Raw genomic sequence first — 57671 nt, forward strand, 5'->3', positions numbered from 1 at the left:
TGGATTATACACCAAAATGAAAAAATAAAACATTTCTTGTTTATTGTTGGGCCATAATTTTAGTAGTAATCAACAAATTTATGGGTATAGCAGAAGAAATTCATTATTTTATTGCTCTACTATAACACTTGGATTTCAATCAAAATTGCCTAAATCGGACGTAACCTGTTTGTTTTAAAGGCATTTAAAAAGATGATCCTAAACAATATCCAAAGATTTAATTTGCACCTTGTCTTTCTCAAGGGTAGCCCCTATAAATGAGTACTCAGGAATTTCAATCCAGGTTGTTGAATCTTCAGTTAATGGTTCGGATGAAATAATAATACTGTTTTTATTTTTTCCCATTTTCATTTTATATCCTTCGTCATCGAAGCCATAACTCTCACCATGGGTATACCAAAGTGAGTGATAAATCATATGAGGGGATAATAATTGTTTGGCAGAGTAATGCCCATAATTTAGTACAAAGCGTGTTGCTACTATAAATGAGCCATTTGATATAAAAAAGTTAAGTGGCGATGAAAGCGTAATGCTGTGTTTCTTTCGTATGAATACCAATCTGTCGATCAACGAAAGAATACCATCAAAAATATCATTGACACCCAGCACTTTCTTTTCTGGTAACAGGGACAGGAATAAAGCATACATCCATTCGCTATCAGTAGTACCCCTGATCTGTTTTTTAAATTCAGGCTTTGAGTAAGATGCAATTTCATAACGAATATCCTCAAATCCAGCAAGCGAGCCATTATGGGCAAAAGCAATAGTCGTGTTATCAAAAAGAAAAGGATGAACGTTTTCCTTAGATACAACACTTTTATCGCTATACTCTACTCCCCGTATGTGAGCAATAAGGCACCGAGATTTTACTTTCATTGATATACTTTTAAGATTTTCGTCATAAAAAGGGAGGTAGTTACTACGATATAAAAAGGGAAGCTCCGAGCTATAAAAAGAGTCATCCCAAGCAGCCATCCCAAAACCAGCAAGATTTAACATCATATGGGGCATTAATTTAGGATTATAACTCTGGGTTATTAAAGAATTATCAGGATTGTACAATAATTCGTCAATTTTGATTGGTTTTCCTAAATAGGACAGAACGCGACACATGGTTTATTCCTTAACTTGTAATTCCAGTCGTTCATGGGTTAGCCTTACGGTTTGGTTATTTAGATTCAATTGTAACGAAACTACATAACGACAAATCAGATCAAAAAATTTATACCAAAAATGAAGGTTTTCCCTAGCGATTTGTTTGAGATAGTTTGCTGGAATTTCTAACAATACGACCAGATCATTAGTGATGTAATGAAACAACTCGGTATGGTTATCAATTGAAGATATGGGGCAAATCAAGGTGTTTGGACCAAGTACTGCGAATCGGCTTTTTTTTCCCTTGGAGTTTATATTTAATTGAACCGAGCCACTCACAATAAAGTACAAAGAACTATTTGTATCATCCACATGGATTAAACCAGTGTGTTTATTCATCACAATTTGCTTGGCATGCTCCAGTAAATTGCAAAACTCAGTTTTAGAAAAAACTGCAAATACAGATAAACTATATAAATAGTCAAATTCCTTTATAGAATATTCTGATAAAATCAGGTTTTGGTCCTCATGGCCAGCGTTCAAAGCAGATATTGAATGTCTTTCAATAGACTGTTTTTGAATCAGCTGTGAAATTGTTCTGCACATTTGCCCTTGCCTGCTTATAACCTCCTCTATAACAGAACGATTAATTAAATATCTAATCTCAGGTTTAACCAGAAAAAATGCGTCAAAACATTGCTTGCTTATAAAAAAACAACACAAATGCTTTGTAGCGGTAACTGTTGCCGTACAAGGAGAATCATCCAATAAACTTACTTCGCCAAAGAAATCTCCACGTCTGAGTCGTTTCAGTTCATTATTACCTTCCCCGAGCATATTTACTGAAACTTTTGCTTCACCATTGATTAGAACATAAAGACCTGTTCCGGGTTTTCCTTGTCTTAAAATATGCTGGCCAGATTGGTATTCAATGAGTTCTCCATAGGACTCAAGCTCATGTATTTGACTCTCATCAAGATATTTGAAGGGTTTCACTGCATTTATTGCATTTTTGATTTTTCTCTCATCTTTGTGAAACGCCTTGTTCAATACCATGGATTTATGCCCCCTGAAATTAATGACAAGTTGCTGATTAACTCTTTACTGTCTATAACAATTATAGTATTAATTCGTATTGTTTTATAATGTAGGTATGTATATTCTCAGCAGAGCTCGGAATCCAGGCAAAGAAATAACGGATTGATACTGCTCTTATCTCACAGCAACTTTGCTAAAACCGACTTTTTCAAAAAGTTCCATCGTCTGGTTTATTATATAAAATTCTGAACTAATCCTGGGTTCTGTGAACCAGTTTCATTAATTACTTGAAAACAAGGAGTGAGATGATACTCAGACATTGGGGCAGAGTGTCGTAGGTATCCAAACCGTTTTAAAAAAGCTTCTATAAACTGATAGCGTTCATCTTTGCTTAAAGCAACGGTAAAGGCAATCGCTTGGCTTCCGCTTAAAAATGATTCCAATTGAGAAAGTATGGATCTGTCACTTTTTTAACCTATTTTGATTTTCAAGATGAACGTATTCCTACTGTGCAATACAGTATTCAAAATAATTAACCTGTTCTATTCTCTTTTATCAGTGAAACGAGCTCCGGTGGCCCCCGAATGGTAAGTGTATTAAAGACTGTGGCTTGATTCCCAGGCTTTTTATTTATATGAGATAAAATTTTATCAATAACAGTAACATCGAAACTAGGTATACAGGTCCAATGCACTACAATCATTTTAGGCTCAATATCAATCGATTTTGAATCGATTCCATAATGAGTTAATTGATAGTCACGTGTTAAAGTAATCCGCTCTTTATTAAACTGGATGGGTTTTTGATGGATTACCTGAGGATCATAACAAGAAAAGGCATACCCCAAGTCATTTATAAAGAGGGAACTTATAAAAAAAACAATGGATGTAATAATTTTCATATTAAAGGAAGTGCATTATAAAAGTTAATGTAATCAACAATCATAATAGCATGATAACAGCAGCATATTAATAATCCCTTAATAAATTTGATTTATGATACTTTTGCCTGAAGTAAGGTACGCGGAGAATATTCATTATTTTAGATTTATTCTCTGTTTTTAACTTTTAATAATTGCCAAGCCAGATGTCTTGCTAAAGCATTATTAAATCTAGTGAGGGAATGTAACATGCGGAAATTGCTTGTATCAGGGTTATTTGTTCTATTTACACTGCTATCCCCATTAGCTATTGCAGATAGCTATGGCGTTCATGAGGATCACCCATATGATTTTATAATCACCAAAGATGATTATAAGTTTTCTGAGATCTATCAAATTAAATCACCGTTAAAAGAAACGTACCCTGGCTCAGTGAAAAAAAGTTCATTCCGTATTCGCACCAACTATGATTTATCTAATGTAGATGGATGGCAAGCAACAGGCATTACACGAATCATTTCTCTAGGCTCTGTGTATCATTGGGCTAAAGACATTGATATCTATGATACTCGTGGAGTGCAAATTGGTTTGATTGACGGCGATTTAGCCACACTCGAATCAGCAAAATTTAACATTTATGAATATGATGAAGCAGGAAAAGCAACTCAAATTGGTGTTGCCTATGCCAATCCCGAGTTCAATCGATTTGTCATTTTGCCATCAAGCAGCAATCCTCACCCCATCGCAGAAATGAATCGAAACTTTAGCGACAATACCTGGAGTGTCTCAGTTCATTATCCAGAAAAAATTGATGATCGCATCGTCCGAATTTTCGCTGGTTTTGTTGTAGATCACCAGGATAAATTTTTATCCAATGAAGAAGATGTAATCCAGGAATAAAATGTTCAGCAGGTTGGGTCTTAAGGTTGGGTATTGACCCAACCTACGGGGCCGGATCAGTATTCGAGATAATCTCTGATGTCAAAGGAGACTTCTCCCATAAACAATCCAAAGCTTTAGAGGTAGCCGACTCAGTATCTTCATTAGCAAAAATCAATGCTTGCTCCAGAGATATTTCATTTTTAGTAAAGAAGCAATATCGGCCAACTCGGCCACGATGAGTTCGAAAATTACTGTTTGGAGAGTTGAAGATATTCGGAAGCTACTTGAATCAGATTTTGTTTCATTTGAGTGAGAAACAAATTATGAAAGTTAAAAGTATGGAAACAGTACTTAATGGCATTGCAATGACGGAAGGTAATCATATTATTAAAAGAGCCATTACAAATAAGCAGACAATCAATCATGAAGGTTTAAAGGAGGGTCAACCTACAGTTGAAATAATTTCTGCTTCAGATATTAGGCCAGAAAACATCTCTTGGCTTTGGGATGGATGGTTAGCTGCTGGTAAAATTCATATCTTAGGCGGTGCTCCGGGTACAGGGAAAACATCCATTGCTTTATCTCTAGCTAGTATTATTAGCCAGGGAGGGCAATGGCCAGATGGATCGAGCGCACCGCAGGGAAATATTTTAATTTGGAGTGGTGAAGATGATCCTCGGGATACGCTAGTACCGAGATTAACATTAGCCAATGCGGATTTATCACGGATATCATTTATCCAAAATGTTTTTTTGGGCAATAAAAAAAGAGCCTTTGATCCAGCTACCGATCTTATATTCTTAAGACAAACCATAGAAACAAAAGGTAATGTCAGATTATTAATCATTGACCCTATTGTTTCTGCTGTAGCTGGGGACAGTTTGGCGTTTCTTCACTATCTCAGGTTCGAAGCTACTGTCACGGTCACGTGGTGTAGATAACTCAAAGCTTCCTGTGTCCGTCTTTATTGTTTTGGTTAATTTGCCGTTACGTCGATTAAGGAGATTATCTGATTTACAATCTGATAAATGAGAGTCCATTTCCCCCTCTAAGGCCGCTTCAAGGATTTTCTTGATGAGGGGCGTGAGAATACCACCTTTACCTGTTAATGATTGACCTAATTTCAGTTGCTCAATCGCTTCCGCTTGGAATTGACTAAAATCAAAATGTTCTAAATCTATTTCTTTATTATTCATGCTACAGCTCTCCTAATCATAAAATTATATCAATTTTTAGAGAGCTGACACTCTTATTTGAACACTACCAGTATCGTGATGAATAAAATCATTTAAACCTCTTCAAGGATAAGCAAAAACGATAATTTCTTTTCACCATTAGTCCAAAGAATCTTCACCGTGGTTATATTCCGTTTTTACGCTTCATCCCTTTATTATATGTTAAAAATCAATTTGTTACGCATAGATCCTTAAACATGCGAAAGGTGTGTATTCATCTCTTTTTTAGTTTGATATTTTTTCATTTTCTTTATCTCATATTTATTTGATTTCTTTTCAATTTTTAAGTGCATTTTATGTTTGCACGTTTGTGACATATAGGTTTGAGGCATACGAGAGAGTTTTAGGTAAATCAAATGTAATCGATCTTGAATAACAAGGCATCGGATTAAAGAGTATTCATGAGTCCATAGATACTTATCCAGCATTGCCGTTTAATATGACTGGAATTACTTTTGTTTTACCCTGTTTGATGATTGCTAACATTAATTTAAATTCTTTGGCATAAGGAGGGCAATTGGCTAAAAGCTCGTTCCCTTTGTGGCTACCTAACAGGACAATATAATCTACAGTCTGGTTCTCTAAAGTTTACAATTTGATGTATGGGCTCGTAAAATAGATTGGGAAGGCAGAGTTGACGCTGAACGTATTTGCACTTTACCTTCCAAGTACGTCTCTATGTCATCAGCAATAGTCGTTATATTTGCGACATCGGGTTTATAAAAATTATGAAAAATGTAAGCTGTTTTCATTTATTGTCTGGTTGCAAGAACTTAGGTGAGAAATTATATCTTGTTCAATTAAACTTGGGTACTGGTTTTTTAAAACACCTCATTGGCTTCGTGAGTACGTCGGGGCCGTTTTATGACAACTTAGTTCCCTTGTTCTTGAACTAGTTAGGTACTATTGGGCGCTCTTGCACCTGCTCGATAAGTTTAAATTAATACCTCAAATGTGGTCTGAAAACTGCCCCGACGTACACATCAGGCCCTTTTGTCATGGGTCACGATTACTAGCCCACCCTCTGGCCACTCAAAGTAGCCCACTTAGGGTAAATTTTTTTAACTCACTTGTCATCTACTAAATTAAATTTCGGTATAAATTTTTTCCTGTATGACTCCCCATCAAGAACAATTCGATAAGCTTTATTTACGATACGATCTAATGCTGCGTTTGCCATAACCGGATCATAAAATAGCTCCATCCATCCTTCTATTTTACGGTTAGTAGTTATAATTAGCATAGAGTTTACATGGATAGCTGCTATTAAATCATACAGATCAGTGGACTGTTCTGGCGATAATGCTTTCAGCCCGAAGTCATCTAAAATAAGCACATCGTATCGTGAGTAACGTTTAAAAAGCGCAGTCCATGTTTCATCCGCTCTTGCTTGGTGGAACTGATTTAACAGTTCATTCGCTCTTATAAAGCAGACTTTTTTATGTCGTTGACATGCCATTAGACCCAGGGCTTGAGCCAGGTGAGTCTTTCCGGTGCCAACAGGTCCCATGATGATGACATGGTTTTTTTCTTTGATAAACTTCCCTGTCATCAGGGTGCGGATGGCTTGTGTGACTTGTGTTGAATATCGAGCCAGTTCAAAATTTTCAAAACACTGAGGCTCCTCAAATCGAGCTTGCCTTACACGCCCAGCAAGCAATTTTTGTTGACGAGCCTCATCCTCATCCTGAAACAACATTGAGAGCAACTCTTCATAAGAGAGGGACGCTGCGCGAGCCTGTTCTACTCTTGCTAGCAGTGTGTCTGGGATCCCTGTCAAACGTAGTTTTTTTGCAAGCTCTAACATATTGATATCACTCATAATGAGCCTCCATCGTTGAGCTGTAATCACTTGCTGCGCGAATATAGGCAAAGTTCTCATGATTGGCCGAGCGCTTAGTGGAGAATGTTCTCGTGTCTTTTTTATCCAGGCCTTCCGTGAGGATTTTTTTCAATGATTGATGAGTATAATTATCAAATAAAATCGCGCGTAAACATGCATTTTCAAGGCGCTCATTACCGTATTCCTCAACCAAGCGGATGATAGCCTGGGCTTTTCTTAAGCTCGTTCTAGAGCCTTCAGCCAGTACCTTTGTGACCATTTCCTCCGTTGCCTGACCAATTGCTTTGGCCGCTTCAATACAAACGCCAGCAGTATTTTCTAAGTAATACTTTGCAGAATTATGGTAGTCATTGGGATCCGTTTCCCACTGTCCACGCCCGTAGTTACGAATATGGGTCTTAATCAAAGCATGATTCACATAGGCCTGAACGGTCTTCAAGCCAACTCTAATTTTAACCTTTGTCCCGATATGTATCGTTGGCACAGAATAAAAATTACCAGCAACAACAAAATGATGGTCACGATGAACTTGAGCATCCATCCAAATGGGCATATCAAAAGCGCCTGCTGGCAGTGGGTTTAATAAATTAAATTCTTCATTTTTAAATACGTCAATTGGCTTTTCACCAGTGGTACTGCAGATGACGTGCGATACCTTATTAGCGCACCAATCACGTGCAAAGGCGTTCATCGAGGCCAAATCATCATAGGTTATCCCCGCGATAACCTGTTCTTTTACCAATTGAACACTACGCTCAACCTTCCCCTTGTGCTCGGGCGTTCGAGCCTTCGCCGGATCGGCTATAAAGTCATAAAAGCGAGATAACTCTGCATAGGTTTCATTGACCGTTGGATCATAAATATGTGCTTTAATAATTCCCGATTTCAAATTGTCTAAAAGAATGCAGTTGGGCACGCCTCCAAAAAAATGAAAGGCATTGATATGGCTTTGCGCCCATGATTGCTGATTTTGAGAATGTACAAACTCAACATATCGATACCGACTATGTGATAACGTCATAATAAAAGCGTATGTTTTTTTATTATTGATAAACCCAACAAACGCATAGTCAACTTGTGCTTCATGCCCAGGCTTTGTTAACAAATGTACCGTAGCCTTAGGCAACGAGGGGAAATGACGTTCAATATAACGACTAAGACTTCTTCGACTGCTAACAAGACCATTATCGCTTAAAATTCGGTGTATCTGCATATGGGTAATCCACTTCTCAGTGAGGAGTGATGCTATTTTTTCGTGATGCGCCTCAAGTTCTTTTTCTGATTTATTGGGTCTGTTGTTGGCTGTAGTATTAACGATTTTATTATGTATCTGCAAAGCGATAACTTCGAGCTCATCATTGGAAATATCCTCCTGATAACCCAAATCCTTGGCCATTGAAACGTACTTGCGTATGCTCATTCGTGAAACGCTTAGAGACTTTTCAATATTGCGTTGAGTCATCCCTTTTTTGTGCTGATATAGCACCTCTCTAATTTCTGCCATTGTTTTAATCCTCATCTCATAACAAATCCGTTAGTTATTGGTAATGACCAAACTAACACTGTTTATTTGCTACTCAAAGTGGGACTCAGAGATGGCCATGGAGTGGGCCATTAATCGTGGCCAAACCCGACCTTTAGTGGGCTAGTAATCGTGGCCCATGACACCTTTAGTAGATTTTTTAAAAAATGGACAATTATAGTGTGGCTGAATAGTTAAACTTAGCATTTAAAAACTTAAGATCGTTATTTTTTATCTCTTCGCAACCACGATTCAAGATAGCCTCGATCAATACTTTGAGAAATAACAGCGCCGTATTTCTCCACTTTGGGTTTAAGTAATTGACTTGCTTCATGCAACTGGTCTACTTTTAACCAATCGGCGATCTAGATTCCGTGAGCAATTTTTGTCTCTGATTCAAGGTGCTCAACAAGTGCTTTATAGCTTGGATAAATATAATGAAACAAATCCATTTTACCAGAGCTAAAGAATCTATCCTGTCCTATTTTTCCCTTATCTAAAATGACCTGCACTTCCCTATCTATCTGAACATCTGTCTCTAGCCATCCAGAAGCATCATGCACTAATACTGGCAGCGCAGAAGCCACTGAAGACAAACAATGATTTAATTGACGAGTGTACACTCTTAATTGAAATTTTAAGGGATCAGCCACACAGGTTTGAGCATTATATCCTAATGAATGCAATCTATTCGTTGCTCCGGGTTGAACTCCTGGAGTTGCAATGTCTTTAAAATCATTAAAAGAGAAAACCTGAGGCACCCCCTTCAAATAATTGAATACTACGGTCCCCTCATTACTTTCAACCACTCTGTTTTTTCCTGATGGCTGGATATCAGAAAAACCCATTGCCTCCAATACAGCAAGGATTTCTCTATAAAGCTCCCCCTTCCCTCTTATCAAATCGATAGTAAATTCACCGTCCATAAATTCTATCTCACCAGCAATAAAGGACAAATCAGTACTCGAATCAACATGGGTCAGGCTTACATTACTTTTTTTATCTGCAATGATTAACGCTACACATCCGATTAGACCCACTGTAGCAGGGAAACCATGTTGTGATGCAGTTTTTCTAACGGTTTCATTTTGACCTGCAATTAACATCGTTCTTGGTTTGCGTTCAAAGGCTTTACTATCTTGCATTTTAATTACTCAAAAATTTTGTATCCTGTCAGAATCGCCGGGTAAGTGTCTGCCACTGAGTCCGGATTAATCCGAGCCGCGCGCGTCAGCAAGCGGAATTCTTTAAAAATATTCAAAATACCTATTGACACGGTTTTTCTGTAAAACTGATGTTTTTCCATATCAAACGTAAGTCATGCAATATGCATGCCCTAAGATCCCCAAGATCACAATGTAGCCCCTTTCACTAATAAAACATCTCCCTCCTGAGGTCAGATTTTTTCTTAGCCCTTAGTGGCGTTAAAACTCGAAAAATGCGTTCAAAAAAAGTCATGTTATGATTGCCGTATCAGCATTAGTAACGCAGTGGTAGATGATGAAACGCCAAGAAATCAAACAAGTTTTAGATGAGTTAACAAAAGATATCGATAGTCTTGCCGACAAAAAGGCCGTGACTATCATTAAGGTATTGGTTAATTTGGTCGAAATGCTTGCCGAAGAAAATGCTTTGCTCAGAGAGGAAAACCAAGTATTACGTGATGAGATAAACCGCCTTAAGGGTGAACAGGGCAAACCTAATATTCGCGGTCAATCCAAAGGTAGCAATGGCGATAATACAGGCAATTCCAATCATTCATCTGAAGGAGATCGCAATAAACGTGGTAAAGGGAACAATAAAAACACAGGCAAAGACAAAAAAAACGTACGTATTGATAGACGTGTTACGATTGCTCTGGACAAAGCAACGCTGCCAGATGACGCCAAGTTCAAGGGTTTTGAGATTCGAATCATCCAGGATCTAAAAATCATCACGGATAATGTTGAATTCAAGCTGGAAACGTATTACTCACCATCTTTGAAAAAAACCTTTATTGCGCCGATTCCTGGCGAATATAAGGGCAGTGAATTTGGTCCTGGGGTTAAAGCGCTGGTCATCACATTATACCGTGATGCAGGGATGACGGAGAGCGCCATTGAGCGCTTTTTAAAAACATGTGGTATTCAAATATCACATGGTAAAATTGCTTCCATGCTGACAGAAGGCAATGATATTTTTCATCAGGAAAAAGAAGATATTGTCGATGCCGGTAGCAACGCAGGCTTGTACCAGCAGATGGATGACACAGGCAGTCGTGTTAACGGCAAAAATCACTACACCCATGTTTTATGTAATGACTTTTTTACAGCATACTTCACTCGTCGTAAAAAAGATCGCTTGACCTTATTGGAGTTGCTGTGTCGAGACCAATTAAAGTTTATGTTTAATCAGGAGGCTTATGAGTTAATGGATGAGTTTGGTCTCGCAAAAAAATGGTTGGATCAAATTAAACCAATGCTGCATGCACAACCCCTCACACGTGAATCAATCGATAGTTTGATGGGAACACTTTTTCCAAATCCAAAAAAACACAGCACGAATCGACGCATAATTCTTGAGTCAGCAGCTCTTGCCTATTATCAGCACTCGAAATACTTCATCCATTATTTAATGACAGATGATGCGCCTCAGTTTAATAAATTGGCCCTACATCATGCGCTGTGCTGGATCCATGAAGGTCGTCATTATAAAAAACTCACTCCATTCTCAGATATGAATCAGAATATATTGGCTGTATTTCTTGAGCAATTATGGGATTTCTACCATGCATTATTGACTTACAAGACGGCTCCATCTCAATCAATGGCCCAACAACTATCAATGCAATTTGATACTTTGTTCGCAACCACGACAGGCTATGATGTTTTAGATCAACGCATTGCAAAGACACGTGCTAAAAAACAAGCGTTATTATTGGTGTTAGACCATCCATTTCTGCCATTGCACAACAATGCCTCTGAATTAGGGACACGGTTTCAAGCAAGGATACGCGACATCAATCTCCAAACGGTCTCCCAAAATGGCACCAAATCAAAGGATACGTTTGCCACGATTGTACAGACGGCCAGAAAACTGAAAGTTAACGTTTATCAGTATATTTACGATAGGGTGACTAAAAAATTTGAAATGCCATCATTGGCTGAATTAATCTTACTTAAAGTGCGGCAGGTTCCATGCACCACATAAGCATCTCGAGATAATTCCGCTTGCTGACGCGCGCGGCTCGGATTAGTCCGGGCTCAGTGGCAGACACTTACCCGGCGATTCTGACAGGATACATTAACATTTTTTGAAAAACTGAGAGATGGTCATGATTACTTTGATGAAGTAGTAGGAGCCACGGCTCTTCCTGCTATGGGACTGGTAATCTCTCTAGCCACGCTTGGCATGGCCCTGTGGGAAGGCATTCAGGCTCTGGTTATTCATACTGGTTTAGCCAGAGGCAATGCTAAAGAACATCAAACAGAGGCACAAAAAGACTTGATGTTGTCAGGCCTGGCCTTTATGGGAGCAATAGCAAGTTTCTTAAGGTCTGCAGTGAGTGTAATAACCAGACCAATTGTCACGGCTCTACGAGGTTATGAAGAGCAAAATAAAGATCGTTTCATTACTGGAAATAATGTTATCGATAGATTAGCAAGCCTATAATTTGGCGTAATGCTTCCATGTGTAATACGAGTTGAATCTAATACTACTCCCGTATTACACAGCGCTATTTCTGACGTCCTTCCAGGAATAATAATACAAAAATTGCCGTCCTGTCAGCATTATTAGCCAATGTTTTGAGGCCATTGGGCACACATGTATTAAAAGAAAGTATAAACTCCCCTATTTTTTTGCATTTAAAAAAAATCGTTCCTATCAGTTTTACCATAGCTATTGGCTAAGTAAGGTAATTTTGATTTATTTACTACTCCTTTGCTGATAGGCTTTTCTTAATAATTCACAGACTTCACTATCGCTTGTTTGTGTGAAATTCTTATACCATAAACCCACTGCATGGAAATTTACAGGGGTTAAGGGACACACGATTTTATCAACGAGTTTAGATAAGTCATTATAGGTATCCTTGGCAGCAACTGGCACTGCTACAATAATTTGTGCTGGTTTTTTCTGGCGTAAGGCCAAAATTGCAGCGTGCATCGTTGAACCGGTGGCTATACCATCATCAACAAGTAATATAGTCTTATCTCTTAGAACTGGAGCCTTTTTATTAACATGATATAGGGACTCGCGGCGAGCTAATTCTTTATTTTCGTAATTTATCACTTGATCTACAGAAGATTTAAGTAATTTGAAAGAATCAATAAGCTCTTGATTAAGTAGAATAAGTCCTCCTGAAGCAAGGGCACCCATAGCCAGCTCCTTGTGTCCTGGAACTCCTAGCTTCCGCACAATAAACACATCCAGCGGGATAGAAAGCAAACGTGCAATCTCATAAGCAACTGGGACTCCACCCCGAGGCAAAGCCAAAACGATAGCATCTTTTTTATCTGAATAGCTCTTAAGATGGGTTGCAAGGATTTTTCCTGCACGTTGTCTATCGATGTATTTATCCATCTGTTTCTATCCTGTATATCCCTTGTTATAAGTATATGCTTGATTAAGAATTTTTATGGAACAAAAGGTTATCGTTTAATGGACTTGCTCTGAAACAAGGAGCAGCACTAGATTTTTAAAAATAAATGGTCAACTGCTCTTAAATAAGATTAATTTTTTAACACCCCTTCTTATTGTGTTGTTTATTTTCCCCGAACCATCAGAACCGGAATGGAAGCCCTGCGAATAACTCCTTCTGCCACACTACCTAACATAAAATGCTGAAAACCTCGACGACCATGAGTACCTATAACAAGTAAATCTGCAGGCCAATCTTTTGCTGCTTCGACAAGTTTAGCTGAAATCCGCTCTTCTGATTTTATCTCGATCAACTGACTGTCACAATCCATATGTTCCATACGTGCCATAGTTTCCATTGCATCCAATAATTTTTGAGCTCCTTGCCTGAGTGACAACTCGATTTGCTCATAATCAACGCCAGCCACAAGATAGCCGGAATAAAATTCATTTACTACATGCACAAGTCGTAATTTGGCTTGATGTTCCTTGCTAAGACTAATCGCCTCATGTAAAGCCTGTTTTGCTACATCACTCTCGTCAACTGCAACTATAATATGTTGATACATCATCTTTCCTTGGATAATTGGCCAGCTACTTATAAATTATACTCTACTCTGTGGCGAGTGGGGTTTGTAACTATCGAATATACAAAAAATTAATCATAAAAAATGTTGAAGCAGAATAACTATGAGATTTGATGGATTGTTTGCTGGGAATCAATTGAGGAGATGTTATAGATGACATCTAAAAGCATATGCAAAAGAAAATTTAACAATTGACTGCTTTCAGAGCATCCTGTAAAATTTATGGCTTCAAATAACGTATCCTGTCAGAATCGCCGGGTAAGTGTCTGCCACTGAGTCCGGATTAATCCGAGCCGCGCGCGTCAGCAAGCGGAATTCTTTAAAAATATTCAAAATACCTATTGACACGGTTTTTCTGTAAAACTGATGTTTTTCCATATCAAACGTAAGTCATGCAATATGCATGCCCTAAGATCCCCAAGATCACAATGTAGCCCCTTTCACTAATAAAACATCTCCCTCCTGAGGTCAGATTTTTTCTTAGCCCTTAGTGGCGTTAAAACTCGAAAAATGCGTTCAAAAAAAGTCATGTTATGATTGCCGTATCAGCATTAGTAACGCAGTGGTAGATGATGAAACGCCAAGAAATCAAACAAGTTTTAGATGAGTTAACAAAAGATATCGATAGTCTTGCCGACAAAAAGGCCGTGACTATCATTAAGGTATTGGTTAATTTGGTCGAAATGCTTGCCGAAGAAAATGCTTTGCTCAGAGAGGAAAACCAAGTATTACGTGATGAGATAAACCGCCTTAAGGGTGAACAGGGCAAACCTAATATTCGCGGTCAATCCAAAGGTAGCAATGGCGATAATACAGGCAATTCCAATCATTCATCTGAAGGAGATCGCAATAAACGTGGTAAAGGGAACAATAAAAACACAGGCAAAGACAAAAAAAACGTACGTATTGATAGACGTGTTACGATTGCTCTGGACAAAGCAACGCTGCCAGATGACGCCAAGTTCAAGGGTTTTGAGATTCGAATCATCCAGGATCTAAAAATCATCACGGATAATGTTGAATTCAAGCTGGAAACGTATTACTCACCATCTTTGAAAAAAACCTTTATTGCGCCGATTCCTGGCGAATATAAGGGCAGTGAATTTGGTCCTGGGGTTAAAGCGCTGGTCATCACATTATACCGTGATGCAGGGATGACGGAGAGCGCCATTGAGCGCTTTTTAAAAACATGTGGTATTCAAATATCACATGGTAAAATTGCTTCCATGCTGACAGAAGGCAATGATATTTTTCATCAGGAAAAAGAAGATATTGTCGATGCCGGTAGCAACGCAGGCTTGTACCAGCAGATGGATGACACAGGCAGTCGTGTTAACGGCAAAAATCACTACACCCATGTTTTATGTAATGACTTTTTTACAGCATACTTCACTCGTCGTAAAAAAGATCGCTTGACCTTATTGGAGTTGCTGTGTCGAGACCAATTAAAGTTTATGTTTAATCAGGAGGCTTATGAGTTAATGGATGAGTTTGGTCTCGCAAAAAAATGGTTGGATCAAATTAAACCAATGCTGCATGCACAACCCCTCACACGTGAATCAATCGATAGTTTGATGGGAACACTTTTTCCAAATCCAAAAAAACACAGCACGAATCGACGCATAATTCTTGAGTCAGCAGCTCTTGCCTATTATCAGCACTCGAAATACTTCATCCATTATTTAATGACAGATGATGCGCCTCAGTTTAATAAATTGGCCCTACATCATGCGCTGTGCTGGATCCATGAAGGTCGTCATTATAAAAAACTCACTCCATTCTCAGATATGAATCAGAATATATTGGCTGTATTTCTTGAGCAATTATGGGATTTCTACCATGCATTATTGACTTACAAGACGGCTCCATCTCAATCAATGGCCCAACAACTATCAATGCAATTTGATACTTTGTTCGCAACCACGACAGGCTATGATGTTTTAGATCAACGCATTGCAAAGACACGTGCTAAAAAACAAGCGTTATTATTGGTGTTAGACCATCCATTTCTGCCATTGCACAACAATGCCTCTGAATTAGGGACACGGTTTCAAGCAAGGATACGCGACATCAATCTCCAAACGGTCTCCCAAAATGGCACCAAATCAAAGGATACGTTTGCCACGATTGTACAGACGGCCAGAAAACTGAAAGTTAACGTTTATCAGTATATTTACGATAGGGTGACTAAAAAATTTGAAATGCCATCATTGGCTGAATTAATCTTACTTAAAGTGCGGCAGGTTCCATGCACCACATAAGCATCTCGAGATAATTCCGCTTGCTGACGCGCGCGGCTCGGATTAGTCCGGGCTCAGTGGCAGACACTTACCCGGCGATTCTGACAGGATACGAATTTACCGCATTTTGTAAAACAAATAAGGATAAAAACTGTGATACATTACTGTTTACCGGTGGTCATGGTGAATCTAATAATCCACCATTTTTTAATAACTTAAGAAAGGCGCAAATCGATAAAATTATCAAAGTTGCTAAAGATAACAATGTCACCTTTGATCACATTGTTGCAGACTGTTGCTGTGCGCCGTATGGTTTGAATCAATTAAAAGGATTGCTTGCAGATGGGGGAGAACTCATTGGGGATAGAACAACAAGCACTTCCCATTGGAATCATACACATATTATGATGAATATTGATTCTGCTACCAGTGGCAAAAAACTGATGCTCGATGCAATGAAATATAGCTTGATTTCATACAATGCGCCATTAGTAGTGATACGCGACAAAAATGAATATACAGAACTTGGTACATCGATAGATGAGGTTTATAAGACAAAAGCGGAGCAATATAGAAATTTTTTTGGAGGCCGCTTAGTATCAAAAGCTGAAATTGATGGCCTATTTCCTGAAGATGCTCTCTTAATTAATAATGATATGAAAAGCAGTGCAAAAATATTTACATTTACAGAGTTTGATGACCGCCAGGAGATGATTAAATCCCGTGATTCTCGCTTAGCTGCAAAGGCAGAAGAAACCCCGATAGTTGAACAAGTAGCCCCAGTAGTTGAAGCAGGGCTTGAAATAGAAAAACCAGAAGAAACGTTTGATCTTGTTTCGATGGAGGTATCGGATATAGCAACGATATCCGTACTTGATAAAAAAATATTTCCAGATGAAGAGCCACTTGGAGATGATAGATTGCGGAGTGTATGCCAAAAGGGAGTTTCATCGGTCATCAAAAGCCACACCACAGATGAAATTGTGGGTTATGTATTTGTTAATGTGTCTTCCTCAAAGCTATGGATTGATAATATTGGTGTATCACTGGACTATACTCGAAGAGGCCTTGGAAGCCGGTTGTTAAATGCCGTTTTAGAACGAGCCGATAAAGAAAACAAAGACATTGGCTTACAAGTTAGGTCCACAAACCAAGGGGCTATAGCTTTATACAAAAAACTGGGTTTTAACATTCAATCAAGTGATGCTACATGGGCACAAATGGCACGTGCGCCACAGCCTGTTGTAGACCCTGTAGTAAATCCAGAGCCTGGTGTAGACGAAAATATTGACCCCGAGACTCTTCGCGCGCAAGTTAATGCAGCAAAAAAGGCTATAGACCAAGAGGCACCAAAACCAACAGAAGGTTTTGTCGGGCGATTAGTTAGCGGAATTAAGGCTGTGTTGAATAGTATTATTAACTTTGTTGATCAAGTAGCAAGAGCTGTTGGTATAAAGTTTTAAATGCAGCTGTGCTATATTTTTTACAAGTAGTATGTTCAAAGTCGCGCCCTGCATTACAAATTATTATCATTTGTAATACAGGGCGTGTTGGTATTGAATAAGTGTTTTCGTTTCTGATATAGAGTATGGTTATTTTCCTAAAGTAATTCTGTACTTTTTATGTTAAAATTAAAACATATTGAATAATTTGTTGAACATAAATAAAGGGTAGCAATCATATGGAGACTTCCAAAGTAAAAGCACTACTGAAAAAGGCAATGGAAAATGATAATGGAGAATTATTAGCTGAAAAATTAAAAGAGCATTCGGTCGATAAAACCACTATCCAGGCGTTATTTTTTCAATCCGTGCTAGGTGGTAAAAACAAATGCCTAAAAGTGCTATTGGGAAATGGGGTTAATGTAAATGCGATACTTCCTATGGGGGAAAACGTATTAACGTGGGCCATCTGCAATGGAAATTTAACCATATGCAACCTATTAATTGAAAATAATATTAACGTGAATCAAAAAACAGCCCTTGCAAAGGAAACCCCTTTAATGGCGGCAGCACGAAAAGAAGACCATGCAATAATAAAGGCTTTATTTTGTGCTGGAGCTCAGCTATCGGATGTAAATAAAAGAGGACAAACCGCGCAAGATATTGCTACTGAAATGAACAAAGTTGACACTGCGTCCTTATTAGAGAACCTAGCTTCAGAACCTAGCTTCAGACCCTAGCCTAAGCAACGGGCCTACGGCCTTACTATAATTAGCTCTGTCTCGAAAATTTCTGTATTTGCCAGGTCGATTTATATTGGACGAAATTATGCAGCGATAGCATAAAACTGTTCAAAAACGATCTGGTTTTCAGCTTGTATATGTTGGCCTTTTCGTAGCATATGATGCATTTCGATACCGGCAAGAGTTGATTGTAAACAATTAAATTCTTTAAAACCTTTAAAAAGTTTTGTTATTTTCTTCACAAACAGATTGCTTTACTCAACAATATTGTTGAGGTACTTGATTTTTCGAGCCATGATTTGAATAGGAAACCCGCCCAGCATAAAATGTGGTTCATCACATTACAACCTAATCTTTAACCAGTTATATCGAATTCACGTTACCTAGGATCACCTCATAAGTACGCCCAAAATCAGTTCGCCATTATACTAACACAAAATCAGAAAGAGCCGATCAACTCCTCTATATGAAGCTTCAAACGCTCTATGCTTTTTTCTGGAAAATTGTACAAAATGTCCCACCCTAAACTGTACTCCGCGCCTTTGAGTCGCTCAGGATCTTGCATTAGCGCATCTAATGCATTGAGGTGTGTATGCGCCTTTACCAATAGTTCTCTTTGAGAGCTCATCCACTTTTTCGGCTCTTCTTCCAATTCTTTTGGTATATTTAATTCAAAAAGAATTTCTGTAATTTTTGAGCGGGTGTAGGAAATGATAAAAGCAAGATATTGATAAAAAATGTGATGAGAGTTCCCTGCGGACTTCAGAGCCAAATGCTGTTCCAATGTATAGATTTTCCCAGCCAATCTTTTTATGGACAAAGCAGCTTCCATCTGTTTTGTCTTTTCATTGCCATTTATTATTTCTTTATAAATATCATCATACTTACACAATTCATTGTAGGCTTTTATCAGTGTGTACTCAGTGATGAAAAGGTTATCTTCTGTATTTCCAAACCGGGATTCATTGTACTTCAAGAATCGCACAAAAGCGAAAATATTATCATTTGGGTCAAAATCATTATCACAGACAATGGTAAAGTATTGCAATAGTTGTGCTCCAAATACAATAGCATGGACTTTGTCCGCGTACCATTGTGCATCAAGGAGCCCTTCAAACCTTTTCTTGGCTATTTTATAGGCGATCGGGCCACCGCTACGAATAATATTAGCTTTTTGTATTCGCTGGCTTAATTCCAGTATTAATACATGAAGTTGTCCAAAATACACGGGTGTCATTTCTTTTTCGATACGTTTCAGGCTGTACTCCGATAAACGAAGCAATATCAGTTTCTTGATGATTTCAGGTGCAATGTTGCTCGTGTTCTTTTCATTATAAAAACGCGGGGGCAGTGACATAATCCCTCCTTAGAAATATATTAGAGGCTATCCGGAAAGTCATGTGGTTTTTAAATGAAGTTATCTGCTAAGAGACCATCCGAACTTTAGAACGCCGTGAAGTTATATACTGATAACTTCAATTAAATTATAGCACTCAGGAAGGTTCTAATGTTAGGAACCTTCCCACCCACTAAGTTGGCAATTTATCATCACCAGCTTAGTATTCAAATGGACATTTTTTGAAATTGATGGGAGATGATCCTGTGCGTAGCGCTTTACAATCTAATCCCCGCTCGGTAATTGATAACCTATTTTTTTTAACTTCAGAACCGTGATTTTATTGTTAAATTAACATACCACTACGTACAGGCTGGCGTGTAAGTCGCTAAATCGTATTCAAGCAGCAATAGGCAGCTGAAATAAACCGCGACACATTTTTTTCCAATGGTAATTTTTAATATCAATTTCTTTAGCTTTGTCATTATTAGCAATTTGGTTGGGGGTATCGCCATATATTCCCATATGGGCGCATCAATTCACCTCTACTTTAGGATTTTACTCTCTTAATAAGGTGTCCAACAGATCAGGGAAAGATCATTAGAAGAAGTATATAATTATTTAGAGGCGTATCCTGATTCGGGTAATTTGCTTGCAGGCACAGGAGGTGTAAGGAAATTAAGATGGCAAACAGGGAAAGGTGGAAAGGGAAAAAGTGGTGGGTTGCGTATTTTATATCATTACTCTAACGATATATTGGTATTATTAATTATATTATATGCTAAAAATATAAAAGAAAATATTTCGAATAGAGAGAAAAATCAACTAAGTAAATTGCTACCGTAACTGGTTAAAAAATATAGTGAGGATATTAGTGATAAATAAAGAACCAACACTGGGTGAAACGTTGATATCTGCTGATAGTTTCCGCGTTGACTAGAACCGCCTATTGAAAACAGCAGGGTAGTATTGCAACAAAGCTTGGGCAAGTTAAAATCATTTAGATTTTCGTGAGTATTGGATAATGAAAAGAATTATAGTAGTAGGTGCTGGTTTTGCTGGCCTTTGGGCAGCGCTTGGAGCGGCTAAAAAACGTCAAGAATTATCTCAAGATAATGCGCTTGAAATCGTCGTCATCAATAAAACGTTGTATCATGATATTCGCGTTCGTAATTATGAGGACGATTTAGAAGTTACGCGAATCCCGTTAAAAAAATTGTTAGACCCAGTGAATGTGAAAATCATTATTGGTGAAGCCCAACAAATGAATCAAGATAAGCAAACAGTAATAGTTGCTGATGAATCAGAGGAGGGGAATTTAGAATATGTCTACGATCGACTCGTTTTAGCAGCAGGGAGTCAACTATACTATCCTAACAGCAGTTCCCGTAACCTACTCAACAGTGCGCCAGTACTGCATCCCAACTATTTTATTTCGTAAACTTTTTTGCTATTTTATCTTTAATTTAAAACTGAATGATAGAATGTCCAAAGATGTTACCAATAAGAAAATTTTTGTCTGCAGTTGGGTTGATCACTGTAGTTCGTAAAGAGTTTCAGAAAATCAAATCTCCCCGTGATGCTGCGCCAGGGAAAAATGTTATTTCGTTGACGGATTGTTTGATGTCTGCCTTTGCGATGTTTAATCTCAAGTACCCTTCATTACTCCAATTTGATAGGAGTCACCGACTGGATCCCCAAGTTCAACATAATTTAGGAACTCTTTATGGCATTGAACAGATCCCTAGTGATACGTACATGCGCGAGCGATTGGATGAAGGAGCCCCATCTACTCTGCGTAAAGTCTATAAGCGGTTATTTGCCTTTCTTCAAAGAGGGAAATCCCTGGAATCTTATCGTTACCTAAACGGTCGTTATTTACTGGCTGGGGATGGAACTGGATTTTTTGCATCCAATGTAATTCATTGCGACCAATGTTGTATTAAGCATGATCACAAATTATCTGTAGTTTTAACCACAAAGCAATCTATTACCGACCTATCTCTGAAAGCACGTAGTTATATTTTAGCTAATCCACTACGAACATATTTTGCATTATGGTATATAGATGACCACAAAAAAATTACTTTGATTCCAATTAAAGATATCGATAGTTTGCCTACATTGCTGCATGATAAAAAAATGTATAAGGAATTATCAAAAGAAGTTAAGGCGGAAATAGAGCTGGCCATCAAATCCTATCATTATGCTCGATTTCCTGACGAGAAGGTCTCGTATTACCACAATATGTATTGCGCAGCCATAGTTCACCCGGATAAAAAAGTGGTTATTCCATTTGTACCAGAACTTATCATGAAAGAAGATGGCGATACTAAAAACGACTGTGAACGCAACGCTTCCAAACGGTTATATAGGGATTTGAAACGAGAACACCCACACTTAAAAGTCATTGTCGTTGAAGACAGCTTGGCTTCAAATTACCCTCACCTCAATGAGCTTAAAAACCTGGATATGCAGTTCATAACGGGTGCTAAAGAAGGGGATCACAAAGCACTATTTAAATGGCTCAACGAACATGAGTGTATTACTTATGAGCACAAAACAGAAGACGGGGTGACGCACAGTTACCGTTATATTAATGGCGCACCACTCAATACAAGCCATTATGATTTTAAAGTAAATTTCATGGAGTACTGGGAAACAAATAAAAAGGGTGGCAAGCAACATTTTAGCTGGGTCACTGACATAACGATTACCAATAACAATGCTTATGACATTATGCGAGGAGGACGTGCGAACTGGAAAATAGAAAATCCCATATTTAATACACTCAAAAACCTAAACTACCACTTTGGTCATAATTTTGGACATGGATATAAAAATCTCTCGACCATGCTAGCCTTATTGATGATGCTCGCTTTCTTTGTTGATCAGGTTCAGGAGCTTTGTTGTAATATGTTCCAAAAAGCACTAAAAATGCGCCAATCAAAAATTGGTCTCTGGGATAAAATGAAACGCCTATTCAGTGAATATTTTGTTGATAATTGGAATGATTTATTTAACGCAATTATTCATGGGCAGGAGAAAATCAAACTTAATCCCATTAATACCTCATAGCATCTTATTTTTGAACACGGCTATTGTTTTGGTTTTAAATGAGTTTTTGAGTTTTGATAACGATTAGTGCTTGTTTTGCAATCAGATGATTTGTGAATTGCTTGTTGCTGCCCATGAGGAATAGATAGGGAATATTCTATTACCTATCGGTGGGGAGAAACTGGTAGCGGGAACCGCTGCTATCCTAACATTCCTGGACTTGAACAATACAGTTTTAATATCGACACTTATCCTGCCGCCAAAAAACTGGAATCCCATTTAAAACAATTACCTCAATCCAATAACCATAATGGTCGTTATACTGTTGTTGTTGTGGGTGGCGGGTTCACCGGATTAGAATTAGTTTCGGAATTACCCAATAGATTAAGAAATATTATTGATGAATCAAATCATTCTAAGGTAAAAGTGATACTCATCGATCATAGCGAAATAGCCAGTACATTAGGTCAATCACCTCAGCCAACCATATTAAAAGCGCTAAACGAAATGGGTATCGAGTTGATGCCAAACACGAGCATAACAGCACTAAAAAAGGACGGCATCTTATTGGAATCAAGCGAATTCATTCCAACACAAACCGTGATTTGGACTGTCGGCATGCGAGCCAATCCTTTAGCTGGTTTGTTTTCAGATACTAAAGATAAGTTAGGACGAATTATTGTCGATAAATACCTTCGCATGCTACAAACACCGCATTGCTTTGCCGCCGGTGATGTGGCTTGTGCCAATGTCGATATCCAACACACATCAGTCATGTCATGCCAACACGGACGTCCTCAAGGCAGGATAGTAGGCCATAATGCTGTCGCTGATCTATATGGTTTTCCCATGATCGCTTACCATCAGGAAGCCTATGTGACTTGTTTAGATTTAGGCCCTTGGGGCGCTTTATATATGCAAGGATGGGAAAGAAAAATTACACAGACTGGGCAGGACGCTAAAGAGATAAAGCAATACATTAATCACGATAGAATTTATCCACCTCTAACTGAATGTACCAATGATTTATTGAGTGCAGCTGAGCCAACTATTCAAGGTACGCCAAATGAGTGCTTTGCTGAAAAAAAGGTTTTGTCGCAAAAATAATTAAAAGCGTAAGACGGATTTATTTTAGACACACCTATGCCGCTAGGCCATAGAACTGTTCAAAAATCGTTTGGTTCGCTGACTGTTTATGCTGCCCTTTACGCAGCATGTGGTGGAGCTCAATTCCAGTAAGTGTCGCTTCGGCGGAGTGGAATGCTTTGAACCCTTTCATGGGTTTGGTGATTTTTTTGATAAATCGATGGTCTTGCTCAACCATGTTATTGAGGTATTTTATCTGACGAACCGCGAGCTGCATGAATACGCCGCTCAACATAAATAAGAGCGATAAATGTAGATTAATAGTATTGATGCCTGCTTTGTTTGCGCCGTTTTTATCCATGGTTAGTTTCTCTGGAATGCCGTTTGAACCGATGGCTTTAACAAAAAAGGCTCTAGCGGCTGGCTCATCACGCTTTTTTGAAAACATAAAATCAACGGTATGAGCTACTTTATCTACAGCTCGATACAGATACATCCACTGCCCCAGCGATACACAGTAGAGTGGTCAACTTTTAAGCCTCTTTCCAGAGCTAATTCTTCAATATCACGGTAACTTAACGAGTAGGCAAGGTACCACCGAACCAACATCAAGATAATGTTTTGTATCCTGTCAGAATCGCCGGGTAAGTGTCTGCCACTGAGCCCGGACTAATCCGAGCCGCGCGCGTCAGCAAGCGGAATTATCTCGAGATGCTTATGTGGTGCATGGAACCTGCCGCACTTTAAGTAAGATTAATTCAGCCAATGATGGCATTTCAAATTTTTTAGTCACCCTATCGTAAATATACTGATAAACGTTAACTTTCAGTTTTCTGGCCGTCTGTACAATCGTGGCAAACGTATCCTTTGATTTGGTGCCATTTTGGGAGACCGTTTGGAGATTGATGTCGCGTATCCTTGCTTGAAACCGTGTCCCTAATTCAGAGGCATTGTTGTGCAATGGCAGAAATGGATGGTCTAACACCAATAATAACGCTTGTTTTTTAGCACGTGTCTTTGCAATGCGTTGATCTAAAACATCATAGCCTGTCGTGGTTGCGAACAAAGTATCAAATTGCATTGATAGTTGTTGGGCCATTGATTGAGATGGAGCCGTCTTGTAAGTCAATAATGCATGGTAGAAATCCCATAATTGCTCAAGAAATACAGCCAATATATTCTGATTCATATCTGAGAATGGAGTGAGTTTTTTATAATGACGACCTTCATGGATCCAGCACAGCGCATGATGTAGGGCCAATTTATTAAACTGAGGCGCATCATCTGTCATTAAATAATGGATGAAGTATTTCGAGTGCTGATAATAGGCAAGAGCTGCTGACTCAAGAATTATGCGTCGATTCGTGCTGTGTTTTTTTGGATTTGGAAAAAGTGTTCCCATCAAACTATCGATTGATTCACGTGTGAGGGGTTGTGCATGCAGCATTGGTTTAATTTGATCCAACCATTTTTTTGCGAGACCAAACTCATCCATTAACTCATAAGCCTCCTGATTAAACATAAACTTTAATTGGTCTCGACACAGCAACTCCAATAAGGTCAAGCGATCTTTTTTACGACGAGTGAAGTATGCTGTAAAAAAGTCATTACATAAAACATGGGTGTAGTGATTTTTGCCGTTAACACGACTGCCTGTGTCATCCATCTGCTGGTACAAGCCTGCGTTGCTACCGGCATCGACAATATCTTCTTTTTCCTGATGAAAAATATCATTGCCTTCTGTCAGCATGGAAGCAATTTTACCATGTGATATTTGAATACCACATGTTTTTAAAAAGCGCTCAATGGCGCTCTCCGTCATCCCTGCATCACGGTATAATGTGATGACCAGCGCTTTATGGGTATTCCTGCGAACGTGATCACCGATTATCGCCTAGCGTGATCACCTATTACTGCGCTGTTTTTACAAGCGGTGAGATTATTACAAAGTGATCACGATGAAGCAATTTCTTTTTTTCTCATGGACTCTCCGTTGAGTTCTATTCGATGTGCATTTTCAGAGATGCGATCGAGTATGGCATCGGCGATGGTTGGCTCACCTAAATACTCATGCCATTTAGCCACAGGAAACTGGCTTGTAATAATGGTCGATTTTAGCTGATACCGATCTTCAATAAGATTAAACAAGTCGTGGCGTTGTGCTGCATTGATTGCTGTTAATCCAAAGTCATCAAGAATCAGTACATCATCCTTGTGTAATTGCGTCATTAACTTGGCATAGCTTCCATCGGCATGTGAGATGCTCATTTCTTCTAAAAATCGCGTTAACAATAAATAGCGAACTTTATAACCTAGACGGCAAGCTTGGTTTCCGATAGCGCATGAAAGATATGTTTTCCCGCAGCCGGTAGGTCCGGTTATAAGTAAATTTTGATGGTGACGAACAAAGTCACATTTAGCAAGAGCCATCACTTTTGCCTTTTCCAAACCCCTCTTATTTTTATAACAAACATCTTCAATGGCTGCAGATTGCCTGAGTTTTGCTCGCCGCTGTAAACTCTGCACACGATTATTGTCTCTGCGTAGTATTTCGCGGTCCAACAAGAGACTTAACCTCTCTTCAAAGCTTAAGTCGGCGTGTTTGGGTTGGCTTTGTTGTTCACGAAAGCCCTCCTGCATGCCCGTCATTTTTAGTTGTCTCATTTGTTCTAATACGGATTCATTGTTCATTTTTTTCCTTGTTTTTTAATTAAAAATTGTTGATACAGACTCAGTGGTAATACTGAGAGCCCCTAATGTTGTCATGCGTTAATCCATGTAGGTTCACGTCACGTGATGCATGAATTTTTGCTCCTTGGTCAAGGTTATTTTCTAGAATGGATAACACGCTTTTACGGCTGTATGCCCCCTGGTGTACACCATAGGAGCAGGCTTGCTCTAAACGGATTTCTCCATAGCGTTTCGCTAGTTTCAAAATACCAAGGCAGGAACGGTAAGCCTGTTCGGGGTGAGGTTTTTCATCAAATATTCTTTTTACGACCATGTGTGTGCAAGCACCTATCTCGCTCGCCCACCGTAAATATCTCTCTTTTGATTGCTCGGTGTGTATGCGGTGCCTCTTGGGCATGTGATGAGAAATCGTGGATTGTTTACCTGGTATGCTTGAATACAGATGCATCGCTATGCGCTCTCCTTCAAAATAACATTCAACCGTATGCTGGTTAAACCATAAATCAATGAGCTGGCCGCAGTACCTATGAGGCACGCTGTAATAATGCCCTTGAAGCACAACATGGTAATCAATACCTGCGCGAGACGCTTTGTACTGCCTGTAATAATAGGCATCTGCTGGTAACGGTTTTAATACAGGTTTGTCCATTTCCATGAAGACTGACTCGCGACATCCAGGTAGTTTTTGAAATGGTTTTTGGTTCATTATGGTTAATAGCCGTGCAATCTCTGCATTGAGTTCATTAAGACCCACAAAGGTTTGATGTCGTAATCGGGCTAATATCCAACGTTGAGCAACTTGAACACCTGATTCAACAGATGCTTTGTCTTGAGGACGATAAGGCCTTGCTGGAAGTACAGCTGTGCCATAATGCTCAATGAAGTGTGCGTATGTTGGATTCGTATCAGGCTCATATCGACATGATTTACTGATGGCTGAACGGAGATTATCTGGCACAACAAGTGCTGGAACACCGCCAAAAAACTCAAACATCCGGCGTTGAGAACCCAAAAAGTCAGGAAGTTGCTGAGACCATGTGGCTTCAGCAAACGTATACTTAGAGGCACCCAAAACACCTACGAAAATTTCAGCAGCCCTGATGTCATTTGTTTCAGGATCAATAATACTGAACGTAACACCGCTGTAATCAATAAAAACCTTATCTCCCGCCTTATGTGTCTGACGCAACGAGCGTTTTAGGCTTTGCTTATAAGCACGATAGTGGTAACAATAACGAGAATAGCTTAAAGCGCCTTCTTGTTCTGATTGATGTTCATCCCAAAGCAACTGTAATGTGACGCCTTTTCGGCTTAATTCTTGGTGAGTTTTTGCGAAATCTATTAAGTCTAGCGCCTTGTTTAGGCTGGCATGAGCGGCTTTCGGCTTTAAAATTTCAAGTAAAGCTGGCTCGTCCATCCCCTCAGGAAGAGGCCATGAAAGATTTTTATCCAGGGCTCGATTGATGTATTTGATAACCACACCAACCGATACACTAAGACTGTTTGCTATTTGGCGCCTGCTTAATTTTAACTCAAAATGAAGACGCAGTATCTGAATCAATTTACGCATAGATGTTCCTTTTGCTGACATTTTTACTCTCCGATTAAACTAACTAGTATAACCGGTGCTAATGCTTGCAAAAGCCACGCCCCATATGGAGTGGTGGCATCGTGATCACCTATTCCTGTTTTTTGGGAAAAGTGATCACGATCAGGCGATAATCGGTGATCACGATCAAGCGATAATCACTGATCACGGTAGGGCGATAATGACTGATCACGATGGGCAGGAATACCCACTTTAACCCCAGGACCAAATTCACTGCCCTTATATTCGCCAGGAATCGGCGCAATAAAGGTTTTTTTCAAAGATGGTGAGTAATACGTTTCCAGCTTGAATTCAACATTATCCGTGATGATTTTTAGATCCTGGATGATTCGAATCTCAAAACCCTTGAACTTGGCGTCATCTGGCAGCGTTGCTTTGTCCAGAGCAATCGTAACACGTCTATCAATACGTACGTTTTTTTTGTCTTTGCCTGTGTTTTTATTGTTCCCTTTACCACGTTTATTGCGATCTCCTTCAGATGAATGATTGGAATTGCCTGTATTATCGCCATTGCTACCTTTGGATTGACCGCGAATATTAGGTTTGCCCTGTTCACCCTTAAGGCGGTTTATCTCATCACGTAATACTTGGTTTTCCTCTCTGAGCAAAGCATTTTCTTCGGCAAGCATTTCGACCAAATTAACCAATACCTTAATGATAGTCACGGCCTTTTTGTCGGCAAGACTATCGATATCTTTTGTTAACTCATCTAAAACTTGTTTGATTTCTTGGCGTTTCATCATCTACCACTGCGTTACTAATGCTGATACGGCAATCATAACATGACTTTTTTTGAACGCATTTTTCGAGTTTTAACGCCACTAAGGGCTAAGAAAAAATCTGACCTCAGGAGGGAGATGTTTTATTAGTGAAAGGGGCTACATTGTGATCTTGGGGATCTTAGGGCATGCATATTGCATGACTTACGTTTGATATGGAAAAACATCAGTTTTACAGAAAAACCGTGTCAATAGGTATTTTGAATATTTTTAAAGAATTCCGCTTGCTGACGCGCGCGGCTCGGATTAATCCGGACTCAGTGGCAGACACTTACCCGGCGATTCTGACAGGATACAATGTTTTGTTTAAAATGCTTCCATTTGAAACTGATCATTTAACTGCAGCCTGAAAAAATGGTTAGACTACAAAATCAGAAATTTTATGCGACAGAACCCAAATTACCATCCTAATCTTTGTAAGCATGAAACCATTGTTGGTATCTTTTTAAAAAGATAGCTTAGGTTTGTAAAGCTCATATCTTCAAATCCTTTTGTTGTCTATCGACGATATTTAACTAAAAAATCGTTTGATTATTCGAATATGTGCTTTTAATTTATTGCTGTCATTAGTAGCACGAGCCAGAATGAATAATCCAAAAATATTGGCAATCAAAAACTGACAGGCATCTTCAATATCTAAATCTTGGGGTATATCGCCTTCGGATTGGGCAATCGTTAAGGCCTCGCGAAGTAAATGGGTCAGTCTCAGAATAAAAGCGTTAATTTTTTCAACGATTTCTGGGGAATGTAAAGGCGCATCAGCAGCAGCATTAATATAAAAACATCCATTTTTTAACTGGCCGCCCTCGCTTAAGACAACAAACTGATCAAAAAAAGCATAAAGGGCTTTTATTCCACTCGGTTTTTGCAGCAGGGGAGACGTGAGTTGGCTGGTAACTTCTCTTTCATAATGCTCCAGCATTGCTTTAAAAAATGCGTCCTTACTGCCAAATTGATTATAAATAGTGGCTCGATTAAGAGCGCTGGCTTTAACCAGTTCATCGATAGACGTTTTAAAGTAGCCTTGCTCCCAGAATAAAAGCATGCAGCGATTGACTGCTTCTTGGTTTTGCACATCCTTTTTATGCATCCTAGCCATCCTGTTTAGAATAATCATTCTAAAATAGAATAATCGTTCTAAAAATGGATTGCAATTTTATTTGAAGATTTGTTTATGGGTGATTACTTCCACCGCAACTAATGTGGTTGATCTCAGTAATTATAAATGGAAACAATACTGCCGAGGTTTGGTTAATCTACCTATCGCTGCATATACTAGTAATTCGAGATGCACAGGTTTTGCCAGGTATAATTCACGAGCGTCAAATTACAGAAGCCAAATAATTATCAAAAATACTTATCAATTAGTAATCCCCCCATTTTTAACTGAAGCAAAAAGTAGAAACTAAGAGCTTAACCCTTAATCGGGAGGCAGTTTAATTATAGTTAAAATATTATGCGGATGATTGAAATGCCGCCAAAAATGGGGAGAAGCCATAAATAGAAGGAGAAAACCAATAGTCCGTTGGTTTTTAAAATAATAATCTTTAAAAACTATAATATAGTGGTTTGATTTTTAAATTATCGATTGAAACGCATAATCAATAGCACCCGCAAGTGTATTAAATTGCCCTATTATTTTTTTTATATAGGCTTTTAAGTTAGCCCAGAATTTTTCGATTGGGTTTAGATCTGGCGAATAAGGCGGAAGAAACAACAGAGTACATTGGGCATCTGCTATTATTTTTTTGGTTTGCTCTGATTTATGGAATGCAGCATTATCCATAATAATCACATTGATCTTGCCCCGGAAAATCGGACACTTTGCTAAGCGACAATTTTAGCTTCAAAGAACTCCGGCGTTTTGTAACCGATCGTCGAATGAAGTCGTTTTCGATTGTAGTATATTTCAATATATTCGAACACATGATTTTTAGTAAGGGCTCTTGTTGTTAGTTTTTCTCCATGAATAGCCTCAACCTTGAAACTATGATTCCAGCTTTCCATTGCAGCATTGTCAAAACAATCGCCACGCTTACTCATGCTGCATGTTAGTCCATGAAAGGCAAGAAGCTTTTGATACTCATGGGAACAGTATTGGCTACCACGATCCGAGTGAAGAATAAGCCCTGGTGGTGGTTTACGACGCCATAAAGTCATTTGTAATGCATCGATAACCAATTTGGCACTCATACGCTCTGATATAGACCAGCCAACGACCATGCGCGAATACAGGTCCATCACAACAGCAAGGTAGAGCGAGCCCTCATCAGTCCACACATACGTAATGTCGCTCACCCATTTTTCATTTGGTTTTTGAGCTGAAAAATCTTGTTCCAATCGATTCGGCGAAACAGGCAATTGATGATTACTATTTGTTGTTGCTTTATATTTTTTCGCAGCCCGAGCACGCCAACCGTGTTGTTTCATAATGCTAGCAACACGGTGGCGACCAGCTGGCTCTCCCTCAGCGTTTAATCGCTTAGTAATTCGAGGAGCTCCTGGGCGTGATTTCTAGTCATCAAAAATAGCCTTGATTTTACAGGCTAACTTTATATTTTCCTTTTGGCGTAAAGAGGGTTCTCGATTTAGCCAGCTGTAGTAACCACTGACAGACACTCTTAATAAACGGCACATGAGCATCACTGGAAATTTATTCGATTGGTCCTTAATCATGACGTACCTCACTTTGATTCCTTGGCAAAGTACGCCGCCGCTTTTTTTAAAAAGGCATTTTCCTCTGCTAATCGAGCAACCTCTCGTTTTAATCGGGATACTTCTGCTTGTTGTAACTTTTGATTCTCAATGGAGTCACCGCCTTGTTTCTGTTGAGTTCTCCAGTAATACAACATGGATTCTTTTAAGCCAAGATCTTTCGCTACTTGTGGTATGCCATCTTTAACCGCTCGTTCAAGAGCTTGATCTTTAAATTGAGGGCTATATTTTTTACGTACTATTTTTTTATCTGACTCACTATTGCTCATTGTTCACCTCTGCTTTAGGAGTTTACTCCCTTAGCTAGGTGTCCGACAAATCAGGGCAAGATCAATATGTACTGTTTCAAGTTTAAATACGTTGACCAATAATAGACAGACAAAATCTAGCTAATTATAATGCAGCAAAAATTCGAACTCTAAACCAAAGAAGGGAGTGTGTTTCGCGGGTGGTTTCTAGATCGCTGGTAGAGTACATAGAATATCTACAAAGAACAGAAATTTTTAAAAGGTATATAGAAAATGATTGAACACAATTATTTATGGGATGAAACATCTACCAGATATCAACTTGTTTCCAATAATTCAGGAAAAAACTATAACTGGTTGTTTTTACCCGGCGGTCCCGGTGCTGATTCAAAATATCTTGAGGGTTTGGCGATAGAACTCTCTTTACCAGGCAATGCATGGTTAATTGATTTACCCAACAATGGGAGCAATCATGTCTGTGATGACTACGATTTTGATAATTGGTTTGAGTTATTGTTGTCTTTGGTGAGCCGTTTTCAAAACCCTATCCTGGTTGGTCAGTCTTTTGGAGGCATGTTTCCACTGATGTTCCCTCAACTTGAGCAGATGCTTGCTGGGTTTGTTATTTTAAATTCATCACCAATGTTATGGCATGATACGGCAAACAGAGTTGCCAAAGATAAGGGCAAGCCTTCCATTGAAATACCTCTTCAGAATTTCGTTGCGAATCCTTCTGATGAAACGTTTAAAACGGCATTAATGGCCTGCGCAATTTATTATTTTACCGATAAAACATTAGAGCAAGGTAAGCAAGTATTACAAGACCTTCCTTTCAACTACCATGCGGCAAACTGGTGGCAGGTTAAAGCCGTAGAGCTTAATTTTAATGCCACATGGATTCCAGAATCTGTAAAAACTTTGATTATAGGTGGTTCGGAAGATTGTATGACACCACCAGAGCTTTTTGAAAATGATGGTCGTTTTAAAAGAGACAACATAACCATAAAAACGATACAAAATGCAGGGCACATGCCTTGGATTGATGATATGAGTTCAGTAAAAGAGCTATTCGAAAGGTTTCAGTCCAATTTGATCGGCGATAAAGACTACTAGCATTGCTATTAAGAGCCGTGTCCCAAAGCCCCACTCAATTGATACTGAAAATTATCATCTTGGGGTATCATGAGTATAGATTAAGGATGAGAGCTATAAAGCAATGAATAAATACATCGTAACTACCCTATTATTGTTGTTACTATTAGTAACAGCTTATTTTGCCTTTTATTTTTACAGCATGAGAAACGTAAAAGAACCTAAATACTCTGTATCAGAAAAGAGTGGATCTATAGAAATTAGGGTATATCAACCAATGATAATTGCGGAGGTTTCGTTATCAGGTAATGCGGACGAGACCATTACCCGAGGCTTCAGGTTGCTAGCAGATTACATTTTTGGCAACAACATTACCATGACAAGCCCTATAACTCAGCAAAAATCTACCAAAATAGCTATGACAGCACCGGTCATGCAACAGCAAAGTGATAAACAACAATGGAAGATTAGATTTGTTATGCCAGAAGAATATACTATTGAAAGTTTGCCTAAGCCAAATAATAATCAGGTTAAAATAAGGCAAGTCCCCCCCAAAAAAATGGTAGTTATCCAATTTTCTGGAACTCGCTCCAACGAATTGATCGATAAAAATCTTCTGGTTCTGGACGAATTTATTAAAGCCAACCAGCTTCAAGTTATTGGTGAGCCGCTTTTTGCTTTTTACAACCCTCCTTGGACTTTGCCCATTATGAAACGCAATGAAATCATGTATGAGTTGGTTGAATAAACATAAGTATTTTGTTTGTTTCCTTACAGTAATTGGTATATCAATTTGGTTGAAAGAAATGTATCCCAAAGCCCCATAATATACGAAAAATAAAATATATTTTTCAATTGTTATAAATGATGTGCAATAGTCATTACCTAATGTGTAAAATAATTTTTTTAACTAATAAGAATATTAGATGATTTATACAGACGTATTAGATTTTTGGTTTGACACATTATCTCCTGCCGACTGGTGGAAAAAGGATAGCAATTTAGATGACTTAATCAAAAGTAAGTTCCTTGAATTACATCGTCAGGCTTCAAATGGTGAATTATTTGAGTGGCGTGATACCCCATTAGGATCATTAGCAGAGGTAATTGTATTAGACCAATTTTCACGTAATATTTTTAGAGATACGTCTCGAAGCTTTTCCTTTGATGGTATGGCAATTGTATTAGCGCAATTTGCTATTAAGAATAATTTTGATAAAGAACTTGAGCCTACTCAACGAAGCTTTCTCTATATGCCATTTATGCACAGTGAATCGGCAATCATTCATGAGCAAGCAAAGCAACTTTTTAGCCAGCCTCAAATGGAAGCTAATTATGAATTTGAGCTGAAGCATGCTGCTATTATTGAGACATTTGGACGATATCCCCATAGGAATTCAATTTTGGGTAGGGAGTCTACGCCAGAGGAATTAGAGTTCTTAAAGCAGTCAAATTCTTCTTTCTGAAAGCCCAACTGTGGTAATAACATACTATAGTTAAATGATTTTCAAAAGATGTATTTATTGTGATATTATTCTACTTTTTATAATGAATATTAAATCGATTGACTTACGAGAGCGTGTTATTAGTTTTATTGAATCAGGAGGAAGAATTATTGATGCCTGTAGCTTATTTCAAGTAAGTAGCTCTTCAGTATATCGTTGGAGGCGACTAAAGAATAATGCGGGTAATTTAGCACTTTGCTTGCCAATCAGAACAGCTTATAAGATCAATGAAGATGCATTAACTAATTTTCGACAAAGCCAGAATTCCTGTGCTTTGCGTCCTTAATAATTTTTGCGACAGAACCAGAATCAGGGATTTATTTTATTAATAGGATTATTAGATCGTAACAAATCGATAAGAATTTCTTTTGTCGAAGGGTCTTTATAAGCTTTGCTTTCGACAATTTCCAAGGCACTATGATTATTCTCATCTTGCAAATCAATATCTACACCTTTTTCAATCAGATATTTTACAATATCGACATGCCCATTGCTTACAGCGAGATGCAAAGGCGTAGTTTTTTTATTAGTTTGTGCATTTAGATTTGCCCCTGCTTCTCCAAGGATTACTAAAATCTCTAGGTAACCTAACTTAGCAGCGGCATGCGCCGCTGTATTTCCGAACTTACCTGCGGCACTAAGTGTATCAGAGTTAAATTTTAACAAAGTCCGCAAAGCAGTTGGATAATTATGATAGGATGCATGAAATAATGGTGAGAATTTAAGTCTAGAGACTTGGGTATTTACATCAGATTTATAGGCTACAAGTAATTTTACTACTTCTTCATGTCCATGTTTGGCTGCAAGATAAAGCGGAGTGAATAACTCTCTATTTAAGGTATCTGGATTTACTTTATTATCTAATAACATGTTGACTACTTGCTGATGACCATTTTGGGCTGCTATGTGCAATAGAGAAAATCCGGCTTGAGCTTGATAGTTAATATCGGCTCCATAAGAAATCAACATATTCGCAACAGATAATTCTCCTTCAGATACAGCGAGAAAAAGAACTCTATCCAATATATCTTGAGGCATTTCATCTATTTCTATTTTTTCATCATCAGAGATTTGTACTGGCCTTAGATCTCGATTTTTTAATCTATAAGAGTACATCAACATTGGAAGATACATAGAGTCTTCTACATCTGGATGCAATGCTTTAATGATTTCTTCTTCAAGAATTTCAATATTTTTAAACTTTCTTTCAAAGCTTGAATTCTCTGAGTCATGAAGACAGTATTCATCCCCAGATATCCCAACACAGATAATATGCCCGCTGTTTTTTATAAATAACACTTCCTCTGAATGCAATAATTCAGAAAGTTTTTTTATTCTCTGTTCTTTTGATAATGGAAAAGCTGTAGCGATTCTTTCTATATCGGGCAGGCTTTCTGATTTAATAAATGAAATTAACTCCGAAGTATCATTTTGGCGAATGTTTGACAGGTACTGGAGAGAGTTTTGGGTAATTTCATAGAGATTAAAAAATTCATTAGCTATTTCTTTTATGTCAGAATGACCATCCCATAAACAGATAAGCTTGGTCAGATTTATAATAAATTTTTCCTTTTTTAAAAGTTTAAAATAACCATAAAGATTCGATGAGGCATTACAATATCCTTGAGTTTCAATGTTAACATCAAGATTTAAATGACTTTTAATTTTTTCTAGCTGGCTGATAAGGACTTCGCAAGATGTATTTATTTCAGGAAGCTCTATTTGTTCAAGTTCAGATATAAATGTGCCATGCATTGTGTGTTACTCAAGAAAAAAGTATGGATTATATTGTATCATATTTTGCTCATTTGATCAAAATTAAGGCTCTGTCGAAAATTTATTGTTTAATTAAGGATAGCCATATTCTGGACGTAGTTAGTCTGCCAACTTGAAAACTGTTTCCAGGTTAGAGTATCTCCTGCACTCTTCTGATATGGGTCCGCATGTCTGGAACAAAATTAAGGAAAAATAAGAGCTATTCATCCATCATTTATAGTTAAAAATTCACTCAAATTAACCTATTTAAACCTACTCAATACCGTATGAATAGTGATTGCTACTACGAATTGTCTTAGGTCATTTTACCACAACTCTATCAGAATGACTTATCCACAAGTCCACAGGTCAGGAGAGCTTCACTTTCTCGTATAGGCCTGTGGGCCTTGTGGGTAAGTCATGACGCTCTCATTTAGGGTTTATGGTCTTTTCCGGCCATAATACACCTCTGCGGGCGTTAAATAATTAAAGGACTGGTGAAGCCTTCGGTTATTATAATACTCAAAATACTCCGTTAAGGCCAGCTCAACCTCTTCAATTGTATCAAAATCATACCGGTAGATTTTTTCTTGCTTAACACTACGCCACAATCGCTCGATAAATATATTATCTAAATAACGTCCTCGCCCATCCATGCTGATAGAAATGTGGTGAGATTTTAGCGTATTTATCCAATCTTTTGAGGTAAATTGAGAACCCTGATCCGTGTTAAAGATCTCACAACGCGAATGCAGCAAAGCGTTTCTAAGCGCCTCAATACAAAATTCAGCCTCCATAGTAGGTGAAATAGCCCATCCAATCACATAACGACTATACCAGTCCATAATAGCTACTAAATACACATGCTTTCCTTTCATGCGGATGTAGGTGATATCTGCGGCCCAAACCTGATTTGGTTTGGTGATATCCACCTCTTTTAATAAATAAGGGAACACCTCATGCTCCTTATTGGGAACGCTTGTATTTGGCTTTGGGTAAACAGTCGATAACCCCATCATTTCCATCAACTTTTTTACTCGACGTTTACCAACAGGATAGCCTACTTCTTTTGACAGCCATCTTGCCCGCTTAATTTTACCTTCACATGGATACTGCAGATAGTGCTCATCAAGTAGCGCCATAAGCGCTTCATCTTCGACAGAAATGGGCTTGGCACTATAATAATAACTTGAAACAGGCAAGTCTAATAGCAAGCATTGTTCACGAATGGTGAGCTCGGCAAGAGGATCAATCATGACGCGCTTTTCATCCAGACTAAAGTTCATGCTTTTTTTTTAGCCAAGATAGCTGCGCTTGAAGTCGACCAATTTCTTGATATAATGCCTCAACAAGCTGCTCTTGGGACTTGGCTTCTTTTTCATTAGCCCCAGAGAATAAATCGTTAATGGCTTTGATGGCCGATTGCTTCCAAGTTTTTACCTGCGTTGCGTGAACACCGTATTCACTGGTAATTTGCGCTTGTGTGAGTTTCCCCTCAATCGCAGCTAGCGTTATTTTTGCCTTCTTGGCCGCCGTATAATAAGCTCGCTTTTTAGACATTTTATTCTCCTCTTTGTATTAAGAAGAATAGCTCTTAAAAAACCTTTTTTTGTGTCCAGAAAACCGCGCCTATATTACTTCATCTGTCTTTTTTTAATCATTCGATGCAACTCTATTCCTGAAATTGTTGCTTCTACAGCTTCAAATGAGTTAAAACCAAGTGTATATTTTGTGACTCGTTTAATGTCGCGATGATCTTGCTCCACCATTTTATTCAGATATTTTATACGTCTTACTTCAATATATTTCGGTAGCTCAGTGGATAGGCAAGTTTCCATCTCACAGCCATCAATATGAGATCTTTGGGAAAGTGACGCCCTTTAAAAATGATCATTATTCAATCCCGTAGTTTTTTCTGGGGCGACAGTATAATTCGGATTTTCTATTTTCGACAGAGCCAATATAATCACTCGTTTCTTATAACCATTTACGGTATTTAAAATATTTATAAGGTGCCCATGAAGAAAACAACATGAGACCTATAGCTAAAATATAACCGTATTTCCATGAAAGTTCAGGCATAAACGAAAAATTCATACCATAGATACTTGCTATCAAAGTGGGGGGTAAAAAAATTACGGCGGCAACAGAAAATATTTTAATAATGCCATTTTGCTCAATTTGCACCATTCCTAATGTAGCTTCTAGTAGAAAGCTAATCTTGTTAGACAGGAACGTGGCATGATCATTGAGTGAAGTAATATCTTTGCTTAACATCAGGAGCCGTATGTGCTCGTCATTTTTTACAATTGCTGATTGATCAAAATAAGGAATTAATCGAGTAAACGACATCAAGCTTTCCACAATTTTGGCATTGAGCTCTCCATTGACACCAAGTTGTTGGAGCAGTTGCTGATAACTGGTGTTATGAGAGCTCTTTGATTGAAAAATATCTTTTGAATAGCGTTCTAATCGATGGCTAATCCCTTCTAATATATCGGCTAATCTGTCAATAGTTGTATCTAACAAGTCTGTAAGCAATGAGGTGGAACTATCGATGTGTATTTTATCAAGTCTTGATATAAATAATCTAAACGACTGAGGTTCAATATAACGAATAGTAATTAGTTGTTTCGGTGTAATGACAAAGGTAACTGCATCTTGTTTCGGATTAACAGAGTCTGATTGTGCAATCATTATAGCAGTCATAAACAGGACATCTTTTTGTTTATAAAGTCTGCTTGATAATTCAATTTCACGCATTTCTTCTCGCGTTGGTATATTTAAACCTACGGATTGTTCAATAATATTTTCTTCTTCCTCTGAGGGATTAATAAGATCGATCCAAAGAGACTCTTTCACTAAATATTGATTCGTTGTATTGATTTCTATTCGTTTCATCCCATCTTTTATATAGCTTGCAATAATCATAAATGCATTCCCGTATAAAAATATAATAATCAGTGTCGCAAAGTTGTCTGTTTAAGACAACTGGCATATAAAAACGATTGCAAAAGACTCGTTAATGCTCAGTAACTGGCAAGTTAAGGGTAGTAATTTGAAGTTACACCTGGATTTATAAATTAACATAATTGATGACCGAGCTACGTTATTTTCATACAATGGCCATCTTTTACCAGGGAGAAAATCTTATGCGGAATCTGCTGGCATTTTTTGAAGTATGATCTACCAAATAATAAATAATGGTGATAAAGTCCTGTAATACATAAGTTTTATTCTGGGTAATTGAGATTTTTGTTAAATATAAAAGCACCATCCAATTATACATTTCAAAACTTAATCATCTCCCTTTTAAACCAGGGGTTTGGTGCGATTGATCATAGGGATTGATAAATCTATTTATTCCCTCTGCAGGAATATCGTTATAATAGGGAAATTTTAGCGCATATGTTTAAGACCGTTACTCTTATAGCCTGCTTGTTCCTTACTGCCTGTATGATGGTCGGTCCTAATTACAAGGAACCCAAAAAACAGGTTGCCGATCATTGGCCGAAAAAAAACTCAACCATTAAAGAATCTCCACCTCAAGATGCTAACTGGTGGAAAGTTTTTAAGGATCCGGTTTTAACCACGTTAATAAATCAAGGTTATCAAAGTAACTTATCCCTACAAAGCGCAGGTGTTCGAGTTCTTCAAGCGAGAGCCCAATTAGCCCAATCAGTAGGTGAGCTTTATCCGCAACAACAAATCTTGACAGGTAATTACACTTATAATCGAATTGGTGGCGGCTCATTGCAAGGACTTTTGCCGCAAAGTTTCCTTACGGCATTAATGGGTTTTTCCGCGAGTTGGGAAATTGATTTTTGGGGGAAATATCGACGCGCAATTCAAGCGAATGATGCTGCTTTTTTTGCTTCGGTTGCAGCTTATGACAATGCCCTTGTTACTCTCACGGCTGATGTTGCCAGTAATTATATCAAGATTCGTACTCTTGAAGAGCAAATTAAAGTAACTAAAAGCAACATACAAGTGCAAGCCACGGGGTTGAAAATTGCGCGTTCTCGATTCAATAACGGTCAAACCAGCCTGGTTGATGTAGAGCAAGCAAAGGCTGAACTTTCTGAAACTCAAGCGAAATTGCCTTCGTACGTTAATAAATTGCAGCGCCAAAAAGATGCACTAGCCGTTTTAATGGGAACTATTCCTAATGGTGCTGATAAATTACTCCATAAAAATCATGGTATTCCCAGAGCTCCAGTGAGTGTAGCTGTTGGAATTCCCAAAGAAGCACTAGCGCGAAGACCTGATATTTATCAGGCTCGACAAGAAGCTATTGCCCAATCGGCATCTATTGGTGCGGTTAAAGCCAATCTTTATCCGTCCTTTTCATTAGTTGGAACCTTTGTATTTACTTCAAACAATATTGATAATAATTCGATCAGTGATATTTTTCATTGGCAAAATCGAGCAATAACTGCAGGTCCAAATTTTAGCTGGCCAATACTCAATTATGGTCAAATTACTAACGCTGTGCGCGTGCAAGACGCAGCTTTTCAACAAACGTTGTTAAAGTATCTGAATCTGGTATTAAAAGCACAGCAAGAGGTTCAAGATAATATCAGCGGCTATATTGAAGCGAAGAAAGCGGAACATTATTTGACTCAAGCGAATCAAGCAGCAAAGAAAACATTAAAATTGACAATGATTCGTTATAAAGAAGGCGAAACAGACTTTACTCCTGTGCTAAATGCAGAACAACAATTGCTGCGAATACAAACCTCTCTTGTTAATGCGCAAGGGGATATTCCGCAAGCATTGGTAGCTCTTTATCGCGCACTTGGGGGCGGTTGGCAAATCCGAAATGGGAATGATGTTGTTCCAGAAAAGATAAAAGCGGAAATGGCTGCTCGTACAAACTGGGGGAATATGCTAAAACAAAATAATCATATGCCCCCAGTGACCCAAAAAGAGCAATTTAAACAAATTTATCTACCCAAATGGTAAACAGAATGAACTTTGATAGAAATTCAAAACAGGTCAAAATAGGGATAGTGATTGCTATTATATTTCTGCTTTACCTGTTCGTGCATCATTTTTCTAAAAGTAAACCAACAGGCATTCCTCTCCCTGCAGTTATCGTTGAGAAACCCATAGAAGCAGAAATGGCTGAGTACGTGACCCAAACGGGCACTACTGTTGCCTTTAATTCAGTCAATTTAGTTGCCCGTATCGAGGGCTATCTTGAATCGATTAAATTTACTGATGGTACTAATGTTAAAAAAGGCACTGAACTATTTGTTATCCAACCTCAATCCTATCTGGAAAAATTAAAAGCAGCTCAAGCAACTGTCGCAGCATCAAAAGCAGCCTACGCATATGATAAATCCGAATATGCTCGTCAAAAGCGAATGTATAAAGAAAATGCAACTTCTTTGAATAATGTAGAAAAGTGGTTAGCTCAGAGTCAGGCTTCTGAAGCACAGGTTAATAAGGCAATAGCAGATGAGGCGATAGCGGCGATCAATTATAGTTATACCCATGTATCAGCTCCATTTGATGGACGCATTGGGCGTCATCTTGTTGATGTGGGTAATTTAGTCGGTAATGGCAAAGCTACTGATTTGGCAACGATTGAGCAAGTTGATACGCTCTATATTTACTTTAATCTTAATGAGCTTGATTTACTGAAATTACGTAAAGCAGCTCTTGCTCGAGGGTTTAAACCTAAAGATATAAATCAGGTGATTGTTGATATCAACCTGCAAAATGAAACTGGATTTAGGCACAAGGCCAAGCTAAATTTTATCAATACAGGCCTTAATGCAGCAACAGGAACTATGGAACTGCGCGCGCTGTTAGATAATAAAGATCATATTTTTGTTCCTGGTCTTTTTGTGCAGGTGCGGGTTCCCATAACCAAACCGGAAAAACAATTGACGGTACCCGATGCTTCATTGCTCTACGATCAAATTGGTCCTTATTTACTGGTAGTGGATGACAATAATGTGGTTGTTTTAAAACGCGTGTCTTTAGGTAGTCTGCAAGAAGGTATGCGGGCAATTACTAAAGGGCTTGATGCCCAGAACAGGGTCATTATTGGTGGGCTGCAAAATGCGACTCCTGGTAATAAGGTTCAAATTCAGGATCAAAAGAAGACAGCAGAATGATTTCAAAATTTTTTATTGAACGACCTATATTAGCTAATGTTATCGCATTACTCCTGGTTCTTCTTGGATTAGTGGCTATAGCTGTTTTACCTATAACGCAATACCCTTCCATTGTACCTCCAACTATCCAGGTTACTACCAGCTATCCAGGTGCCGATGCTAAAACCCTGATCAATACAGTAGCTCTTCCCATTGAGCAGCAGGTGAATGGGGTAGAAAAAATGCTGTACATGCAATCTACCAGTACTAATAGTGGAACTTATAATTTAGTGGTTACCTTTGCTATCGGCACTGATCTGAATTTTGCCCAGGTCTTGGTACAGAACCGAGTACAGGCTGCCATGGCGCAATTACCCGAATCCGTTCAAAAGCAGGGAGTGGTAGTACAGCAAAAATCTACGGCTATTTTACAATTCATTACTTTAACATCCAAAAATAACGAATATGATGGCTTATTTCTTAATAATTATGCTGCCATTAACATGCAAGATGAGTTGTCACGCTTGCCAGGCGTAGGAAATGTGATTATTTTTGGAACAGGTACTTATGCGATGCGTGTGTGGCTTGATCCCCAGAAAATGCTCGCTTTTGGTCTTAATCCTAGCGATGTACTTTATGCTATAAGTCATCAAAATCAGGCGGTTTCTGCTGGACAAATTGGTTCTCCGCCTGTTGCCGGACAAGCACCTTATCAATTTACAGTTAATGTACCCGGGCAATTAGCTGATCAGGAAGAGTTTGCTAATATTATTATCAAATCTAACGCCACCCAACCCAATCAATCAGCAAACAGCAGTACAAGTGCTCAAATAGTACGAATACGTGATGTAGGACGCGTTGAGCTTGGTTCTTCAAGCTATAATCAGCTCGCAAAACTGAATAATAAAGCCACTGCAGCCATCGGTATTTTCCAACTTCCTGGGGCCAACGCCCTCCAGGTTGCAAGCGAAGTGCGCAAGACCGTAGAAAAGATGGCTAAAAAATTCCCACCAGGAATGCAATATTCCATTCCTTTTGATACCACTATTTTCGTAAAAGCTTCAGTCAATGAAGTCTATATGACTTTATTTGAAGCGGGTCTATTAGTGTTATTAGTAATCCTTGTCTTTTTACAAAATTTTCGTGCTACCTTGGTACCAACCACCACGGTGCCTGTGACTATAATTGGCGCATTTTTTGCCATGCTTTTATTAAGCTACTCTATCAATTTACTCACTTTGTTTGCTCTGGTTCTGGCAATAGGAATTGTGGTGGATGATGCTATTGTTATTGTTGAAGGGGTCACCCAACATATTGAAAAAGGAACATCTCCTAAAGAGTCTGCCATCCGCGCCATGAGCGAACTGTTAGGTCCAATTATTGGGATCACTCTGGTACTTATGGCCGTCTTTGTGCCAGCAGGTTTTATGCCAGGATTAACAGGAGCCATGTATGCTCAGTTTGCATTGGTGATTGCAGCGACAGCATTTATCAGCGCCATAAATGCAATGACTTTGAAGCCGACTCAATGTGCCTTATGGCTTAGACCGGTGGATACTCACAAGACTAAAAATATTATTTACCGTACCTTTGATAAGGTTTTCTACGCTATAGAAAATAGATATCTTGGTTTTATAGACAGACTTGTTCACCAAAATAAAAAAGTATGTATGATTGGTATCTTACTAATTTTATTAGCTATTTTCGGGATTAGCCAAATTCCTACTGGTTTCATTCCTCTTGAAGATCAGGGTTATTTCATGCTTAATGTTCAATTACCTGATGGTGCCAGCTTGGGACGTACAGAGGCTCTTCTTGATGATCTCAGTAAACAAGTATCCAAAGTCGGTGGGGTAGAGAATATTATAACCATTGATGGAATTTCACTTCTTGATAACAATGCGAATCTTGCAAATGCAGGCGTTCTTTATGTGATGCTCAAGGATTGGAGTGTGCGGGGAAAAGATGAGGATTTACTGTCACTTTATAAAAAACTAAACCAGATTGGGACTAATACTTTAGGTGCTAAGGTATTAGTGATGGTACCCCCTCCCATTCAAGGCTTGGGAGCATCTGGCGGGTTCCAAATGCAATTGGAGTTACAAGATGGCTCTTTTGATTACTATAAACTACAGACTGCCACGGATGAACTGATACGGTACGCAAATCAGCAACCTGAACTGACGCGATTGATGACTTCATTCAGAGGCTCAGTACCTCAGGTTTCAGCTCCGATCAATAGATATAAAGCTGAATCATTAGGGGTTTCTGTTGGGGATGCCTCAGATGCCTTACAAACCTATCTTGGTTCATCCTACGTCAATCTTTTTTCGAAATTTGGACAGGTATTCCAGGTCTATGTGCAGGCAGATGCACGTTCACGTATGACCATCGAGGACGTGCGGAATTACTATGTAAAAAATAAATCTGGTGGTATGGTACCGATCGGAACCCTGACTGACATATATCCAGCGGTGGGTCCAGCTATAGTCTCTCTTTATAATCTGTACCCTTCAAGCAATATTTATGGCATGGCAGCGCCGGGTTATAGTTCAGGTCAAGCCATTCAGGCATTAGAGAAATTAGCGCAACAAATTTTGCCTGCAGGCATGTCTTATGAATGGACCAGTACTGCTTATCAAGAGAAGATTGCCGGTAATATGAGTTATTATATTTTTGCTTTATCGTTAATCCTGGTATATTTAATTTTAGCGGGTCAATATGAAAACTGGGTCACTCCTGGTGCAATATTATTAAGTGTACCGCTGGCCCTAATAGGAACTGTTTTAGCTTTAGGCCTTCTCGGAATCGCTAACAATATGTATACACAAATAGGCATCCTGCTTTTAATCGCCTTGGCTGCCAAAAATGCAATTTTAATTGTTGAAGTGGCACGAGAGCATCGGGAAATTCATAAAAAATCCATCATGGAATCTGCCTTGTTTGGAGCTAAAACTCGTTTTCGACCTATTATTATGACCTCTTTTGCCTTTATTCTGGGAGTAATGCCTTTAGTATTTGCATCAGGTGCAGGAGCTAATGCACGCCGGTCTATTGGAATTGCAGTTAGTAGTGGTATGTTGGCTTCGACCTGTCTTGCAGTGGTATTTGTTCCCGCTTTTTACGTCATGTTGCAAACCTGGCAGGAAGGACGACAAGCGAAGAAAAGTGCCAGAATGCATGGGGTCGTTAAAGATATAGAAGTGCAGTAAACCCGATTGGATAATTGAGCGTACAACCTTTCAAAGGATGTACACTCATTAGCAGCTCAATTAGCTTTGAACTTCACAGGTAATTGATGTGCAGTCGCGGCAGTTTTGCTGTGCAAAACTGAAGGCTTCAGAAGCGGAGGTTTTATTTGTTTTCATTTTTTCATCCGCTGCCTGGTCAGCAGCTACCTCACTACTGCTGGCATTAGTAGTACAGATCCAGTTAGTTGTCACATCTGTAGCACTAACTGCAAAAATTCCAGCAGATCCTAAAATTAAACCAGTGCCTATTATGGCTATAAATGTCTTTTTCATGATCATTTCCTTATGTTATTAAATTATCATTACTTGTTTTTTATTCCTAAGAGCAAACTCTTTACAGAGCTGCCCATTAGTGAATTTTTTAGTGGCGTTTTTTCCACTATTTTTCCAGTAGTGGCGTATTAGATTATGATTAGACCACCTTTAATTCCTGAATCATAAATTTCAGCCTTATACTCAGGGATTTTTTTTATGATGAGGTTGATAGTACTTATCAATAGAGCTGGTAAAGTTGGGGGATGCAAAATTTGGCCACTTATCTTTATCAAACCCCGGAGCATTTTTTAAAGTTTCTTTATCCACATTGATAACGAAGCAATCCTCAGAATTGTTATAAGTGAAGAAGCTCCAGGGAACAGCAAAAAATTTATTTCCGAAACTTAAAAGGCCTCCAAAGTCTAAAACAAGGTAATTAACTTTACCTGAAGATTTATCCATAACAATGTCATTAATTTCGCCCAGGTTTTCATTGTGTAAATTTCTTACACTCATTCCTGTGATTTCGCTGGCCTTAGTGACTGTATGATTTTCCATAATTACCTACTCCTTGTAATATGAATTTCTCCACTTTTCCTATTTAAATTTATCCCAAAATTGTCTTACCTCTTTTTCAGCCTCATCTTTAGTATAACCATAATGTTTTTGCAGCTTGCCATAAATTTCCTGATGAGATCCTTCGATTTGTTTGAAGTCATCATCGGTTAATTTTCCCCAAGCCTGTTTCATTTTACCCTTTACCTCTTCCCATTTACCTTCAAATATATCTTTGTTCATGTTAATTCTCCTTTTAACAATGTTAAGCTTTTAAAGCTTAGCTTATATTTTCAATAATGCTTAAAAAAATAAAATTATTTAGTTAAATTAAAGGTTTTATTGTCTGAATTTAGGCTATAAATGATTCGAAACAGCAAACGAAAAAAACAAGGTGTTTTGAAAGGCCCTAACGTTAAATCAGATTAATGAATCTGACTTCGCGTTAGTAGCCTTAATTAAAGAATCTTAATCAAATTATATTTAAAAGCCTATTGGAACCCTGCCTATCAATACCAGGATTAGAAAAATCACCAATATAAGCCCGATAAGACCACTAGGTCCATACCCCCATCTACAGTGGACCCCATTGTCAAGACAGCGATCCGTTTAATTTAAGATATAACTTTAATTCTACTTTCTTTCGTTGACGAGGGTGCGTAGCACACGAGTCAACCACAATAGCAGTTAATGAAACACCTGTTATTGAGCCTGTGGGTATGTGGGCGCGAAGCCATCGAGTGTGGTCAAGCGGTGGATAACGTCTTTTTGTTATCCATGGCTTGTCCACATGTCCCGAAGGGCGATGGCTGATCCGCAGGACGCGTCCACATATCCACAGGCATTCCATTACGCTGCAGCCTCATATAGGCCAGCATAAACCTCTGACGGCGTGTATATTCCAAATGATTGATGAGGTCTTTCGTCGTTATAAAACTTGAAATACACCCTTAAACCATTTCGTAGTGCTAAAACTGTTCCGTATTCTTTTATGTAAATATCTTCATATTTGACTGAACGCCATAGCCGTTCAATGAACACATTATCCATCCATCGACCTTTCCCGTCCATGCTAATTTTGATGTCATGGTCTTTTAAAACATCGGTAAACGCCTTACTGGTAAACTGGGAGCCTTGATCCGTATTAAAAATATCAGGCCTGCCGTGGAGCCTGATGGCGCTCTCCAACGCGCTTACACAAAAGTCATCATCCATGCTGTTTGATACCTTCCAAGAGAGCACCTTGCGGCTATACCAGTCCATTATTGCCACCAAATATACAAAGCCTCCTTGCATCCTAACGTAGGTAATATCGGTGCACCAAACCTGATTGGGTCGATCAATCACTAAACCACGTAGCAAGTAGGGATAAACCTTTTGTTCCTTGTTCTTTTTACTCGTATTCGGCTTTGGTGCCACTGAAACCAGACCCATGATCCGCATCAAACGCTGCACTCTCTTACGGTTAACGTCATGGCCAAGGCGACGTAAATAAGAACGCATCTTTCTGCTTCCATAGAAAGGATGGCGCATGTATTCCTCATCAATCAAGACCATCAAAGCCAGATTCTCTGGGCTCTCGGTACATATTCCTTCGCCAGCAGTGCGATAGTAGCTAGCGCGTGACAAATTAACCAATGCACATTGGCGTACGATGCTGAGTGTAGGGTGATTGACATCAATCATGGCTCGCTTCTCCCGCACGCTCAACTTAGATGACCGGTCTTTTTTTTAAGCCAGTCTAACTCAACCGCTAGCTGGCCTATTTGCGTGTATAATCGATCTCGTTCTTGTATGATGGAGTCCATGTCTTTGTCATGCTTGCCGCTAAACAATTGCTTGCTTCCATCCAGTAATTGTTTTTTCCACAGATTGATTTGTGTTGCATGCACCTCAAATTCAGATGCCAATTCATTGGTCGTCTTGTGACTTTTTAATGCCTCAATTGCTACCTTTGCTTTGAAGTCAGATGTAAATTTTTTTTTAGCCACTTGGTACCCCGTTTAACAATGGTTTCTATTTTACACCACTGTCTCATTTTTGGGGTCCACTATAATCCTCTGCTATAGCCCCAACGTGGTAAACCGCCAATGAGCGCGAGAATTAATATAACTAATAAGATAGTACCTAACATAATGTCTTCCTTGAAAGAGATTGGTTCAGATTAATTATAGTACAAATTGATAATTAATGAATTCCTTCGCCATTATGTATTTTAAGCAGATTTAATAAGTAACGTGAGTTATGGATAAGGAATTCAGATTTTACCATGCTCCGTTCGTCCTGAGGAGGGCTTTAGCCCGTCTCGAAGGCTAGGCAGTGGGCCAAAACCCTTCGAGACATCGCTAAAGCGACTCCTCAGGGCGAACGGTAGTGACTGGGTTTAATAAGCTTCTTATCCATAACTGACGTTAAGTAGCTAAATTGTTTATATTAATCAACTGAGGTTTTTTTGCAGGTGATACAGGTGTAAGATGGAATGAGCCTATTTTTATTTGCAAGGATAGCAAATCAGAAACGATTTTCTAAACACCAACAGACTGCTTTTAATGTCATAAAATCATCTGAATGTTACCCTGAATTATTTTTTTCCAGTTTATGTGTTCCTGTTTTTTATTTATAAACCTATATTAAGTGAGAACAGATTGATGTTAACGAATCGTTCGCAAGAAAAAGAGTTAATGGATCTCGGTCCTGATTTCTATACTAAAGCAGAATACGAACAATGCTTAAAAAAATTATTTAAAATAAATAAGCTGTTCGGTATTTTTAATCATACTGTTAAGTTACTCAAACAGTTTCCCGGCAATGCTTCTGTAACAGATGTTGGATGTGGGGGTGGGTTATTTCTTTTGCATCTGAGTAAGTATTATCCCCACATGCATATGGTGGGAATAGATGTTTCTGAAGAAGCAATAAAATTAGCTCAGAGAGAATTACTGCAGTGGAAGAGTATTCATCAAAATTCCAATGTTGATTTTCAATTGCAAGAAGAAATGGATCTCAAACTATCAAAAAACAGTAGGGACATCATTTTATTAAACCTGGTTTGTCACCATTTAGAGGATGAGGAATTAATTCAATTTCTTAAAAAAGCGGTTGATTCTGTACGTATTGGACTAATTATCAATGACTTACATCGGAGTAAAATTGCTTACTGGTTTTATAAACTACTCAGCCCTATGATCTTTCGAAATAAATTAATTACTCATGATGGGCTGATTTCTATTCAAAGAAGCTTTACTCAACAAGAATTACATTATTTATTGAGAAGAGCTGATATTAGTAATTATCAGCTTAAATGGTGTTTCCCTTTTCGCTGGAGCATTCTGGTATGGAAAAACAATTAAATGGACACGGTATTGGATGCTCTCATTATAGGCGGAGGGCCTGCGGGCGCAACAACAGGTTTATTGCTCGCCCAGGCAGGCTGGTCTGTCGGTATTGTTGAGAAGAAAAATTTCCCCAGACGAAAAGTCTGTGGTGAGTTTATGTCGGCGACCAATCTCTCACTGCTCCAGCAGTTGGGCGTTGCCGATTTTTATCTCTCTTCCAGTGGTCCAGAGATACAGCGAGTCGGCTTATTTGCTGCTGATACAGTTTTGGCAACAAAGATGCCAATTTTAAACTATTCCTCAAAAAAATGGGGCAGGGCTCTAGGGCGAGAACATCTTGATACGGCATTGCTCAAGAGTGCGGCACAACTCGGTGCAAGAGTATGGCAGCCAGGTCTTGTCGAAAACATACAGCGCCATGCGGGATTATTCATATGTACTGTAAATATGAGTGGTAAAGTTGAAGATGTTTGCGCCCGCCTGGTTATTATGGCTAATGGTTCATGGGAAGGAGGTTCTATCCAATCAAAGGAACATACTCACAAGCCCTCGGATCTTTTAGCCTTTAAAGCCCATTTTAGAAATTGTGATCTGGCTTCTGATTTAATGCCACTGATTGCTTTTCCGGGTGGATATGGAGGGCTTGTTCACAGTGATAGTGGAAGAGTTTCACTCTCTTATTGTATTCGTCGCGATGTGTTACAACGTATCAGGCATCAGTATGCTGGAATGCAAGCTGGGGAAGCCTCATTAAACTATATTAAAAGCCAATGTTTGGGGGTACGAAATGTATTAACATCCTCTCAACGGGAAGGCGGCTGGCTTGCATGTGGTCCCATTCGCCCAGGAATTCGTCAACGTTATAAGGATGGGATTTTTTTTGTTGGAAACATTGCTGGAGAAGCACATCCTATCGTTGCTGAGGGAATAAGTATGGCAATGCAGTCTGCCTGGTTGCTGTCTCAAATTTTAATAAGGCGTCAAAAGAATGCAATAACTGAAAAAAGTCACCTTGCGGCCGGTAAAGAATACAGTAAACAATGGCATAAGCATTTTGCAATGCGTATTTATGCAGCAGCCTTATTCTCCCAGATTGCCATGCGTCCATGGTCGCAAGCTACCATGTTACTTTTAGTTAAGCGTTTTCCTGGCATCCTGGCATTTGGGGCAAAATTAAGTGGCAAAATACAGCAAGTAGTAATCTTGGAAATGACGAACTCTAATAATAAGGATAATTAATGCAATCAAATATTACGGCAATTGGAGTCGCGAACCCTCCCTATAGGCGATCTCAACATGAAATTGCTGATCTTATTGCTGCGGGCTGTTATTTAAAACCTTCACAGAAAAAAATCTTAAAAGCTATTTATAAAGCTTCGGGAATTGAATACAGACACAGCGTCATCGCTGATTATTGCAGATCCCCACATGAATTTGAGTTTTTTCCTAATAACCCGGTAGATGATTTCCCCAGTACTTTAGAACGTATGAAATTATACCAATCCAGTGCGCTGCCTTTGGCTCTTGCTGCAATCGATAATTGCTTAAAAAGCTTAGGACCTTTTAATAAAAAAGAAATTACGCATTTAATTACCATAAGTTGCACAGGAATGTATGCACCAGGTATTGATATTGAAATTATCAAGCGGTTGTGTTTGAACCCGTCTACTAAACGTACTGCGATTAATTTTATGGGTTGTTACGGCGCTTTTAATGGCATGAAGGTAGCTGATGCTTTTTGTAAAGCGGAGCCCAATTCAACAGTGTTAATGGTATGCATTGAATTATGTACCTTACATTTTCAAAATGACTTTTCTATAGAAAATGTCATTTCAAACGCTATTTTTGCTGATGGAGCGGCTGCTGTTTTAATTCAAGGACGCACTCATCAACAAAAACATTTCAAAATTGAGTCTTTTCATTCTGACCTGGTACCTCAAACCGAGCAAGAAATGGCCTGGAGTATAGGTGATTATGGCTTTGATATTGTCTTAAGTTCCTATGTACCCAAAGTTATAAAGTCCGGTATTTCTGTTTTTACTGAAAAACTTCTTAAACAATCAAACTGGTCTTTAAGCGATATAGATTATTATGCTATTCACCCCGGAGGTCTTAAAATTTTGCAGGCCTGTGAAGAGTCATTAAATATTTCTCCGGAGGATAATAAATATTCTTATGAAGTATTGCGTGATTTTGGCAATATGTCTTCGGCAACAGTACTGTTTGTCTTAAAAAATATCTGGGATAATTTAGGCCCGGATACGCATGAGAAGAATATATTCAGTTGTGCTTTCGGTCCAGGATTGACGTTGGAGGCTATGTTGGTAAAGAGCCAGTTTAGCTAAATTGTTATTATGAAAAGCATAGTAACAGAACACGGCTATAATTAAGGTAGGAAATTCTCGGGGATGATTATGGATAAAAAGGAAAGCAAATCTAAAAGAGATACTAAAAATGAATACACCGGTATCATTTCTATTATTGTTATTGTCATTATCGCTGTTGTTGCCATTTACTTATTTACCAAGAAACCGCAAATTGAATCAAAGGAAATAAAGGATGTTACTGTATCTTTAGTTACTTACCCTTTTTATAAGGGAGGATGAAGCAGTAACTGTGATTTTTTTTTAAGCTATCATCAATATTGAAGTCATTAAAGTGGGCTTTAAGTAACTAATTGTACTAAAAAATCAGATGTTATTTCTGGAACTGGAAAAAAGCAGGGCTATCTATGATCAGAGCTTCATCAGCATGAAATTTCTTTGCCGTGTGCACTAAAGAGCTTTCAGCCTTTTTTCTTGCTCTGATATAGGATTCACTATCATCAACTGTACGAACGAAATGGAATAACATTTCCTTCTTTTGTGCTGTTTTTAACATAACACCGTGGTGCCCGGTTTGTGAACTATAAGGGATATAAACATCAGGATTCTGGGAGATAAATGAGCCGAGATCATTACTTAATGTTCTGTGTCTATTATGAATATTCATAATATCCAATTTTTCTTGTTGGCTCAATCGGTCAAAACCAGGCGTTAGTTTGAAATATGCCAACGTACCTAGGGCATATTGATTATATAACAGGGTTGATAAGGTAGGAAAGCGAAACGGATTGAGCATTAAATACTGATTTAAAAAATCAGGGCTGGTAAACCCATAAACTTCATCTGGATAAACATTTAATAATTTAAACTTATCAGGTCTTCTTTCTCTCATGATATCAAATAAACTGGAAACCCCCTTTAACCCACCTTTTTTAAGAAGCCATGCATCGGCTTTAACTAAGTCACGTTCAGTGATATCCGGCTCACCGTGAACCTGAAGATTACCCAGATGTCCACCTTCCAGAAGTTTTGAATTCAGGTATTCCTGAATTGCATGGCCAAACGCCCCATGTAATCTCGAATCAGTATCAGGGTAATCAGGTGGATCAATAAAAATCATCCCTTGTTTTAAAATTCGAAGAGCAGCTTCTTCCGGAACGACACCAAAAAAAGCGAACCAACCATTGGTCTTGAGGAAAGTGGCAGCGGTTCGATGAGAAATAGCAATATTCACGTCATGTTTTTGCAATTGTTGGGTTAATATTTGTGTTAAAATTTCAATTGGATACTTAACAGCTAATATTTCTTTTGAAATGATTGGAAAATAATATACTTCCTCAATTTCATCATCATCGGGAGCTTTATGGATCATGGCTGAACACTTATAGTATTTAGGACATAAGTTTTTTTTTAATAGCTCATCTTTTATAATATGAGTACATAAGAAATTAGTGGCACATTCCTTTTCCAGATCATCAAAGATCCTGTCAAGCAATAGTTTTCCACTTACTAAATGATTAAAAAGTATTGCTTTAACGTAGAGAGTTTTTTTGAACCGTTCAAAAGATACATCATCAGGTTTTTTAGTCACCTTACACAAGCCGGCATAAATATCCTCAGTCAAATCGTATAAATCAGATAACATGATTTCCAAATGGGCATCACAAGGCTTATAGCGTTGTTTATTTTCAGCTATTTGGGTTTGGCTTGGTGGATTAAACGAAACAATATTGGGCATCATTGTCACAAATTGATTATTCATATATTTTATTTTACTTTGTGAAAATTAAAATAATATTAACTGGTACCGTTAGGGTTACTGACAACTCATTTTTAAAACCTGAGGTACTCAAGACTTGTTTGCGGGATCTGGAATCTCGCGCAAAACACAAGCACCTTAGGTTCGAGAAGATCTAATCGTAAGACCATTTGTAAACAGAGTCTGGTTAAGGATACGAGTTGGCGTTTAAAAATTTAATAATATGATTATTAATCTCGTCTTGAACAGACTGAGGGCCTCTGTCACACATATCCATGTGCCTGATATTTAATGAAATCAAATTGATGTTAGTTCTGTTCTGTTCTAAAGAAGGTAAAACACCTGGGTCTGCTCTTGTATCTTTAGCTTGTAAATATAAAATAGGGACCTTATCTTTTTGCGGCAAGGGCATACGTAAATTGTCTAATGAAATTACTTTTGCTACATGTTCTGGATAATTATGAGTAAAGAGCATTACCATTTCACCACCGTAGGAATGACCAATTAAAATTACCTGATCAAAGTCAAGCTGAGGGTTTTTTGCTTTCATCTTTTTTATAACATATAAAATATTGGTCACTCCTCGATCCCAAGCGGGTTTACCCCATTCATATAAGGAGGAAGTTTGTATTCGGGTGGGGTCGGTGTCGAGATCATGTTGTATGCTTATAACAAAATAACCTTCTTCTGCAAGAGCTTTTGCGATGAAGGTATATTCGGAGTTTTTAATGGTGTAGCCATGATTTATAATAACCGGTGGTTTTAAATGAATTTTGGCATTTAGCGGTTTATTCGTTACATAGATTTCAAGGGGGATAATGCGATTTTTATTCATATCGAATAAGCTCATCTTTTGGGTCACGATCATCCTCTCGCCTCTTGTATTGTTTAGACCAGCTAACAGTCCTGATTAAATTATAATTACTGCCAAAGATAGTAACTAATTGAATTGAATTTTTCTACACACGAAACATTATCTCTGTACGTGCCTTAAACTTACACCGGTGTGGTTGAAAAAAAATAAATGATCACCGATAGTGACATATAATTTGACCATATCATTGGACAATTAGATGTTTTTTTAACAACACATAAATTTAAGGACCCAGATATGCAAGACTTAATGAAACCGCCGCTTTTTAATGCCCAATTGATTAGAAGTTTAGGATGCACCTCTTATCAAGGTGCAGAAATTGGTGAGTGTCTTGCAATAGCCGATAAAATCGAGCCTGGTAATAGGGAGAGCTGGTTTACGAATTGGGTTAATTTTGCTGATAAGAACTATGATCTGGCTCAATCATACCGAAACCAGGGGCTTCAAATAGATGCGAAACTGGCTTATTTTCGCGCGTGTACCTATTACCGTACTGCGTTCTTTTTCCTTGAAGATAATCCTGCGGATAGACGTATTGAAGAGGCATTGCAAAATAGCATTAACGCTTTTCATCAAGCTTTGAATTTATTTGAATCTCCGGTAGAACAGGTTGCTATTCCTTTTCAAGGCACAACCTTGCCAGGCTATCTTTATCTCAATAATTCCTCACCGAATATACCTAAACCACTTCTCATTGATACTGGGGGAGGAGACGGAACGAAAGAGGAGTCTTATTTCAGTACTGCTGCAGAAGCTTTAAAGCGTGGCATTCACTGCTTAAATTTTGAAGGACCTGGACAAGGCAGTGTGTTACGTTTAAATAAAATTCCATTTATCTCTGATTGGGATCGGGTGATCGAAAAAGTAATTGATTTTGTCATTCAACGCCCTGAAATTGATCAAAGCAGGATCTTCCTGATAGGCAGAAGTTTTGGTGGTTATCTCGCAGCTCGTGCGGTCACGAAAGAGAAACGGGTAGCGGCCTGTATTGTTGATCCCGGAATATTTGATGCGAGCGGATCTATAGAATTAAAATTCAGGTCATTGGCTGATTCTAAATATCCTGAGTTGAAGAATGCTAGCTTACCAGAAATAGTAGAGCAGTTGATGAAAGAAGATGATCAGACACGATTTATGATGGATAGTCGCAAATGGCGGTTTGGTGCTAAAACTATTACAGACATGATCGAGATAACACGTAAATACACCTTGGAAGGATTAGTTGAAAACATTCAGTGTCCCATGCTTGTTTGCGATAATACCCTGGAGTACATCACGTTGGGTCAAGCAAAAAAACTTTATAATCAATTACAATGCAAAAAACAGTATGTTCTTTTCAATGGAGAAAATGGAACAGGCGGGCATTGCGAACCGCTTGCTCCGCGATTATTTAGTGCTCAAGTTTATGCTTGGCTTAACACTTTGTAAAATCACCTCTATTTATACCTGCTTGCACAGTAAGCTAAGGATATATATAGTGGACCCCAAAAATGAGACAGTGGTGTAAAATAGAAACCATTGTTAAACGGGGTACCAAGTGGCTAAAAAAAAATTTACATCTGACTTCAAAGCAAAGGTAGCAATTGAGGCATTAAAAAGTCACAAGACGACCAATGAATTGGCATCTGAATTTGAGGTGCATGCAACACAAATCAATCTGTGGAAAAAACAATTACTGGATGGAAGCAAGCAATTGTTTAGCGGCAAGCATGACAAAGACATGGACTCCATCATACAAGAACGAGATCGATTATACACGCAAATAGGCCAGCTAGCGGTTGAGTTAGACTGGCTTAAAAAAAAGACCGGTCATCTAAGTTGAGCGTGCGGGAGAAGCGAGCCATGATTGATGTCAATCACCCTACACTCAGCATCGTACGCCAATGTGCATTGGTTAATTTGTCACGCGCTAGCTACTATCGCACTGCTGGCGAAGGAATATGTACCGAGAGCCCAGAGAATCTGGCTTTGATGGTCTTGATTGATGAGGAATACATGCGCCATCCTTTCTATGGAAGCAGAAAGATGCGTTCTTATTTACGTCGCCTTGGCCATGACGTTAACCGTAAGAGAGTGCAGCGTTTGATGCGGATCATGGGTCTGGTTTCAGTGGCACCAAAGCCGAATACGAGTAAAAAGAACAAGGAACAAAAGGTTTATCCCTACTTGCTACGTGGTTTAGTGATTGATCGACCCAATCAGGTTTGGTGCACCGATATTACCTACGTTAGGATGCAAGGAGGCTTTGTATATTTGGTGGCAATAATGGACTGGTATAGCCGCAAGGTGCTCTCTTGGAAGGTATCAAACAGCATGGATGATGACTTTTGTGTAAGCGCGTTGGAGAGCGCCATCAGGCTCCACGGCAGGCCTGATATTTTTAATACGGATCAAGGCTCCCAGTTTACCAGTAAGGCGTTTACCGATGTTTTAAAAGACCATGACATCAAAATTAGCATGGACGGGAAAGGTCGATGGATGGATAATGTGTTCATTGAACGGCTATGGCGTTCAGTCAAATATGAAGATATTTACATAAAAGAATACGGAACAGTTTTAGCACTACGAAATGGTTTAAGGGTGTATTTCAAGTTTTATAACGACGAAAGACCTCATCAATCATTTGGAATATACACGCCGTCAGAGGTTTATGCTGGCCTATATGAGGCTGCAGCGTAATGGAATGCCTGTGGATATGTGGACGCGTCCTGCGGATCAGCCATCGCCCTTCGGGACATGTGGACAAGCCATGGATAACAAAAAGACGTTATCCACCGCTTGACCACACTCGATGGCTTCGCGCCCACATACCCACAGGCTCAATAACAGGTGTTTCATTAACTGCTATTGTGGTTGACTCGTGTGCTACGCACCCTCGTCAACGAAAGAAAGTAGAATTAAAGTTATATCTTAAATTAAACGGATCGCTGTCTTGACAATGGGGTCCACTGTAATATTCATTATTATGCAGACCCTAATCTATCAACTCCCACTCTATTCTATGCATGATTTAATATTTACTTAACAATTTAGCCATATAATGTTTATTTTTATATCTAAGTGAGCAATACATGCCTTTTTATTCCTATGCAGAGAATATTTTTTTCTTTCAAAAGGTAATCGATCAGAAAATTTCTATGAAAGATGAGTTTAGGCTCGAAAGAAAAATGATGAGAAGTATATCTAATATAGGCGCGGTTTTCTGGACACA

Annotated in this window: 51 protein-coding genes and 6 pseudogenes; 25 read left to right on the forward strand and 32 right to left on the reverse strand. The window is 38.6% G+C overall.

Annotation, left to right across the window (positions count from 1 at the left end; translation table 11 throughout):
- Nucleotides 1-198 precede the first annotated feature (198 nt).
- The 3 genes and pseudogenes from HRS36_RS05040 to HRS36_RS05050 form a co-directional block, all read right to left on the reverse strand.
- A complete protein-coding gene (locus HRS36_RS05040) occupies nucleotides 199-1062 on the reverse strand; it encodes a class II glutamine amidotransferase (protein ID WP_226905579.1) in 864 nt (287 codons plus the stop codon).
- A gap of 54 nt (nucleotides 1063-1116) precedes the next feature.
- The gene (locus HRS36_RS05045) at nucleotides 1117-2151 is read right to left on the reverse strand and encodes a cyclic nucleotide-binding domain-containing protein (RefSeq protein WP_173236474.1); all 1035 of its coding nucleotides are present in this window, start codon (nucleotides 2149-2151) and stop codon (nucleotides 1117-1119) included.
- Between the two features lie 640 nt (nucleotides 2152-2791).
- Nucleotides 2792-3034, reverse strand: a pseudogene (locus tag HRS36_RS05050) (N-acetylmuramoyl-L-alanine amidase); the annotation flags it as partial.
- A 228-nt stretch (nucleotides 3035-3262) separates the two neighbouring features.
- Here HRS36_RS05050 and HRS36_RS05055 point away from each other — a divergent pair.
- On the forward strand, nucleotides 3263-3913 hold the full coding sequence (locus HRS36_RS05055) for a hypothetical protein (RefSeq protein WP_173236475.1): 651 nt from the start codon (nucleotides 3263-3265) through the stop codon (nucleotides 3911-3913).
- Nucleotides 3914-4260: 347 nt separating this feature from the next.
- Complete coding sequence (locus HRS36_RS05060) at nucleotides 4261-4836, forward strand: AAA family ATPase (RefSeq protein ID WP_173238460.1); 576 nt, start codon at nucleotides 4261-4263, stop codon at nucleotides 4834-4836.
- Here HRS36_RS05060 and HRS36_RS05065 read toward each other — a convergent pair.
- From HRS36_RS05065 to HRS36_RS05080, 4 genes and pseudogenes are all read right to left on the reverse strand, one after another.
- Nucleotides 4774-5091, reverse strand: a pseudogene (locus HRS36_RS05065) (transposase); the annotation flags it as partial. The gene HRS36_RS05060 and the pseudogene HRS36_RS05065 overlap by 63 nt on opposite strands.
- Before the next feature lie 1105 nt (nucleotides 5092-6196).
- Nucleotides 6197-6952 carry an IS21-like element helper ATPase IstB gene (gene istB, locus HRS36_RS05070; RefSeq protein ID WP_173235440.1) on the reverse strand — a complete coding sequence of 252 codons (756 nt, stop codon included), beginning with the start codon at nucleotides 6950-6952 and terminating at the stop codon, nucleotides 6197-6199.
- Entirely contained in the window at nucleotides 6945-8492 is a 1548-nt protein-coding gene (gene istA / locus HRS36_RS05075; protein WP_173235442.1) for an IS21 family transposase, read from the reverse strand. Before istA (HRS36_RS05075) ends, istB (HRS36_RS05070) begins: the two co-directional genes overlap by 8 nt.
- A gap of 368 nt (nucleotides 8493-8860) precedes the next feature.
- A complete protein-coding gene (locus tag HRS36_RS05080; RefSeq protein WP_173236477.1) occupies nucleotides 8861-9640 on the reverse strand; it encodes a hypothetical protein in 780 nt (259 codons plus the stop codon).
- A 352-nt stretch (nucleotides 9641-9992) separates the two neighbouring features.
- Between HRS36_RS05080 and HRS36_RS05085 the strand changes: the two genes are divergently transcribed.
- Nucleotides 9993-11684, forward strand: a complete 1692-nt coding sequence (locus HRS36_RS05085; protein ID WP_173235423.1) for an IS66 family transposase — start codon at nucleotides 9993-9995, stop codon at nucleotides 11682-11684.
- A 168-nt stretch (nucleotides 11685-11852) separates the two neighbouring features.
- Nucleotides 11853-12146 (forward strand): hypothetical protein, encoded by a 294-nt coding sequence (locus tag HRS36_RS05090; protein ID WP_226905580.1) that lies wholly within the window; start codon nucleotides 11853-11855, stop codon nucleotides 12144-12146.
- A 255-nt stretch (nucleotides 12147-12401) separates the two neighbouring features.
- On the opposite strand, the gene HRS36_RS05095 is transcribed toward HRS36_RS05090, so the two are convergent.
- Together HRS36_RS05095 and HRS36_RS05100 are read right to left on the reverse strand one after the other, a co-directional pair.
- Complete coding sequence (locus HRS36_RS05095) at nucleotides 12402-13058, reverse strand: phosphoribosyltransferase (protein ID WP_173236478.1); 657 nt, start codon at nucleotides 13056-13058, stop codon at nucleotides 12402-12404.
- 182 nt (nucleotides 13059-13240) lie between these two features.
- Nucleotides 13241-13684 carry a universal stress protein gene (locus HRS36_RS05100; RefSeq protein WP_173236479.1) on the reverse strand — a complete coding sequence of 148 codons (444 nt, stop codon included), beginning with the start codon at nucleotides 13682-13684 and terminating at the stop codon, nucleotides 13241-13243.
- A gap of 587 nt (nucleotides 13685-14271) precedes the next feature.
- Between HRS36_RS05100 and HRS36_RS05105 the strand changes: the two genes are divergently transcribed.
- From HRS36_RS05105 to HRS36_RS05115, 3 genes are all read left to right on the forward strand, one after another.
- The gene (locus HRS36_RS05105; protein ID WP_173235423.1) at nucleotides 14272-15963 is read left to right on the forward strand and encodes an IS66 family transposase; all 1692 of its coding nucleotides are present in this window, start codon (nucleotides 14272-14274) and stop codon (nucleotides 15961-15963) included.
- A gap of 56 nt (nucleotides 15964-16019) precedes the next feature.
- Nucleotides 16020-17405 (forward strand): GNAT family N-acetyltransferase, encoded by a 1386-nt coding sequence (locus tag HRS36_RS05110; RefSeq protein ID WP_173236480.1) that lies wholly within the window; start codon nucleotides 16020-16022, stop codon nucleotides 17403-17405.
- 257 nt (nucleotides 17406-17662) lie between these two features.
- Nucleotides 17663-18124, forward strand: a complete 462-nt coding sequence (locus HRS36_RS05115) for an ankyrin repeat domain-containing protein (RefSeq protein WP_173236481.1) — start codon at nucleotides 17663-17665, stop codon at nucleotides 18122-18124.
- An 86-nt stretch (nucleotides 18125-18210) separates the two neighbouring features.
- On the opposite strand, the gene HRS36_RS05120 is transcribed toward HRS36_RS05115, so the two are convergent.
- Nucleotides 18211-18369, reverse strand: a complete 159-nt coding sequence (locus HRS36_RS05120; RefSeq protein WP_173236482.1) for a hypothetical protein — start codon at nucleotides 18367-18369, stop codon at nucleotides 18211-18213.
- 197 nt (nucleotides 18370-18566) lie between these two features.
- The gene (locus HRS36_RS05125; protein ID WP_173236483.1) at nucleotides 18567-19484 is read right to left on the reverse strand and encodes a hypothetical protein; all 918 of its coding nucleotides are present in this window, start codon (nucleotides 19482-19484) and stop codon (nucleotides 18567-18569) included.
- 702 nt (nucleotides 19485-20186) lie between these two features.
- On the opposite strand from HRS36_RS05125, the gene HRS36_RS19020 reads away from it, so the two are divergent.
- From HRS36_RS19020 to HRS36_RS05145, 4 genes are all read left to right on the forward strand, one after another.
- Nucleotides 20187-20309, forward strand: coding sequence for a hypothetical protein (locus tag HRS36_RS19020; RefSeq protein WP_420814324.1), 123 nt, complete (start codon nucleotides 20187-20189; stop codon nucleotides 20307-20309).
- A gap of 178 nt (nucleotides 20310-20487) precedes the next feature.
- Complete coding sequence (locus HRS36_RS05135) at nucleotides 20488-20904, forward strand: FAD-dependent oxidoreductase (RefSeq protein ID WP_173236485.1); 417 nt, start codon at nucleotides 20488-20490, stop codon at nucleotides 20902-20904.
- A 53-nt stretch (nucleotides 20905-20957) separates the two neighbouring features.
- Nucleotides 20958-22541, forward strand: a complete 1584-nt coding sequence (locus HRS36_RS05140) for a hypothetical protein (protein WP_173235428.1) — start codon at nucleotides 20958-20960, stop codon at nucleotides 22539-22541.
- A gap of 219 nt (nucleotides 22542-22760) precedes the next feature.
- The gene (locus HRS36_RS05145) at nucleotides 22761-23627 is read left to right on the forward strand and encodes an FAD-dependent oxidoreductase (RefSeq protein WP_267313957.1); all 867 of its coding nucleotides are present in this window, start codon (nucleotides 22761-22763) and stop codon (nucleotides 23625-23627) included.
- A 34-nt stretch (nucleotides 23628-23661) separates the two neighbouring features.
- Here HRS36_RS05145 and HRS36_RS05150 read toward each other — a convergent pair.
- The 5 genes and pseudogenes from HRS36_RS05150 to HRS36_RS05170 all read right to left on the reverse strand — a co-directional run bounded on the left by HRS36_RS05150 (nucleotide 23662) and on the right by HRS36_RS05170 (nucleotide 28649).
- Nucleotides 23662-24215, reverse strand: a pseudogene (locus HRS36_RS05150) (IS6 family transposase).
- A gap of 106 nt (nucleotides 24216-24321) precedes the next feature.
- Nucleotides 24322-25428, reverse strand: a complete 1107-nt coding sequence (locus HRS36_RS05155; protein WP_173236486.1) for an IS66 family transposase — start codon at nucleotides 25426-25428, stop codon at nucleotides 24322-24324.
- A 131-nt stretch (nucleotides 25429-25559) separates the two neighbouring features.
- Nucleotides 25560-26297 (reverse strand): IS21-like element helper ATPase IstB, encoded by a 738-nt coding sequence (gene istB / locus HRS36_RS05160; protein WP_173236264.1) that lies wholly within the window; start codon nucleotides 26295-26297, stop codon nucleotides 25560-25562.
- Nucleotides 26298-26337: 40 nt separating this feature from the next.
- Nucleotides 26338-27888, reverse strand: a complete 1551-nt coding sequence (istA, locus tag HRS36_RS05165) for an IS21 family transposase (protein ID WP_173236263.1) — start codon at nucleotides 27886-27888, stop codon at nucleotides 26338-26340.
- Between the two features lie 155 nt (nucleotides 27889-28043).
- Nucleotides 28044-28649 (reverse strand): hypothetical protein, encoded by a 606-nt coding sequence (locus HRS36_RS05170; protein WP_173236487.1) that lies wholly within the window; start codon nucleotides 28647-28649, stop codon nucleotides 28044-28046.
- A 191-nt stretch (nucleotides 28650-28840) separates the two neighbouring features.
- Between HRS36_RS05170 and HRS36_RS05175 the strand changes: the two genes are divergently transcribed.
- Nucleotides 28841-29035, forward strand: a complete 195-nt coding sequence (locus HRS36_RS05175) for a hypothetical protein (RefSeq protein WP_173236488.1) — start codon at nucleotides 28841-28843, stop codon at nucleotides 29033-29035.
- Nucleotides 29036-29196: 161 nt separating this feature from the next.
- Here the strand turns inward: HRS36_RS05175 and HRS36_RS05180 are convergent, their stop codons facing one another.
- From HRS36_RS05180 to HRS36_RS05190, 3 genes and pseudogenes are all read right to left on the reverse strand, one after another.
- Nucleotides 29197-29775 carry a TetR/AcrR family transcriptional regulator gene (locus HRS36_RS05180; protein ID WP_173236489.1) on the reverse strand — a complete coding sequence of 193 codons (579 nt, stop codon included), beginning with the start codon at nucleotides 29773-29775 and terminating at the stop codon, nucleotides 29197-29199.
- A 486-nt stretch (nucleotides 29776-30261) separates the two neighbouring features.
- A complete protein-coding gene (locus HRS36_RS05185; RefSeq protein ID WP_173236490.1) occupies nucleotides 30262-30471 on the reverse strand; it encodes a transposase in 210 nt (69 codons plus the stop codon).
- Nucleotides 30472-30512: 41 nt separating this feature from the next.
- A pseudogene (locus tag HRS36_RS05190) lies at nucleotides 30513-31669 on the reverse strand (IS3 family transposase).
- Between the two features lie 252 nt (nucleotides 31670-31921).
- Here HRS36_RS05190 and HRS36_RS05195 point away from each other — a divergent pair.
- From HRS36_RS05195 to HRS36_RS19025, 4 genes are all read left to right on the forward strand, one after another.
- Complete coding sequence (locus HRS36_RS05195) at nucleotides 31922-32761, forward strand: alpha/beta fold hydrolase (protein ID WP_173236491.1); 840 nt, start codon at nucleotides 31922-31924, stop codon at nucleotides 32759-32761.
- A gap of 103 nt (nucleotides 32762-32864) precedes the next feature.
- Entirely contained in the window at nucleotides 32865-33488 is a 624-nt protein-coding gene (locus HRS36_RS05200; RefSeq protein WP_197933213.1) for an SOUL family heme-binding protein, read from the forward strand.
- Between the two features lie 178 nt (nucleotides 33489-33666).
- On the forward strand, nucleotides 33667-34206 hold the full coding sequence (locus tag HRS36_RS05205; protein WP_173236492.1) for a DUF924 family protein: 540 nt from the start codon (nucleotides 33667-33669) through the stop codon (nucleotides 34204-34206).
- A gap of 82 nt (nucleotides 34207-34288) precedes the next feature.
- Nucleotides 34289-34531 carry an IS630 transposase-related protein gene (locus tag HRS36_RS19025; RefSeq protein WP_173236493.1) on the forward strand — a complete coding sequence of 81 codons (243 nt, stop codon included), beginning with the start codon at nucleotides 34289-34291 and terminating at the stop codon, nucleotides 34529-34531.
- 23 nt (nucleotides 34532-34554) lie between these two features.
- On the opposite strand, the gene HRS36_RS05215 is transcribed toward HRS36_RS19025, so the two are convergent.
- The 5 genes from HRS36_RS05215 to HRS36_RS05235 form a co-directional block, all read right to left on the reverse strand.
- The gene (locus tag HRS36_RS05215; RefSeq protein ID WP_173236494.1) at nucleotides 34555-36000 is read right to left on the reverse strand and encodes an ankyrin repeat domain-containing protein; all 1446 of its coding nucleotides are present in this window, start codon (nucleotides 35998-36000) and stop codon (nucleotides 34555-34557) included.
- A 440-nt stretch (nucleotides 36001-36440) separates the two neighbouring features.
- Entirely contained in the window at nucleotides 36441-37286 is an 846-nt protein-coding gene (locus tag HRS36_RS05220; protein WP_173235473.1) for an IS3 family transposase, read from the reverse strand.
- A complete protein-coding gene (locus HRS36_RS05225) occupies nucleotides 37276-37560 on the reverse strand; it encodes a transposase (protein WP_173235475.1) in 285 nt (94 codons plus the stop codon). Before HRS36_RS05225 ends, HRS36_RS05220 begins: the two co-directional genes overlap by 11 nt.
- 74 nt (nucleotides 37561-37634) lie before the next feature.
- Entirely contained in the window at nucleotides 37635-37838 is a 204-nt protein-coding gene (locus HRS36_RS05230; RefSeq protein ID WP_173236495.1) for a DDE-type integrase/transposase/recombinase, read from the reverse strand.
- Nucleotides 37839-37977: 139 nt separating this feature from the next.
- Nucleotides 37978-38931, reverse strand: coding sequence for a magnesium transporter CorA family protein (locus HRS36_RS05235; protein WP_173236496.1), 954 nt, complete (start codon nucleotides 38929-38931; stop codon nucleotides 37978-37980).
- 477 nt (nucleotides 38932-39408) lie between these two features.
- On the opposite strand from HRS36_RS05235, the gene HRS36_RS05240 reads away from it, so the two are divergent.
- Genes HRS36_RS05240 through HRS36_RS05250 form a run of 3 tightly spaced genes read left to right on the forward strand, consistent with a single transcriptional unit; the run spans nucleotide 39409 to nucleotide 45319 of the window.
- Nucleotides 39409-40965, forward strand: coding sequence for an efflux transporter outer membrane subunit (locus HRS36_RS05240; protein WP_173236497.1), 1557 nt, complete (start codon nucleotides 39409-39411; stop codon nucleotides 40963-40965).
- Nucleotides 40966-40970: 5 nt separating this feature from the next.
- On the forward strand, nucleotides 40971-42128 hold the full coding sequence (locus tag HRS36_RS05245; RefSeq protein WP_226905581.1) for an efflux RND transporter periplasmic adaptor subunit: 1158 nt from the start codon (nucleotides 40971-40973) through the stop codon (nucleotides 42126-42128).
- The gene (locus HRS36_RS05250; protein ID WP_173236499.1) at nucleotides 42125-45319 is read left to right on the forward strand and encodes an efflux RND transporter permease subunit; all 3195 of its coding nucleotides are present in this window, start codon (nucleotides 42125-42127) and stop codon (nucleotides 45317-45319) included. Before HRS36_RS05245 ends, HRS36_RS05250 begins: the two co-directional genes overlap by 4 nt.
- 60 nt (nucleotides 45320-45379) lie before the next feature.
- Here HRS36_RS05250 and HRS36_RS05255 read toward each other — a convergent pair whose 3' ends face one another.
- The 6 genes and pseudogenes from HRS36_RS05255 to HRS36_RS05280 all read right to left on the reverse strand — a co-directional run bounded on the left by HRS36_RS05255 (nucleotide 45380) and on the right by HRS36_RS05280 (nucleotide 48302).
- On the reverse strand, nucleotides 45380-45631 hold the full coding sequence (locus HRS36_RS05255) for a hypothetical protein (RefSeq protein ID WP_173236500.1): 252 nt from the start codon (nucleotides 45629-45631) through the stop codon (nucleotides 45380-45382).
- A gap of 183 nt (nucleotides 45632-45814) precedes the next feature.
- Nucleotides 45815-46171, reverse strand: a complete 357-nt coding sequence (locus HRS36_RS05260; protein WP_173236501.1) for a PRC-barrel domain-containing protein — start codon at nucleotides 46169-46171, stop codon at nucleotides 45815-45817.
- Nucleotides 46172-46210: 39 nt separating this feature from the next.
- On the reverse strand, nucleotides 46211-46411 hold the full coding sequence (locus HRS36_RS05265) for a CsbD family protein (RefSeq protein WP_173236502.1): 201 nt from the start codon (nucleotides 46409-46411) through the stop codon (nucleotides 46211-46213).
- A gap of 240 nt (nucleotides 46412-46651) precedes the next feature.
- Complete coding sequence (locus HRS36_RS18940) at nucleotides 46652-46717, reverse strand: hypothetical protein (protein WP_173238464.1); 66 nt, start codon at nucleotides 46715-46717, stop codon at nucleotides 46652-46654.
- A gap of 300 nt (nucleotides 46718-47017) precedes the next feature.
- Nucleotides 47018-48159 (reverse strand): annotated as a pseudogene (locus tag HRS36_RS05275) (IS3 family transposase).
- Between the two features lie 59 nt (nucleotides 48160-48218).
- Nucleotides 48219-48302 (reverse strand): DUF3309 family protein, encoded by an 84-nt coding sequence (locus HRS36_RS05280; protein WP_173238465.1) that lies wholly within the window; start codon nucleotides 48300-48302, stop codon nucleotides 48219-48221.
- A gap of 514 nt (nucleotides 48303-48816) precedes the next feature.
- On the opposite strand from HRS36_RS05280, the gene HRS36_RS05285 reads away from it, so the two are divergent.
- The 4 genes from HRS36_RS05285 (at nucleotide 48817) to HRS36_RS05300 (ending at nucleotide 52109) form a co-directional block, all read left to right on the forward strand.
- Nucleotides 48817-49518 carry a methyltransferase domain-containing protein gene (locus HRS36_RS05285; protein WP_173236503.1) on the forward strand — a complete coding sequence of 234 codons (702 nt, stop codon included), beginning with the start codon at nucleotides 48817-48819 and terminating at the stop codon, nucleotides 49516-49518.
- Nucleotides 49519-50742: an NAD(P)/FAD-dependent oxidoreductase gene (locus tag HRS36_RS05290; RefSeq protein ID WP_173236504.1), complete on the forward strand. Its 1224-nt coding sequence runs from the start codon at nucleotides 49519-49521 to the stop codon at nucleotides 50740-50742. It begins immediately after the preceding gene.
- On the forward strand, nucleotides 50742-51848 hold the full coding sequence (locus tag HRS36_RS05295; RefSeq protein ID WP_173236505.1) for a type III polyketide synthase: 1107 nt from the start codon (nucleotides 50742-50744) through the stop codon (nucleotides 51846-51848). Before HRS36_RS05290 ends, HRS36_RS05295 begins: the two co-directional genes overlap by 1 nt.
- A 69-nt stretch (nucleotides 51849-51917) precedes the next feature.
- Complete coding sequence (locus HRS36_RS05300) at nucleotides 51918-52109, forward strand: hypothetical protein (RefSeq protein ID WP_173236506.1); 192 nt, start codon at nucleotides 51918-51920, stop codon at nucleotides 52107-52109.
- 91 nt (nucleotides 52110-52200) lie between these two features.
- On the opposite strand, the gene HRS36_RS05305 is transcribed toward HRS36_RS05300, so the two are convergent.
- Together HRS36_RS05305 and HRS36_RS05310 are read right to left on the reverse strand one after the other, a co-directional pair.
- Nucleotides 52201-53589: a hypothetical protein gene (locus HRS36_RS05305; RefSeq protein WP_173236507.1), complete on the reverse strand. Its 1389-nt coding sequence runs from the start codon at nucleotides 53587-53589 to the stop codon at nucleotides 52201-52203.
- A gap of 184 nt (nucleotides 53590-53773) precedes the next feature.
- Nucleotides 53774-54448: an alpha/beta fold hydrolase gene (locus HRS36_RS05310; RefSeq protein ID WP_173236508.1), complete on the reverse strand. Its 675-nt coding sequence runs from the start codon at nucleotides 54446-54448 to the stop codon at nucleotides 53774-53776.
- A gap of 249 nt (nucleotides 54449-54697) precedes the next feature.
- Here HRS36_RS05310 and HRS36_RS05315 point away from each other — a divergent pair, with 249 nt between their 5' ends.
- A complete protein-coding gene (locus HRS36_RS05315) occupies nucleotides 54698-55888 on the forward strand; it encodes an alpha/beta hydrolase family protein (RefSeq protein ID WP_173236509.1) in 1191 nt (396 codons plus the stop codon).
- 109 nt (nucleotides 55889-55997) lie between these two features.
- Nucleotides 55998-57139 (forward strand): annotated as a pseudogene (locus tag HRS36_RS05320) (IS3 family transposase).
- Nucleotides 57140-57671: the final 532 nt, after the last annotated feature.

This window comes from Legionella antarctica, from assembly GCF_011764505.1.
Classification (GTDB): domain Bacteria; phylum Pseudomonadota; class Gammaproteobacteria; order Legionellales; family Legionellaceae; genus Legionella; species Legionella antarctica.

Bases quoted from the DNA above. Each gene is read 5' to 3' on its own strand.
- HRS36_RS05045 (WP_173236474.1), bottom strand. From the start codon at position 2,151: ATGGTATTGAACAAGGCGTTTCACAAAGATGAGAGAAAAATCAAAAAT.
- HRS36_RS05055 (WP_173236475.1), top strand. From the start codon at position 3,263: ATGCGGAAATTGCTTGTATCAGGGTTATTTGTTCTATTTACACTGCTA.
- HRS36_RS05060 (WP_173238460.1), top strand. From the start codon at position 4,261: ATGACGGAAGGTAATCATATTATTAAAAGAGCCATTACAAATAAGCAG.
- istB (WP_173235440.1), bottom strand. From the start codon at position 6,952: ATGAGTGATATCAATATGTTAGAGCTTGCAAAAAAACTACGTTTGACA.
- istA (WP_173235442.1), bottom strand. From the start codon at position 8,492: ATGAGGATTAAAACAATGGCAGAAATTAGAGAGGTGCTATATCAGCAC.
- HRS36_RS05080 (WP_173236477.1), bottom strand. From the start codon at position 9,640: ATGCAAGATAGTAAAGCCTTTGAACGCAAACCAAGAACGATGTTAATT.
- HRS36_RS05085 (WP_173235423.1), top strand. From the start codon at position 9,993: ATGATGAAACGCCAAGAAATCAAACAAGTTTTAGATGAGTTAACAAAA.
- HRS36_RS05090 (WP_226905580.1), top strand. From the start codon at position 11,853: ATGGGACTGGTAATCTCTCTAGCCACGCTTGGCATGGCCCTGTGGGAA.
- HRS36_RS05095 (WP_173236478.1), bottom strand. From the start codon at position 13,058: ATGGATAAATACATCGATAGACAACGTGCAGGAAAAATCCTTGCAACC.
- HRS36_RS05100 (WP_173236479.1), bottom strand. From the start codon at position 13,684: ATGTATCAACATATTATAGTTGCAGTTGACGAGAGTGATGTAGCAAAA.
- HRS36_RS05105 (WP_173235423.1), top strand. From the start codon at position 14,272: ATGATGAAACGCCAAGAAATCAAACAAGTTTTAGATGAGTTAACAAAA.
- HRS36_RS05115 (WP_173236481.1), top strand. From the start codon at position 17,663: ATGGAAAATGATAATGGAGAATTATTAGCTGAAAAATTAAAAGAGCAT.
- HRS36_RS05125 (WP_173236483.1), bottom strand. From the start codon at position 19,484: ATGTCACTGCCCCCGCGTTTTTATAATGAAAAGAACACGAGCAACATT.
- HRS36_RS05135 (WP_173236485.1), top strand. From the start codon at position 20,488: ATGAAAAGAATTATAGTAGTAGGTGCTGGTTTTGCTGGCCTTTGGGCA.
- HRS36_RS05140 (WP_173235428.1), top strand. From the start codon at position 20,958: ATGTTACCAATAAGAAAATTTTTGTCTGCAGTTGGGTTGATCACTGTA.
- HRS36_RS05155 (WP_173236486.1), bottom strand. From the start codon at position 25,428: ATGACGGAGAGCGCCATTGAGCGCTTTTTAAAAACATGTGGTATTCAA.
- istB (WP_173236264.1), bottom strand. From the start codon at position 26,297: ATGAACAATGAATCCGTATTAGAACAAATGAGACAACTAAAAATGACG.
- istA (WP_173236263.1), bottom strand. From the start codon at position 27,888: ATGTCAGCAAAAGGAACATCTATGCGTAAATTGATTCAGATACTGCGT.
- HRS36_RS05170 (WP_173236487.1), bottom strand. From the start codon at position 28,649: ATGATGAAACGCCAAGAAATCAAACAAGTTTTAGATGAGTTAACAAAA.
- HRS36_RS05175 (WP_173236488.1), top strand. From the start codon at position 28,841: ATGGAAAAACATCAGTTTTACAGAAAAACCGTGTCAATAGGTATTTTG.
- HRS36_RS05180 (WP_173236489.1), bottom strand. From the start codon at position 29,775: ATGCATAAAAAGGATGTGCAAAACCAAGAAGCAGTCAATCGCTGCATG.
- HRS36_RS05185 (WP_173236490.1), bottom strand. From the start codon at position 30,471: ATGGATAATGCTGCATTCCATAAATCAGAGCAAACCAAAAAAATAATA.
- HRS36_RS05195 (WP_173236491.1), top strand. From the start codon at position 31,922: ATGATTGAACACAATTATTTATGGGATGAAACATCTACCAGATATCAA.
- HRS36_RS05200 (WP_197933213.1), top strand. From the start codon at position 32,865: ATGAATAAATACATCGTAACTACCCTATTATTGTTGTTACTATTAGTA.
- HRS36_RS05205 (WP_173236492.1), top strand. From the start codon at position 33,667: ATGATTTATACAGACGTATTAGATTTTTGGTTTGACACATTATCTCCT.
- HRS36_RS19025 (WP_173236493.1), top strand. From the start codon at position 34,289: ATGAATATTAAATCGATTGACTTACGAGAGCGTGTTATTAGTTTTATT.
- HRS36_RS05215 (WP_173236494.1), bottom strand. From the start codon at position 36,000: ATGCATGGCACATTTATATCTGAACTTGAACAAATAGAGCTTCCTGAA.
- HRS36_RS05220 (WP_173235473.1), bottom strand. From the start codon at position 37,286: ATGAACTTTAGTCTGGATGAAAAGCGCGTCATGATTGATCCTCTTGCC.
- HRS36_RS05225 (WP_173235475.1), bottom strand. From the start codon at position 37,560: ATGTCTAAAAAGCGAGCTTATTATACGGCGGCCAAGAAGGCAAAAATA.
- HRS36_RS05230 (WP_173236495.1), bottom strand. From the start codon at position 37,838: ATGGAAACTTGCCTATCCACTGAGCTACCGAAATATATTGAAGTAAGA.
- HRS36_RS05235 (WP_173236496.1), bottom strand. From the start codon at position 38,931: ATGATTATTGCAAGCTATATAAAAGATGGGATGAAACGAATAGAAATC.
- HRS36_RS05240 (WP_173236497.1), top strand. From the start codon at position 39,409: ATGTTTAAGACCGTTACTCTTATAGCCTGCTTGTTCCTTACTGCCTGT.
- HRS36_RS05245 (WP_226905581.1), top strand. From the start codon at position 40,971: ATGAACTTTGATAGAAATTCAAAACAGGTCAAAATAGGGATAGTGATT.
- HRS36_RS05250 (WP_173236499.1), top strand. From the start codon at position 42,125: ATGATTTCAAAATTTTTTATTGAACGACCTATATTAGCTAATGTTATC.
- HRS36_RS05255 (WP_173236500.1), bottom strand. From the start codon at position 45,631: ATGAAAAAGACATTTATAGCCATAATAGGCACTGGTTTAATTTTAGGA.
- HRS36_RS05260 (WP_173236501.1), bottom strand. From the start codon at position 46,171: ATGGAAAATCATACAGTCACTAAGGCCAGCGAAATCACAGGAATGAGT.
- HRS36_RS05265 (WP_173236502.1), bottom strand. From the start codon at position 46,411: ATGAACAAAGATATATTTGAAGGTAAATGGGAAGAGGTAAAGGGTAAA.
- HRS36_RS05280 (WP_173238465.1), bottom strand. From the start codon at position 48,302: ATGTTAGGTACTATCTTATTAGTTATATTAATTCTCGCGCTCATTGGC.
- HRS36_RS05285 (WP_173236503.1), top strand. From the start codon at position 48,817: ATGTTAACGAATCGTTCGCAAGAAAAAGAGTTAATGGATCTCGGTCCT.
- HRS36_RS05290 (WP_173236504.1), top strand. From the start codon at position 49,519: ATGGACACGGTATTGGATGCTCTCATTATAGGCGGAGGGCCTGCGGGC.
- HRS36_RS05295 (WP_173236505.1), top strand. From the start codon at position 50,742: ATGCAATCAAATATTACGGCAATTGGAGTCGCGAACCCTCCCTATAGG.
- HRS36_RS05300 (WP_173236506.1), top strand. From the start codon at position 51,918: ATGGATAAAAAGGAAAGCAAATCTAAAAGAGATACTAAAAATGAATAC.
- HRS36_RS05305 (WP_173236507.1), bottom strand. From the start codon at position 53,589: ATGAATAATCAATTTGTGACAATGATGCCCAATATTGTTTCGTTTAAT.
- HRS36_RS05315 (WP_173236509.1), top strand. From the start codon at position 54,698: ATGCAAGACTTAATGAAACCGCCGCTTTTTAATGCCCAATTGATTAGA.